64 protein-coding genes (1 of these 64 running past the window's edge) are annotated in these 57,671 nt (G+C 37.2%); 48 read left to right on the top strand and 16 right to left on the bottom strand.

The window, feature by feature from the left end; all coding sequences use genetic code 11:
* Positions 1 to 178: the beginning of a tyrosine-protein phosphatase gene (locus A9G45_RS08610; protein ID WP_065567173.1), read on the bottom strand. It extends 596 nt beyond the left edge of the window; the window shows 178 of its 774 coding nt (coding positions 1-178); the start codon lies at positions 176 to 178; its stop codon lies beyond the left edge, outside the window.
* A gap of 83 nt (positions 179 to 261) precedes the next feature.
* Between A9G45_RS08610 and pepB the strand changes: the two genes are divergently transcribed.
* Positions 262 to 1,560, top strand: coding sequence for an aminopeptidase PepB (gene pepB, locus A9G45_RS08605; protein ID WP_065567172.1), 1,299 nt, complete (start codon positions 262 to 264; stop codon positions 1,558 to 1,560).
* A 386-nt stretch (positions 1,561 to 1,946) separates the two neighbouring features.
* On the opposite strand, the gene A9G45_RS08600 is transcribed toward pepB, so the two are convergent.
* Both A9G45_RS08600 and A9G45_RS08595 read right to left on the bottom strand, forming a co-directional pair.
* Positions 1,947 to 2,570: a type VI secretion system-associated protein TagO gene (locus A9G45_RS08600; RefSeq protein ID WP_065567171.1), complete on the bottom strand. Its 624-nt coding sequence runs from the start codon at positions 2,568 to 2,570 to the stop codon at positions 1,947 to 1,949.
* A gap of 844 nt (positions 2,571 to 3,414) precedes the next feature.
* Complete coding sequence (locus tag A9G45_RS08595; protein ID WP_255307135.1) at positions 3,415 to 3,966, bottom strand: peptidylprolyl isomerase; 552 nt, start codon at positions 3,964 to 3,966, stop codon at positions 3,415 to 3,417.
* Between the two features lie 315 nt (positions 3,967 to 4,281).
* Here A9G45_RS08595 and A9G45_RS08590 point away from each other — a divergent pair, with 315 nt between their 5' ends.
* The 3 genes from A9G45_RS08590 (at position 4,282) to robA (ending at position 6,627) form a co-directional block, all read left to right on the top strand.
* The gene (locus A9G45_RS08590) at positions 4,282 to 4,932 is read left to right on the top strand and encodes a phosphoribosyltransferase family protein (RefSeq protein WP_176701814.1); all 651 of its coding nucleotides are present in this window, start codon (positions 4,282 to 4,284) and stop codon (positions 4,930 to 4,932) included.
* Positions 4,933 to 5,037: 105 nt separating this feature from the next.
* Positions 5,038 to 5,613, top strand: a complete 576-nt coding sequence (gene nfuA, locus A9G45_RS08585) for a Fe-S biogenesis protein NfuA (RefSeq protein WP_065567189.1) — start codon at positions 5,038 to 5,040, stop codon at positions 5,611 to 5,613.
* Between the two features lie 96 nt (positions 5,614 to 5,709).
* The gene (gene robA, locus A9G45_RS08580) at positions 5,710 to 6,627 is read left to right on the top strand and encodes an MDR efflux pump AcrAB transcriptional activator RobA (protein ID WP_065567168.1); all 918 of its coding nucleotides are present in this window, start codon (positions 5,710 to 5,712) and stop codon (positions 6,625 to 6,627) included.
* Positions 6,628 to 6,685: 58 nt separating this feature from the next.
* Here robA and trpR read toward each other — a convergent pair whose 3' ends face one another.
* Positions 6,686 to 6,976, bottom strand: coding sequence for a trp operon repressor (gene trpR, locus A9G45_RS08575; protein ID WP_218057077.1), 291 nt, complete (start codon positions 6,974 to 6,976; stop codon positions 6,686 to 6,688).
* Between the two features lie 11 nt (positions 6,977 to 6,987).
* Positions 6,988 to 8,943 (bottom strand): murein transglycosylase, encoded by a 1,956-nt coding sequence (sltY, locus tag A9G45_RS08570; protein ID WP_065567166.1) that lies wholly within the window; start codon positions 8,941 to 8,943, stop codon positions 6,988 to 6,990.
* Between the two features lie 162 nt (positions 8,944 to 9,105).
* Between sltY and iscR the strand changes: the two genes are divergently transcribed.
* The 35 genes from iscR to rplQ all read left to right on the top strand — a co-directional run bounded on the left by iscR (position 9,106) and on the right by rplQ (position 28,441).
* Entirely contained in the window at positions 9,106 to 9,561 is a 456-nt protein-coding gene (iscR, locus tag A9G45_RS08565; protein WP_065567165.1) for a Fe-S cluster assembly transcriptional regulator IscR, read from the top strand.
* A gap of 38 nt (positions 9,562 to 9,599) precedes the next feature.
* Positions 9,600 to 10,814, top strand: a complete 1,215-nt coding sequence (locus tag A9G45_RS08560; protein WP_065567164.1) for an IscS subfamily cysteine desulfurase — start codon at positions 9,600 to 9,602, stop codon at positions 10,812 to 10,814.
* 15 nt (positions 10,815 to 10,829) lie between these two features.
* Entirely contained in the window at positions 10,830 to 11,216 is a 387-nt protein-coding gene (gene iscU / locus A9G45_RS08555; protein ID WP_065567163.1) for a Fe-S cluster assembly scaffold IscU, read from the top strand.
* Positions 11,216 to 11,539, top strand: a complete 324-nt coding sequence (gene iscA, locus A9G45_RS08550) for an iron-sulfur cluster assembly protein IscA (protein WP_065561024.1) — start codon at positions 11,216 to 11,218, stop codon at positions 11,537 to 11,539. The genes iscU and iscA overlap by 1 nt, the downstream gene beginning before the upstream one ends.
* An 11-nt stretch (positions 11,540 to 11,550) precedes the next feature.
* Complete coding sequence (gene hscB, locus A9G45_RS08545) at positions 11,551 to 12,084, top strand: Fe-S protein assembly co-chaperone HscB (RefSeq protein WP_065567162.1); 534 nt, start codon at positions 11,551 to 11,553, stop codon at positions 12,082 to 12,084.
* A gap of 36 nt (positions 12,085 to 12,120) precedes the next feature.
* Complete coding sequence (gene hscA, locus A9G45_RS08540) at positions 12,121 to 13,980, top strand: Fe-S protein assembly chaperone HscA (RefSeq protein WP_065567161.1); 1,860 nt, start codon at positions 12,121 to 12,123, stop codon at positions 13,978 to 13,980.
* A gap of 14 nt (positions 13,981 to 13,994) precedes the next feature.
* The gene (fdx, locus tag A9G45_RS08535; protein ID WP_065567160.1) at positions 13,995 to 14,333 is read left to right on the top strand and encodes an ISC system 2Fe-2S type ferredoxin; all 339 of its coding nucleotides are present in this window, start codon (positions 13,995 to 13,997) and stop codon (positions 14,331 to 14,333) included.
* Positions 14,334 to 14,704: 371 nt separating this feature from the next.
* Entirely contained in the window at positions 14,705 to 15,016 is a 312-nt protein-coding gene (rpsJ, locus tag A9G45_RS08530) for a 30S ribosomal protein S10 (protein WP_006120582.1), read from the top strand.
* Between the two features lie 31 nt (positions 15,017 to 15,047).
* Entirely contained in the window at positions 15,048 to 15,674 is a 627-nt protein-coding gene (gene rplC / locus A9G45_RS08525; protein ID WP_065567159.1) for a 50S ribosomal protein L3, read from the top strand.
* 16 nt (positions 15,675 to 15,690) lie between these two features.
* Positions 15,691 to 16,293, top strand: a complete 603-nt coding sequence (gene rplD, locus A9G45_RS08520; RefSeq protein ID WP_065567158.1) for a 50S ribosomal protein L4 — start codon at positions 15,691 to 15,693, stop codon at positions 16,291 to 16,293.
* Positions 16,290 to 16,592 (top strand): 50S ribosomal protein L23, encoded by a 303-nt coding sequence (gene rplW / locus A9G45_RS08515; protein WP_034885052.1) that lies wholly within the window; start codon positions 16,290 to 16,292, stop codon positions 16,590 to 16,592. The genes rplD and rplW overlap by 4 nt, the downstream gene beginning before the upstream one ends.
* Before the next feature lie 18 nt (positions 16,593 to 16,610).
* Positions 16,611 to 17,435: a 50S ribosomal protein L2 gene (gene rplB, locus A9G45_RS08510; protein ID WP_065558580.1), complete on the top strand. Its 825-nt coding sequence runs from the start codon at positions 16,611 to 16,613 to the stop codon at positions 17,433 to 17,435.
* A 19-nt stretch (positions 17,436 to 17,454) separates the two neighbouring features.
* Positions 17,455 to 17,733, top strand: a complete 279-nt coding sequence (gene rpsS, locus A9G45_RS08505) for a 30S ribosomal protein S19 (RefSeq protein ID WP_024496505.1) — start codon at positions 17,455 to 17,457, stop codon at positions 17,731 to 17,733.
* A 13-nt stretch (positions 17,734 to 17,746) separates the two neighbouring features.
* A complete protein-coding gene (gene rplV / locus A9G45_RS08500; RefSeq protein ID WP_034884235.1) occupies positions 17,747 to 18,079 on the top strand; it encodes a 50S ribosomal protein L22 in 333 nt (110 codons plus the stop codon).
* A gap of 14 nt (positions 18,080 to 18,093) precedes the next feature.
* Positions 18,094 to 18,831, top strand: coding sequence for a 30S ribosomal protein S3 (rpsC, locus tag A9G45_RS08495; protein ID WP_034884234.1), 738 nt, complete (start codon positions 18,094 to 18,096; stop codon positions 18,829 to 18,831).
* A gap of 12 nt (positions 18,832 to 18,843) precedes the next feature.
* The gene (gene rplP / locus A9G45_RS08490; RefSeq protein WP_034911153.1) at positions 18,844 to 19,254 is read left to right on the top strand and encodes a 50S ribosomal protein L16; all 411 of its coding nucleotides are present in this window, start codon (positions 18,844 to 18,846) and stop codon (positions 19,252 to 19,254) included.
* Entirely contained in the window at positions 19,255 to 19,446 is a 192-nt protein-coding gene (rpmC, locus tag A9G45_RS08485) for a 50S ribosomal protein L29 (protein WP_065567157.1), read from the top strand. It abuts the gene before it with no gap.
* Between the two features lies 1 nt (position 19,447).
* Complete coding sequence (rpsQ, locus tag A9G45_RS08480) at positions 19,448 to 19,708, top strand: 30S ribosomal protein S17 (protein WP_034911151.1); 261 nt, start codon at positions 19,448 to 19,450, stop codon at positions 19,706 to 19,708.
* A 194-nt stretch (positions 19,709 to 19,902) separates the two neighbouring features.
* Complete coding sequence (gene rplN / locus A9G45_RS08475; RefSeq protein ID WP_025314392.1) at positions 19,903 to 20,274, top strand: 50S ribosomal protein L14; 372 nt, start codon at positions 19,903 to 19,905, stop codon at positions 20,272 to 20,274.
* A gap of 10 nt (positions 20,275 to 20,284) precedes the next feature.
* On the top strand, positions 20,285 to 20,599 hold the full coding sequence (gene rplX, locus A9G45_RS08470; protein ID WP_065567156.1) for a 50S ribosomal protein L24: 315 nt from the start codon (positions 20,285 to 20,287) through the stop codon (positions 20,597 to 20,599).
* Positions 20,600 to 20,616: 17 nt separating this feature from the next.
* Positions 20,617 to 21,156, top strand: coding sequence for a 50S ribosomal protein L5 (gene rplE, locus A9G45_RS08465; protein ID WP_065558584.1), 540 nt, complete (start codon positions 20,617 to 20,619; stop codon positions 21,154 to 21,156).
* A gap of 11 nt (positions 21,157 to 21,167) precedes the next feature.
* Entirely contained in the window at positions 21,168 to 21,473 is a 306-nt protein-coding gene (gene rpsN / locus A9G45_RS08460; RefSeq protein ID WP_025314395.1) for a 30S ribosomal protein S14, read from the top strand.
* 17 nt (positions 21,474 to 21,490) lie between these two features.
* A complete protein-coding gene (rpsH, locus tag A9G45_RS08455; RefSeq protein ID WP_065567155.1) occupies positions 21,491 to 21,883 on the top strand; it encodes a 30S ribosomal protein S8 in 393 nt (130 codons plus the stop codon).
* Between the two features lie 11 nt (positions 21,884 to 21,894).
* A complete protein-coding gene (rplF, locus tag A9G45_RS08450) occupies positions 21,895 to 22,428 on the top strand; it encodes a 50S ribosomal protein L6 (RefSeq protein ID WP_065572389.1) in 534 nt (177 codons plus the stop codon).
* A 9-nt stretch (positions 22,429 to 22,437) separates the two neighbouring features.
* On the top strand, positions 22,438 to 22,791 hold the full coding sequence (gene rplR / locus A9G45_RS08445) for a 50S ribosomal protein L18 (RefSeq protein WP_025314398.1): 354 nt from the start codon (positions 22,438 to 22,440) through the stop codon (positions 22,789 to 22,791).
* 14 nt (positions 22,792 to 22,805) lie between these two features.
* Positions 22,806 to 23,306 (top strand): 30S ribosomal protein S5, encoded by a 501-nt coding sequence (gene rpsE / locus A9G45_RS08440; RefSeq protein WP_025314399.1) that lies wholly within the window; start codon positions 22,806 to 22,808, stop codon positions 23,304 to 23,306.
* 6 nt (positions 23,307 to 23,312) lie between these two features.
* Positions 23,313 to 23,492 carry a 50S ribosomal protein L30 gene (gene rpmD / locus A9G45_RS08435; RefSeq protein ID WP_025314400.1) on the top strand — a complete coding sequence of 60 codons (180 nt, stop codon included), beginning with the start codon at positions 23,313 to 23,315 and terminating at the stop codon, positions 23,490 to 23,492.
* A gap of 5 nt (positions 23,493 to 23,497) precedes the next feature.
* Positions 23,498 to 23,932, top strand: a complete 435-nt coding sequence (rplO, locus tag A9G45_RS08430) for a 50S ribosomal protein L15 (protein ID WP_065567153.1) — start codon at positions 23,498 to 23,500, stop codon at positions 23,930 to 23,932.
* An 8-nt stretch (positions 23,933 to 23,940) separates the two neighbouring features.
* A complete protein-coding gene (secY, locus tag A9G45_RS08425) occupies positions 23,941 to 25,281 on the top strand; it encodes a preprotein translocase subunit SecY (RefSeq protein ID WP_065567152.1) in 1,341 nt (446 codons plus the stop codon).
* 26 nt (positions 25,282 to 25,307) lie between these two features.
* Positions 25,308 to 25,421 (top strand): 50S ribosomal protein L36, encoded by a 114-nt coding sequence (rpmJ, locus tag A9G45_RS08420; RefSeq protein ID WP_025314403.1) that lies wholly within the window; start codon positions 25,308 to 25,310, stop codon positions 25,419 to 25,421.
* A 165-nt stretch (positions 25,422 to 25,586) separates the two neighbouring features.
* The gene (rpsM, locus tag A9G45_RS08415; RefSeq protein WP_065567151.1) at positions 25,587 to 25,943 is read left to right on the top strand and encodes a 30S ribosomal protein S13; all 357 of its coding nucleotides are present in this window, start codon (positions 25,587 to 25,589) and stop codon (positions 25,941 to 25,943) included.
* 15 nt (positions 25,944 to 25,958) lie between these two features.
* Positions 25,959 to 26,348, top strand: coding sequence for a 30S ribosomal protein S11 (rpsK, locus tag A9G45_RS08410; RefSeq protein WP_025314405.1), 390 nt, complete (start codon positions 25,959 to 25,961; stop codon positions 26,346 to 26,348).
* A gap of 41 nt (positions 26,349 to 26,389) precedes the next feature.
* Complete coding sequence (gene rpsD, locus A9G45_RS08405) at positions 26,390 to 27,010, top strand: 30S ribosomal protein S4 (RefSeq protein ID WP_065567150.1); 621 nt, start codon at positions 26,390 to 26,392, stop codon at positions 27,008 to 27,010.
* Positions 27,011 to 27,035: 25 nt separating this feature from the next.
* Positions 27,036 to 28,025 carry a DNA-directed RNA polymerase subunit alpha gene (locus tag A9G45_RS08400; RefSeq protein ID WP_065567149.1) on the top strand — a complete coding sequence of 330 codons (990 nt, stop codon included), beginning with the start codon at positions 27,036 to 27,038 and terminating at the stop codon, positions 28,023 to 28,025.
* A gap of 29 nt (positions 28,026 to 28,054) precedes the next feature.
* The gene (gene rplQ, locus A9G45_RS08395) at positions 28,055 to 28,441 is read left to right on the top strand and encodes a 50S ribosomal protein L17 (protein WP_065558593.1); all 387 of its coding nucleotides are present in this window, start codon (positions 28,055 to 28,057) and stop codon (positions 28,439 to 28,441) included.
* A gap of 190 nt (positions 28,442 to 28,631) precedes the next feature.
* On the opposite strand, the gene A9G45_RS08390 is transcribed toward rplQ, so the two are convergent.
* From A9G45_RS08390 to slyD, 3 genes are all read right to left on the bottom strand, one after another.
* Positions 28,632 to 28,835, bottom strand: a complete 204-nt coding sequence (locus A9G45_RS08390) for a SlyX family protein (RefSeq protein ID WP_065567148.1) — start codon at positions 28,833 to 28,835, stop codon at positions 28,632 to 28,634.
* Between the two features lie 58 nt (positions 28,836 to 28,893).
* Positions 28,894 to 29,562, bottom strand: coding sequence for a RadC family protein (gene radC, locus A9G45_RS08385; protein WP_065567147.1), 669 nt, complete (start codon positions 29,560 to 29,562; stop codon positions 28,894 to 28,896).
* Positions 29,563 to 29,738: 176 nt separating this feature from the next.
* Complete coding sequence (gene slyD / locus A9G45_RS08380; protein ID WP_065567146.1) at positions 29,739 to 30,299, bottom strand: peptidylprolyl isomerase; 561 nt, start codon at positions 30,297 to 30,299, stop codon at positions 29,739 to 29,741.
* A 411-nt stretch (positions 30,300 to 30,710) separates the two neighbouring features.
* Between slyD and A9G45_RS08375 the strand changes: the two genes are divergently transcribed.
* A complete protein-coding gene (locus A9G45_RS08375) occupies positions 30,711 to 32,231 on the top strand; it encodes a hypothetical protein (RefSeq protein WP_065567145.1) in 1,521 nt (506 codons plus the stop codon).
* 959 nt (positions 32,232 to 33,190) lie between these two features.
* On the opposite strand, the gene fabI is transcribed toward A9G45_RS08375, so the two are convergent.
* Positions 33,191 to 33,979 carry an enoyl-ACP reductase FabI gene (gene fabI / locus A9G45_RS08370; RefSeq protein WP_065567144.1) on the bottom strand — a complete coding sequence of 263 codons (789 nt, stop codon included), beginning with the start codon at positions 33,977 to 33,979 and terminating at the stop codon, positions 33,191 to 33,193.
* A gap of 194 nt (positions 33,980 to 34,173) precedes the next feature.
* On the opposite strand from fabI, the gene tehB reads away from it, so the two are divergent.
* Positions 34,174 to 35,034, top strand: coding sequence for an SAM-dependent methyltransferase TehB (gene tehB / locus A9G45_RS08365; protein WP_065567143.1), 861 nt, complete (start codon positions 34,174 to 34,176; stop codon positions 35,032 to 35,034).
* A gap of 56 nt (positions 35,035 to 35,090) precedes the next feature.
* Here tehB and fmt read toward each other — a convergent pair whose 3' ends face one another.
* Both fmt and A9G45_RS08355 read right to left on the bottom strand, forming a co-directional pair.
* Entirely contained in the window at positions 35,091 to 36,044 is a 954-nt protein-coding gene (fmt, locus tag A9G45_RS08360) for a methionyl-tRNA formyltransferase (RefSeq protein WP_065567188.1), read from the bottom strand.
* Between the two features lie 427 nt (positions 36,045 to 36,471).
* Positions 36,472 to 38,349 (bottom strand): SLC13 family permease, encoded by a 1,878-nt coding sequence (locus A9G45_RS08355; RefSeq protein ID WP_081297871.1) that lies wholly within the window; start codon positions 38,347 to 38,349, stop codon positions 36,472 to 36,474.
* 261 nt (positions 38,350 to 38,610) lie between these two features.
* On the opposite strand from A9G45_RS08355, the gene A9G45_RS08350 reads away from it, so the two are divergent.
* Positions 38,611 to 40,332, top strand: coding sequence for a thiamine pyrophosphate-dependent enzyme (locus A9G45_RS08350; protein ID WP_065567142.1), 1,722 nt, complete (start codon positions 38,611 to 38,613; stop codon positions 40,330 to 40,332).
* Between the two features lie 105 nt (positions 40,333 to 40,437).
* On the opposite strand, the gene edd is transcribed toward A9G45_RS08350, so the two are convergent.
* Together edd and A9G45_RS08340 are read right to left on the bottom strand one after the other, a co-directional pair.
* Positions 40,438 to 42,243 (bottom strand): phosphogluconate dehydratase, encoded by a 1,806-nt coding sequence (gene edd / locus A9G45_RS08345; RefSeq protein ID WP_065567141.1) that lies wholly within the window; start codon positions 42,241 to 42,243, stop codon positions 40,438 to 40,440.
* A 46-nt stretch (positions 42,244 to 42,289) separates the two neighbouring features.
* The gene (locus tag A9G45_RS08340; RefSeq protein WP_065567140.1) at positions 42,290 to 42,820 is read right to left on the bottom strand and encodes a gluconokinase, GntK/IdnK-type; all 531 of its coding nucleotides are present in this window, start codon (positions 42,818 to 42,820) and stop codon (positions 42,290 to 42,292) included.
* A gap of 601 nt (positions 42,821 to 43,421) precedes the next feature.
* Here A9G45_RS08340 and purL point away from each other — a divergent pair.
* Complete coding sequence (gene purL, locus A9G45_RS08335) at positions 43,422 to 47,324, top strand: phosphoribosylformylglycinamidine synthase (RefSeq protein ID WP_065567139.1); 3,903 nt, start codon at positions 43,422 to 43,424, stop codon at positions 47,322 to 47,324.
* 73 nt (positions 47,325 to 47,397) lie between these two features.
* Here purL and A9G45_RS08330 read toward each other — a convergent pair whose 3' ends face one another.
* On the bottom strand, positions 47,398 to 48,483 hold the full coding sequence (locus A9G45_RS08330; RefSeq protein ID WP_065567138.1) for a 3-deoxy-7-phosphoheptulonate synthase: 1,086 nt from the start codon (positions 48,481 to 48,483) through the stop codon (positions 47,398 to 47,400).
* A gap of 460 nt (positions 48,484 to 48,943) precedes the next feature.
* Complete coding sequence (aroB, locus tag A9G45_RS08325; protein ID WP_065567137.1) at positions 48,944 to 50,023, bottom strand: 3-dehydroquinate synthase; 1,080 nt, start codon at positions 50,021 to 50,023, stop codon at positions 48,944 to 48,946.
* A 120-nt stretch (positions 50,024 to 50,143) separates the two neighbouring features.
* On the opposite strand from aroB, the gene A9G45_RS08320 reads away from it, so the two are divergent.
* Complete coding sequence (locus A9G45_RS08320) at positions 50,144 to 51,748, top strand: NAD+ synthase (RefSeq protein WP_065567136.1); 1,605 nt, start codon at positions 50,144 to 50,146, stop codon at positions 51,746 to 51,748.
* A 22-nt stretch (positions 51,749 to 51,770) separates the two neighbouring features.
* Positions 51,771 to 52,109: a nitrogen regulatory protein P-II gene (gene glnB / locus A9G45_RS08315; protein WP_065567135.1), complete on the top strand. Its 339-nt coding sequence runs from the start codon at positions 51,771 to 51,773 to the stop codon at positions 52,107 to 52,109.
* Between the two features lie 6 nt (positions 52,110 to 52,115).
* On the opposite strand, the gene A9G45_RS08310 is transcribed toward glnB, so the two are convergent.
* Positions 52,116 to 52,757, bottom strand: a complete 642-nt coding sequence (locus A9G45_RS08310; protein WP_176701813.1) for a hypothetical protein — start codon at positions 52,755 to 52,757, stop codon at positions 52,116 to 52,118.
* 300 nt (positions 52,758 to 53,057) lie between these two features.
* Here A9G45_RS08310 and A9G45_RS08305 point away from each other — a divergent pair, with 300 nt between their 5' ends.
* From A9G45_RS08305 to A9G45_RS08290, 3 genes are all read left to right on the top strand, one after another.
* On the top strand, positions 53,058 to 53,684 hold the full coding sequence (locus A9G45_RS08305) for a TfoX/Sxy family DNA transformation protein (RefSeq protein ID WP_065567133.1): 627 nt from the start codon (positions 53,058 to 53,060) through the stop codon (positions 53,682 to 53,684).
* Positions 53,685 to 54,344: 660 nt separating this feature from the next.
* Positions 54,345 to 56,903, top strand: a complete 2,559-nt coding sequence (vgrG, locus tag A9G45_RS08295; protein WP_065567132.1) for a type VI secretion system Vgr family protein — start codon at positions 54,345 to 54,347, stop codon at positions 56,901 to 56,903.
* 30 nt (positions 56,904 to 56,933) lie between these two features.
* Positions 56,934 to 57,671, top strand: a 738-nt coding sequence (locus A9G45_RS08290; RefSeq protein ID WP_141673645.1) for a hypothetical protein, incomplete at its 3' end; no start/stop codon positions are given.

Raw genomic sequence — 57,671 nt, 5'->3', positions numbered from 1 at the left:
CCAAAATATAATGCAGATTTAATTCATCACATAAAAAATTTTGCTCTTCTGGTGTAATAAGTGAGAAGGCACCTGAACGGTATAACATGCCAGAGCGAATTTGGCGACCGTCGATTGTTTTAATACCGCCTAAATCGCGAAAATTAATTCCATTTTTTATTGGTACAATACAATTCATGACTAATCCTTATTTATGCTTAACTTTACTTGCTATATTAACATGTTTCTGATTAGAATTAATCCATTGTTTCCGCTTCATAAATGATTAAGGTACTTACTATGTCAATGTTATCAATTTTGCTTTCTAATCAACAGGCTCCAACCCAGTGGGGAAAAGACGCACTGCTGAGCTTCTCAGATAATACTATTACTATTCACTATAAAGCTGAACGTCGTTTGGATATGATTCAACGTGCAGGGCGAAAGCTAGATAGCCAAGAAATCAATTCAGTTAAGTTAGTTGGCGAAGATTGGGATCTTGAAGCTTGTTGGCATTTTTGGTTAGGTTATCGTAATGCTAAAAAAAGCGCTGAAGTAATTGGGCCAAAACTTGATACTAAAGACGAACAAGAATTGGAACATCGCTTAGAGATTATTGATTGGTGTCGGGATATTGTTAATGAGCAAGCCGAGACATTAAGCCCTGTTGAGTTAGCGGTAAGAGCAGCTAAGTTAATTAGTACTTACTCGTCTGATGTTGATCATAGAATTATTTCAGGCGAAGCTTTAAAAGAACACAATTATATGGGGATCTATACGGTAGGTAAGGGATCGGATAGGCCTGCCGCTTTTCTTGAACTTGATTATAATCCGACTAAAAACCCTAAAGCGCCAATTGTTGCTTGTTTAGTGGGTAAAGGTATTACCTTTGATTCTGGTGGTTATAGCTTAAAACCAAGTAGCTTTATGGAATCAATGCGTGCTGATATGGGAGGCGCAGCGCTAGTAACGGGTGCTTTAGCCTTGGCGATTGCAAGAGGGTTAAATCAGCGTATCAAGCTTTATTTGTGTTGTGCCGATAATTTAGTGAGCGGTAATGCATTTAAATTAGGCGATATTATTCATTACCGTAACGGTAAAACAGTAGAAGTTAATAACACCGATGCTGAAGGACGACTTGTGTTAGCTGATGGTTTAATTTGTGCCGATAATGACAAACCACATTATATTATTGACTGCGCAACCCTTACAGGTGCGGCAAAAATTGCGGTGGGTAATGATTATCAATCATTACTTACATTTGATGATAACTTTGCTAACCAATTGTTAGCTAGTAGCCATATTGAAAATGAAGCATTTTGGCGATTACCATTAGCAGAATTTCACCGTTCTCAATTCCCATCATCGTTTGCCGATATGGCAAACTCAGGATTGCCTAATACCGCAGGAGCCAGTACCGCTGCGGCCTTTTTATCACATTTCATTGAAAATTATCAGAAAAATTGGCTACATATCGATTGTTCAGCAACATTCCGTAAAAGCGCCACCGCCTTATGGGCTGCAGGGGCAACAGGAGTTGGGATTAGGACGGTTGCTAATTTGCTTAGTCACCTTAAATAATCTCTAAATTTATCAGAAAGCTAAAAAAGCCACTGTGAAAGTAACACCATTCAGTTAAGCTTTTTTAATCGGATAGAGTAACGGATTTTAGAACAACGAAAGCCCCTTTTTGGGGCGTTATATTTTGTCAGGCCAAAATATAACGTTTAACATTTTCTTGTATGCGCAGGAGTTTTTTAACTGATCAGTGTTAAGTTTTTAAAGGTGCTTTTTAATCAAGATATTATAACTATATGTTAAATTAAGATAAAAAAGTCATAGAATGCGAAATCTTGCACATAACTAAAAGTATAACGAGATAAATCAAATCAGATTTTAAGTATCGTTAAACATAATTACAAAACTCTAATTGCTCAGCGTTAATATTAGAAGCCCTTTCAGAGCTTCTACCAACCGCAAGCGGCTCTTAAAGGTTTTATAGCTTCATCAAGCCCAGTTATAGTAAATGTGGTATTGACAGGATTTTCGCTGTACGGTGTTACTTGCACAAAATATTTGTTTTTTGTTTGTAGATTTTTCAGAAAATCAGTGATTTTTACAGATGTTTTATTATTAGAACCATGATAAAACATAGAGCTATGGTTGGTTGCAATTGACCATTTCATATTTGAAACGGCTTTCTCTGAATCAATTCTTGTCGTTGGATAAATTGTGTTAGAACCCAAGAAAGTATCAAACCCAATATACATTTCAGTTATCTTCTCTTTGCAGCGTATAACTAGGTAAGGAGTTTTTTCACCGTATCTCACTTGTATTGGCGTATCTGCATCAAGAGTTAGCATTACAGTCTTGCTATCGTCTATTGGTGATACATCTTCTGTAACAACCCATTTACCCATATTGTTTTCATCAGATTTTACCTCAACTTTTCTTTCAAAAAGAGAATCATAACAAGAGAGTCTTTGCTTGCTATCAGTCATAGATTTGCATGTGTCAATTTTTTTATCAAGCGAATCATTAGCTAATGCTAAAAAAGGGAATATAGATAAAATAAATAAAGTTTTTTTCATAATAAAATCCGATAACTTAAATGAAGTAAATATTAGTGCATATTTCTCACTAAATCAACGATAATGTATAGCTTTATAAAATTATATAAATCCAATATATCTATATTGTATGTTTTTAGCATTGAAATTAAGCCGACTAAATATAGTTGGATTTTTTTATTCATGCGTGAGTAATTTTATTTTGGTAATTCTAAACAGTCGCTATCAGGATATATGGATACAACTATTGCCACTCATAAAATTCATTGACCAACATTTACTTTATTTATTAGTAGCCGGTAGCTTTTCAAAGCTTCATGGTGGTATACGTTTTTTACGCTTAGCCTTAAAATGAAGTTTTAACTCACAATATCCCCGATACACGGTTATAATTCCACAGTGATTATAGAATAAAAATGGACAAATACCGCATCTATGATATAGCTAACAATCATAGGAGAACACAGTATGGCACAAAAAATTTAGTACAGGATTAAAACAGCATGGGGTGAGTTATGCTTTATCTAATGTGCTTCTTTCATTAGCTGAAATCGCTAACCATTTAGGAATAGGTAAATCAACACGGGATAAATGAGGAGGATAACTTAATCCTAACAAAACCAGTAAACGTGAGCTAACCTTCTATTTCATATCGCCATAATCTGGTCATAGAATGGTTTTCTTTGTCATATTGAATGATTCTGCTGTATGCAAGAAAACGTTATATTTTCCTGATAAAAGAAAGCGCCCAAAAAGGCGCAGCATTCGTTGTTCTAAAAAACGTTACCAGATTCTATTAAAAAAGCTTAACTGAATGGTATTAAGTGTAAAAGTGGCTTTTTACTTCTTGAACAAGTATTAATGTTTAATTGCTTTCAATCACCACAGCTTTTTTAATATAAATAGGTTCAACAGGTACGTTTTGATGGGGTCCCATACGTTTAGTTGGAACAGCGACGATTTTATCGGCAACGTCCATCCCTTTAATTACTTTACCGAATACGGCATAGCCATATTGTTCTGGTGATTGGTAATTAAGAAAATCATTATTGACAACATTGATAAAAAATTGGCTAGTTGCACTGTTTATATCACTGGTTCTTGCCATTGCAATTGTGCCGCGCTCATTTTTTAAGCCATTATTCGCTTCATTTTTAATCGGTGGGTTATTGTCTTTGAATTTTAGTTGATCATCAGCACCACCACCTTGAATCATAAAACCAGGAATGACTCGGTGAAAAGTTAGATTTTCATAAAAACCACTATTAACATAATCAAGAAAGTTTTTCGTAGTGATCGGTGCGTGTTCGCTGTCTAATTCAAGTTCAATATCCCCCATGCTGGTTTGTAATAATACTTTGGTATCAGCTAAAGCAACGGTAGAAAATAAAGCGAGTAATGCTGTAATAAATAGCATTTTGATTTTTTCCATATATTAATTCCTTTATCCTGTGGAAGTTGGCTGATTATACTGGATATTTGATTATTATAAATAACTATTATGAAAAATTAGGTAATTTTTTGTGTTGTAACTCGCAGAAGTATTTTCTTGTATACAACGAAAGTAATATTCCTATTGTATTAATGTGCCTTGATAATTTCGAGTAGGCAAAGTGGCACTCTTATAGCCAATTGTTGTTTGGGGTTGCTACCGTTTTATATTAACACGTTATATTATCTGAAATTTTTTACAAACAGTTTATTAAATCTTATGCGATGTGTTTTGTGTGATATGCCTTTATTTTTGCTCCATCATGGCATTTGTTGTCAGTGTGTTAAAAATCTACCTAAATTTTATAAGGTTTGTCATCGATGCTGTTTACCGCATTCTTTATCGACTGATATCTGTTATCGATGTCGGGCAAAGCAACCGCACTGGGATGAGTTGATAGCTGTGTCTGATTATATTAATCCATTAAAAAAATTGGTTCATCATTTTAAGTTCTACAGTAAAATTGAATTAAATATTGCATTGGCAAGATTAATGTTTTTGGCATGGTATCAACGACGAGAAGCAGGTGCTTTAATTAAACCTGATTTGGTGACTTGTGTGCCGTTACATCACATTCGCTACTGGTCTAGAGGTTTTAATCAAGCCGAGTTATTGGCAAAACCGATTGCTAGATGGCTAAATTGTGATTTTTACCCTCATTTGCTATCTCGTAAGCAAAATTTACGTGATCAAAAAAATCTATCTCTTACCGAAAGAATTACGAATGTCGAAACACTTTTTATGTGTCGCCAAGATCTCTCGCACAAATCGGTAATGCTTATTGATGATATTGTCACAACTGGTAATACAATTAATGCCATTAGCCAACAATTAAAAAAATGTGGTGCAACAAGCGTTCATGTTGTTTGTTTGTGCCGTACAGTATTGTAAAATCCTAAACAATCCCTATAATAACCAAGAAAGTTAGTCAACTATTATAATAAATGATGTTAGGTCTATTTGTACCTAATTACATTACTGTGAGGGGTTATGTCTATTATCACTATTTCTGAATCAGCTCAACAGCACTTTAAAAAATTGCTTGCTAATCAACCTGATGGAACACAAATTCGAGTATTTGTTATTAACCCAGGTACACCAAGCGCAGAATGTGGGGTTTCATATTGTCCAGCTGATACAGTAGAAGATAGCGATATAGAAGAGAAATTTAATGATTTTTCAGTTTTTATCGATGATATTAGTGCACCATTTTTAGAAGAAACTGTCATTGATTATGTGACTGATGAGTTAGGGTCACAATTGACATTAAAAGCGCCAAACTCGAAAATGAAAAAGGTGGCTGATGATGCCCCATTAATTGAACGCGTTAATTATGTGATTCAAGCTCAAGTTAACCCACAATTGGCAAACCATGGTGGGCATGTGAGCTTAGTTGAATTGACAGAAGATAACTATGCTATATTGCAATTTGGTGGTGGTTGTAATGGTTGCTCAATGGTTGATTACACTTTAAAAGAAGGCATTGAGAAACAATTAATGGCAGAGTTTCCTGAACTGGCAGGTGTTAGAGATATTACAGAACACCAAGCTGGCGCCCATTCTTTTTGCTAAATTTGAAAGAAAATAATTTTTACTTAGACCTTGCTTATTGCTAGGATTAAGTCATAATCGGTTGATGTTTGCCATTTGACATTATGATGGGGTTTTATGAATCAAGTTAGTATTATTTCAGATCTTATCGTTTGGATTGAAAGGAATTTGGAACAACCATTATCTATTGATCATGTTGCACGAAAATCAGGTTATTCAAAATGGCACTTACAACGCATGTTTAAAGAAGTTACTGGTCAGGTTCTTGGTACTTATATTCGTCATCGCCGTTTAACTTATGCAGCGCTTGCTTTACGTATGACAAGTAAGCCTATTTTAGATATTGCAATGCAATATCGTTTTGATTCTCAGCAAACATTTACCCGATCTTTTAAAAAACAATTTAATGAAACGCCAGCAAGTTATCGTCGAGGAGAATATTGGGATCCTACAGGGTTAACACCAGCTATTGAGCTAAATAAAAATCAGCTTTTATTGCCTGAGCCAAAATTTGTTAATATGCCAAAACAAACTTTTTGGGGAATTACCTATAAAAATAATTGTACATTAAGTCGATTGCTAGATGAAGAAATTAAACTCCGAGAGCAGTTTTTTAATAATTATTTATCTCGCTGTACACACAAAAATCAGAATCTACCCGATAAAATTTATGCATTTAATCAGATCTTAAAAAGTAAAGATAATGACAATGAGCGAGATCTTTTTTATACCATTGCCTTAGATCAGAATAATAATCTTGAGTACATAGAACAATTTGTAAGTGAGGGTGGTTTATATCTTTGTTTTAAATATATTGGCGCTCCTGATGAGTTTAGAGATTTTATTTCGCAAGTGCATTTAGCCGCGATGCCAGCGTTAAAGGTACGTTTGCGCAGTTCCAGTTGTGTAATTGAAATTCATCATAATCATCATAATGACATTACTGAATCGATTAAGAATATTACACATATGGAGTGTGATTATTGTGTGCCGGTTGTCACAGAAAGTGAAGTCAATATCCAACCAAATTTATAGCGACTAAATGTGTTATAACCAGATCTAAAAAGCAGTAGATAGATATTGACCGATGTATTTAGTTATCTGAGTTTAGTAAAATATTTTCTAACCATTTTTTGAATTCTGGAGTTGCCTCTTTAAGGCTATTTGATCCCCTAGTTACTGTTGCAATCCCAATTTTAAGTTGCTCTTTGAGCTGGCGCTGATTGGTTGAACCATCAAGTAATGAATGTATAATTTTAACGCGAGTAATTAAAGCGTCGCGTTCATCAGCAGTCATTAATAACTTTAATATATCAAGTGAATAACCATCGTTAAATGCTTGGTGTAATAGTTCAACGGTTTGTTTCCATTCTTTAGTTTTCATTGTAATCACCATTAATATTGTTGATTAAATTCATTGGGATTAAGAATATTGACATCTTTCTTTCCTAAGATTGTTTGATAAATATAATCATATACCAATACGTTTTTTACGTAATTACGTGTCTCTGTAAACGGTATGCTTTCAATAAATGCGACTGCGTCAAGTTTACCATTACTGTTATTAAGCCATTTTTTTACACGATTAGGGCCAGCATTATAAGCTGCTGAAGATAATATACGATTATTACTATTTTGTAGGTAAACGGTATTTAGGTAAGAAGTGCCTAATTCTATATTGGTTTTAGGATCAAACAATTGTGCCGATGAGACATAAGTCACTGTATCTACTTTTTTAGCTGTTTCTTTTGCTGTCGCTGGCATTAATTGCATTAACCCGCGAGCACCAGCTGGCGATTTGGCGGTGCTATTAAGAGCACTTTCTTGACGAGATATCGCTAAAGCATAAGAAAGCGGAATACTTTTATTTTTTAATGCATTGTTATATAAGTCTTTATACATAACGGGTAAACGTTCCGTCCAGTTATTCCAAAGCTTGCCAACAATGGTTGCTTGAATGCTAAGATCTCCCCATCCTTTTTGTAAGGCATATTGAGATAATGCTAAGTATTCACTTTTATTTGTTTGGTGATTCAACATATAACGCCATTCGTTACTTAATTCTGATACCATACCAAAATAACGTAATTCGTTAATTCTTTTTACATAAGGTTGATTGTCATATTTGGCTTTTAATGTTGATATTTCTGCTTGTGTAATTTTTGGCGACTGGTTTTTAAGTAAATAAGGTTGGTTAAGTGTTTGTGCACTTATCATGCCATAAAATCCACGTTTGTTTGTGAGCGCTTGTAAAATTTTATTAGCTTCATTTTTTTGTTTATTATTGAGTAATACTCGAGCTTGCCAGTATTGCCATTCTTCTTTTAATTGATCTTCTGGTGATAATTGCGCTAGCCAATAGGCAATATCAGAAAAGTTATAGGCATCTATGGCAAGGCGGATACGCTTTTCGACCAATGCCGTATCATGATACTTAGTAATATAGCTATCACGCCATTTTATTTGTTCATTAGTAGCGGAATCTTTAAAGTAGCTGTTGGCTAAACTCTTTTGTAATTCAGCTTGCTCTACTTCAGTTAACGCCTGCTGTTTAACTAATTTTGGCAATAACAATGCAGCTAAATTCATATCAGTTTTTACTAAGCGAGGGAATGATGCTAAGACTACTTTTTTAGTGAAGGTGCTAGCTTTAATATTTTTTGAAAAATCCTCTAACTTTTTTGGATTATCAAGTACAGCGAGCAAATTAATTTTAGTTGTTTTGTTGTTGTCATCAAGTAGGTTAGTTAGATGTTTGGCCAATTTTAAATTATTTGCTTCAATAGCAAGTTCAATGCGTAATAGTATTAAATTAGCTGTTCGTTTACCTGCTTGAGTCCAAGCGTTGATTAATGGATCACATGCAGAAGGGAGCTCTTTGCCAGTCTTCCAAAGTGATTCGATAGTACTGAAGGTAGCTTGGTTATTTCCTTGTTGTAGTAATGCATACTGATAGCGACAATTAGAGAGAATAGAATTATCTTTTGGGAAAGAAACGATTGAATTCCAGTCTTGACGAGAACTTAGTTCTGTTAGATAAGATTGTATTAGTGAGTCTGTTAATGGAAAGTCCTTATATTGGCTAACAAAGTCACTTACCATTTCAGGTGAAACCAATTTGATATTTTTTTGAAAAAACTGTACAGCAGCATAAGGATATAATGGATAATTTTTTATGCTAGAAAGCAATATTTGTTGGTCTTCAAAATTAAGCGATTGATAGGAATTAAGCCATTTTTGATAATGTTCTCGTTGCTCCTTTTGCGACCTGTCTGCGTAAACACTACCTGTGTAAATACTACATGCACAAAGTAGACATATTATTAAAAAATAACGTAATACTAATTTCATCCCTTAACTCCTATATTAATTTAGTTCGTTAGATTAGCATATTCTGTTACGATTCGTCGATAATCAACTAACGGCTTAATTCCTACTAAAATACTCAACTAAATACTTGACTAAATTAAACGGATATATACAATAAAGCGATAACGCATAGGGGAATGATTAATGAAATTGACATCAAAAGGACGATATGCGGTGACAGCAATGCTTGATGTTGCATTACATGCTGATTCAGGGCCTGTATCACTTGCAGAGATTTCAGAACGTCAAGAAATTTCACTTTCTTATCTTGAACAATTGTTTGCTCGTTTACGTAAAAATGGCTTAGTACAGAGTGTTAGAGGTCCTGGTGGCGGTTATATATTGAGTCGCTCTATGGATCAAATTGCGATTAGCTCAATTGTTAAAGCTGTTGATGAGACAGTGCATGCAACAAAATGCCATGGGCAAGATGGATGCCAAGGTGGTGTGAGATGTTTAACTCACACATTGTGGAATGAACTAAGTGAGCGGATTGAGGACTTTTTAACTAGCATTACGTTAAGTGAATTGGTTAATGATAAAGAAGTTAAAGCCGTTGCTAGCCGACAAAGTAATATACAACACGTTCAGATCAATTAATAAAAATAGAATATAGAATTTGTCATTGGGAGTGATTAATGAAACTACCTATTTATATGGATTATGCAGCGACAACCCCTGTTGATCCTCGAGTTGCTGAAAAAATGATGCAGTATTTAACCCTTGATGGGGTTTTTGGTAACCCAGCATCTCGTTCTCATAAATTTGGTTGGCAAGCGGAAGAAGCAGTTGATATTGCCCGCAATCAAATTGCTGATCTTATTGGTGCTGATTCACGAGAAATTGTTTTTACATCTGGTGCAACCGAGGCGGATAATTTAGCGATCAAAGGCGCTGCTCATTTTAATCAAGCAAAAGGTAAGCACATTATTACTTGTAAAACTGAGCACAAAGCTGTGCTTGATACTTGTCGCCAGCTTGAGCGAGAAGGTTATGAAGTAACTTATTTAGCTCCGGAATCTAATGGTATTCTTGATCTAGATAAGCTTGCTGCTGCAATGCGTAGTGATACAACTGTTGTATCTATTATGCATGTTAATAATGAAACTGGTGTTATTCAAGACATCGAGAAAATTGGTGAAATGTGCCGTGAACGGGGCATTGTCTTTCATGTTGATGCAACACAATCTGTAGGTAAATTACCCATTGATGTGGCCAAGTTAAAAGTTGATTTAATGTCATTTTCTGGTCATAAGATTTATGGCCCAAAAGGAATTGGTGGACTTTATGTAAGACGTAAACCTCGTGTGCGAATTGAAGCGCAAATGCATGGCGGTGGTCATGAGCGGGGTATGCGCTCAGGCACGTTACCTGTGCACCAAATTGTCGGCATGGGTGAAGCGTACCATATAGCCAAAGAAGAAATGGCAGCTGAAATGCCTCGCCTTTTAGCGCTAAAAAATCGTTTATGGAATGGGTTAAAAGATATCGAAGAAGTTTACCTTAATGGTTCTTTGGAACACAGTGTACCAAATATTTTAAATGTGAGTTTCGCGTATGTTGAAGGTGAATCGCTTATGATGGCTTTAAAGGATTTAGCGGTTTCATCTGGTTCGGCGTGTACATCAGCGAGCTTAGAGCCTTCTTATGTGCTACGTGCATTAGGGCTTAATGATGAGCTTGCACATAGCTCAATTCGTTTTTCATTGGGTCGATTTAGTACTGAAGAAGAAGTGGACTATGTGATTAAATTAATTAAAAATTCTATTGATAAATTAAGAGATTTATCGCCACTTTGGGAAATGTTTAAAGATGGTGTTGATTTAACAAAAATTAAATGGTCAGCCCATTAATATTAGGAGCAAATTATGGCATACAGTGAAAAAGTTGTTGATCATTATGAAAACCCTCGTAATGTAGGTTCTTTTGATCAAAATGATCCTAATGTCGGTAGTGGCATGGTTGGGGCGCCTGCGTGTGGCGATGTAATGCGTTTACAAATCAAAGTGAATGATAATGGCATTATTGAGGACGCTAAGTTTAAAACCTATGGTTGTGGTAGCGCAATTGCATCAAGCTCTTTAGTAACCGAATGGATTAAAGGTAAATCATTAGATGAGGCCGAAGCGATTAAAAATACGGATATTGCTGAAGAGTTGGCTTTACCGCCTGTTAAAATTCACTGCTCGATCTTAGCCGAAGATGCGATTAAAGCAGCAATTGATGACTATAAAACGAAAAAAGGACAACGTTAATGGCAATCACATTGACTAATAGCGCTGCTGATCGTGTTCAAGCTTTTCTGGCTAATCGTGGAAAAGGTGTTGGATTACGATTAGGTGTTAAAACATCCGGTTGCTCAGGTATGGCCTATGTTTTAGAGTTTGCCGATGTGATTAATGATGATGATAGTGTTTTTGAAGATAAACATGTCAAAGTTATCGTGGATAAAAAGAGCTTAGTTTATATTGATGGTACTGAACTTGATTTTGTTAAAGAAGGATTAAATGAAGGTTTCAAGTTTAATAATCCTAATACAAAGCACGAATGCGGTTGTGGCGAAAGCTTTAATGTGTAGTTGGACTAGTTATGGTTAATTACTTCGAGCTATTCAATTTACCACCTCAATTACCGGTGGATGTAGCGCTGTTAACAACTCATTATCAGCAGTTACAACGGCAATACCATCCAGACAATTTTGCTGTTGCAACCGATAGTGATAAAGTGGCAATTGTGCAAAAATCAGCAGCGATTAATGATGGTTATCAAATCTTAAAAAATCCAATTAAAGCTGCGGAATATTATCTATCTTTGCAAGGTTTTGATGTTGCCACAGAAAAAAATATCATTCATGATGCCGATTTTTTAATGGAGCAATTTGCTTTACGTGAGAAGCTTGATAGTATTGAAAACCAAGCTAATTTTCAAGCATTAGATGACTTTCATAAAGAAATTATCGAACGTGAAAAAATGGTATATAACCAACTATTACAACTCATAGTAAAACAAGACATAGTAAAACAAGATTGGCAAAGTGCGCTTAATCAAATCTATAAGCTTCGTTATCTAGCTCGATTGATTGAACAAATCGAAAAGTTACAAGACAAACAATTTGATTTATAATTTACGATAAGTGATGAATCAATAGAGATAGATTAAATGATATTATTACAAATTAGTGAACCAGGACAAACACCAATGCCACATCAGCGTCGCATTGCAGTGGGTATCGATCTTGGTACAACTAATTCACTCGTAGCAACGGTTCGTAGTGGGCAAGCCGAGGTTTTACCCGATTTGCAAGGTGATTCATTGTTGCCATCGGTTGTACATTACGGCGTTGATCATGATGATAACCCTGTTATTACCATTGGTAAATATGCCAAATCCAATGCTATAAATGATCCTCAAAATACGGTTAGTTCTGTTAAACGATTAATGGGCAGAAGTTTAGCAGATATAGAACAATCCCATTTTCCTTATACCTTTTCGCAAACAGAAAGTGGTGTCCCGTTATTAAATCTGCCTAATGGTCAGGTCAATCCAGTACAAGTCTCTGCTGATATCTTGATTGCACTCGCCGAACGAGCAAGAGAAAGTTTAAACGGTGAAATTGACGGTGCTGTGATAACTGTGCCAGCTTACTTTGATGATGCCCAAAGACAAGCAACTAAAGATGCAGCAAAATTAGCTGGTTTACATGTGCTTCGCTTATTAAATGAACCAACTGCCGCCGCCATTGCTTATGGCTTAGATTCTAAAAAAGAAGGGGTCATTGCTGTTTATGATTTAGGTGGCGGAACTTTTGATATTTCGATTCTTCGCCTAAATAAAGGCGTTTTTGAAGTGCTAGCAACCAGCGGTGATTCTGCTCTTGGTGGCGATGATTTTGATAGGTTGCTTGCTGATTATATAAAAAAGGAATTTGGATTAACCGATAATATAGATCCTATTATTAATCAAAATATTAGTAATCAAGCGACGGATATAAAAATATTATTGAGCAATGAAGATGTTGCTATATTTACACTTAATAATCAATCATTAACTATTACTCGTCAGCATTTTCAACAATTAATAGAGCCATTAGTTAAACGCACTTTGGCTGTTTGCCGTCGGGCGTTAAAAGATGCGCAAATAGGCGTGGATGAAGTGCTTGAAGTCGTTATGGTTGGTGGTTCTACTCGCGTACCGTTAGTAAGAGAATTAGTTGGTGATTATTTTAAAACCCAGCCGTTAACGTCTATTGATCCAGATAAAGTTGTTGCTGTTGGAGCTGCCATTCAAGCGGATATATTAGTAGGGAATAAATCTGATTCTGATATGTTGCTACTTGACGTTATTCCATTGTCTTTAGGGATTGAAACTATGGGGGAATTGGTCGAAAAGATTATTCCTCGTAATAGCACTATTCCATGTGCAAGAGCGCAAGAATTTACCACTTTTAAAGATGGTCAAACAGCCATGATGATTCATGTTTTGCAAGGTGAGCGTGAAAGTGTTGCCGACTGTCGCTCCTTAGCTCGGTTTACGTTAAGGGGAATTCCTGCTATGCCTGCTGGTGGTGCACATATACGGGTGACATTTCAAGTTGATGCCGATGGTTTATTAAGTGTTACAGCGATGGAAAAATCAACTGGTGTAGAAGCTGCAATTCAGGTTAAGCCTTCTTACGGTCTGACCGATAAAGAGATTGCGACCATGATTCAAGATTCAATTAGTCATGCACAGCAAGATAAACAAGCCAGAATGCTTGCTGAAAAAAGAGTTGAAGCGGCACGCGTGCTAGAGAGTTTACAAGGCGCTTTAGACAAAGATGCTGATTTATTAAACGATAGCGAACTTAGCCAAATTTTAATCGCTCAGCGCCAATTGCAAATAGCACGTGAGTCAGATAATAGTGATGCAATTGAAAAGCACATTAAAATTGTTGATAGTGTGACACAAGATTTTGCCGCTAGACGAATGGATAGGTCAATCCATCGTGCCTTAGCAGGCCATAAAGTTGATGATATTTAACTAACGAGATTATTATGCCAAAAATTACTTTTTTACCCAATGCCGATCTTTGCCCTGAAGGAAAAACTGTTGAAGCGCAGGAAGGTGAATCTATTTTAGACGTGGCATTGCGCAATGATATTGAAATCGAGCATGCTTGTGAGATGTCCTGTGCTTGTTCTACATGTCACTGTATTGTTCGTAAAGGGTTCGAGTCACTTGAGGAAAGTGATGAGCAAGAAGATGATATGTTAGATAAAGCCTGGGGAGTTGAGCCTCATAGCCGTTTAAGTTGTCAAGCTCGTGTAGCGAATGAAGATCTAGAAGTCGAAATTCCAAGATATAGCCTTAATCACGCCAAAGAAGATCATTAATTAATAGTCAGAATGATTACCTATCTATAATTTGATGTAAAGAATAATATTAAGCTTGGTGATTCGTTTTAAATTTCATAATTTTGAACCGATAATCAAGCGAACAGCCATATCTTTCGATTCTAAATATCTGTATTTATTTCTTGCCGTTAGTTAATTAACAGAGTATAATCAGCCCACTTTGTTTATTGCCTTTATATAAACAAATGATGAAAAGATATAATTTCTACAACAGAAAATAGCTAATTATATCGACAATACTCCCGATTTGGGGGTTACGAAAAAGAACGGATTACACTCTCCTGTCAATCGAAACAGGGAAAGAGGAGTAGTCTTTTGTTATAACTTTTAAATAATGGAGCTCTGGTCTCATGTCGAACCAAAGAATCCGTATCCGGTTAAAAGCGTTTGATCATCGTTTGATTGATCAATCAACTGCTGAAATTGTAGAAACTGCGAAGCGCACAGGTGCGCAGGTTCGTGGTCCTATTCCATTACCGACACGCAAAGAGCGTTTTACTGTATTGATCTCTCCGCACGTTAACAAAGATGCGCGTGATCAGTATGAGATTCGCACTCATAAGCGTCTAGTTGATATTGTTGAGCCAACTGAAAAAACAGTTGATGCTTTAATGCGTCTAGATCTTGCTGCCGGTGTTGATGTGCAGATCAGTTTAGGTTAATCCTAGGCTGAATGATTGAGAGGTCGAAACAATGATTGGTTTAATCGGTCGTAAAGTAGGAATGACACGAATCTTCACTGAAGAGGGTGTTTCTATTCCTGTCACCGTAGTAGAAGTTCAAAGTAATCGTATTACTCAAGTTAAAACCCTTGAGAATGATGGTTATCAAGCTATTCAGGTTACTACTGGCAGTAAAAAAGCAAGCCGCGTAAATAAACCTGAAGCAGGTCATTTCGCTAAGGCTGGCGTTGAAGCTGGTCGTGGTCTATGGGAATTCCGTTTTGAAGAAGGTGAATTTACTGTAGGTCAAAGTATTAACGTTGATATTTTTACTGACGTTAAAAAAGTTGATGTTACTGGAACATCTAAAGGTAAAGGTTTTGCTGGCGTGACTAAACGTTGGAATTTCCGTACTCAAGATGCGACTCATGGTAACTCTTTGGCACACCGTGGTCATGGCTCTATTGGTCAAAACCAAACTCCGGGTAAAGTGTTTAAAGGTCGTAAAATGGCAGGTCACTTAGGTAATGAACGTGTAACAGTTCAAAACTTAGATATTGTGCGTGTTGATGCAGAACGTAACCTTTTATTAATTAAAGGTGCAGTTCCTGGTGCAATCAATAGTGACGTAATTGTTAAACCGGCAATCAAGGCTTAACGTCGAGGAGATAGAGATGGAATTAGTAGTAAGAGACGCGCAAGCGCTTTCTGTTTCCGAAACTACCTTCGGACGTGAGTTTAATGAAGCGTTAGTTCACCAAGTAGTTGTTGCTTATGCATCTGCTGCTCGTCAAGGCTCACGCGCACAAAAAACTCGTGCAGAAATCGCTGGTTCAGGTAAAAAACCATGGCGTCAAAAAGGCACTGGTCGTGCTCGTTCAGGTTCTATTAAGAGCCCAATTTGGCGTAGTGGTGGTGTAACATTTGCAGCAAAACCACAAGATCATAGCCAAAAAGTTAACCGTAAAATGTATCGTGGTGCATTAAAGAGTATTTTCTCTGAATTAGTGCGTCAAGAACGTTTAGTTGTGGTTGAAACATTTACTGTTGAAGCACCTAAGACTAAATTATTAACTCAGAAATTGAATGATATGAATCTTAATGATGTTCTTATTATCGCTTCTGAAGTTGATGAAAATCTTTTCTTAGCAGCACGTAACTTGCATAAAGTTGATGTGCGTGATGTAGCAGGTATTGATCCAGTTAGTTTGATTGCATTTGACAAAGTGGTTATCACTGTTGATGCCGTTAAACAAGTAGAGGAGATGTTAGCATGATTCGTGAAGAGCGTCTGCTTAAAGTCCTGCGAGCACCACATGTTTCTGAAAAAGCATCTATTTCAATGGAAAAAACAAATACATTAGTATTGAAAGTTGCTAAAGATGCTACTAAGAGAGAGATTAAAGCCGCAGTTGAACAACTATTTGAAGTTAAAGTAGATGACGTTAATACACTTGTTGTTAAAGGCAAAGTTAAACGTCGTGGTCAACAAATCGGTCGCCGTAGCGACTGGAAAAAAGCTTACGTTACTTTAGCAGAAGGTCAAAATTTAGACCTTGCTGGCGTCGCTGAGTAATTCGGAGGAGTAAGAACAATGGCAGTTGTTAAGTGTAAACCTACATCTCCGGGTCGTCGCCACGTTGTTAAAGTGGTTAACCCAGAGTTGCATAAAGGTAAGCCTTATGCACCGTTGCTTGATTCAAAAAGCAAAACTGGTGGTCGCAATAATAATGGTCGAATCACTACCCGTCATATCGGTGGTGGTCATAAGCAACATTATCGTATTGTCGACTTTAAGCGTAATAAAGATGGTATTCCAGCAGTTGTTGAACGTTTGGAATATGATCCAAACCGTAGTGCAAATATTGCATTGGTTTTATATAAAGACGGTGAACGTCGTTATATTTTAGCGCCTAAAGGCTTAAAAGCAGGTGATCAGATCCAATCTGGTGTTGATGCATCAATTAAAACAGGTAACTGTTTACCAATGCGCAATATTCCAGTCGGTTCTACCGTGCATAACATTGAAATGAAACCAGGTAAAGGCGGACAACTTGCTCGCTCGGCTGGTAGCTATGTGCAAATCGTTGCACGTGATGGTGCTTATGTAACATTACGTCTACGTTCAGGTGAAATGCGTAAAGTATTATCTGATTGCCGCGCCACTATTGGTGAAGTGGGTAACTCAGAACATATGCTTCGCGTACTAGGTAAAGCGGGTGCAACGCGTTGGCGTGGTGTTCGTCCTACTGTTCGTGGTACAGCAATGAACCCGGTAGACCATCCACATGGTGGTGGTGAAGGTCGTAACTTTGGTAAACATCCTGTGTCTCCATGGGGTCAAAAAGCCAAAGGATTGAAAACGCGTAGCAACAAACGTACTGATAAGTATATTGTTCGCCGTCGCAATAAGAAATAATTAATATAGAGGATTAGCTATGCCACGTTCTCTCAAGAAGGGTCCTTTTATTGACCTACACTTGCTGAAGAAGGTAGAGAAAGCGGTGGAAAGCGGGGACAAGAAACCAATTCGTACTTGGTCCCGTCGTTCAACGATCTTTCCTAACATGATCGGTTTGACCATCGCTGTCCATAATGGTCGTCAGCACGTTCCAGTTTATGTTTCCGATGAAATGGTTGGTCATAAATTGGGTGAATTCGCGCCGACTCGTACTTATCGCGGTCACGCAGCTGATAAGAAAGCTAAGAAGAAATAAGTAGGAGAAAGAGATGGAAACAATTGCAAAGTACCGCCACGCTCGTTCTTCTGCACAAAAAGTTCGCTTAGTTGCAGATCTTGTTCGCGGTAAGAAAGTGTCTCAGGCACTAGATATTTTAACGTACACCAATAAAAAAGCGGCTGTACTTGTTAAAAAAGTATTAGAGTCTGCTATTGCTAATGCAGAGCATAACGATGGTGCTGATATTGATGATCTAAAAGTTGCGAAAATTTTCGTAGACGAAGGTCCAACCATGAAGCGCATTATGCCTCGTGCGAAAGGTCGTGCAGATCGAATTTTGAAGCGTACGAGTCACATCACCGTGATCGTCTCAGATCGCTAGGCTGGAGAATAGCAATGGGTCAAAAAGTAAATCCAAATGGTATCCGATTAGGCATTGTCAAGCCTTGGACATCTACATGGTATTCGGGTACAAAGACATTCGCTGATAATTTAGAAAGTGATTTTAGAGTGCGTGAATTCTTAAATAAAGAATTAGCTCAAGCGTCAATCTCTAAAATTGTGATCGACCGTTCAGCAGAAACTAACGTTCGAATTACTATTCACACCGCTCGTCCAGGGATTGTGATTGGTAAAAAAGGTGAGGACGTTGAAAAATTACGTAATGCCGTAGCTTCTATTGTCAATAAATATAAAGACAAAAAAGAGAAGCGTGATGTTGCGGTACAAATTAATATTGCAGAAGTTCGCAAACCAGAACTTGATGCAAAATTAGTTGCTGACAGCATTACTTCTCAGTTAGAACGCCGTGTTATGTTCCGTCGTGCTATGAAACGTGCGGTACAAAACGCAATGAAAGCGGGTGCTAAAGGTATCAAAGTTGAAGTAAGTGGTCGTTTAGGCGGCGCTGAAATTGCTCGCAGTGAGTGGTACCGTGAAGGTCGTGTGCCTTTACATACCTTACGAGCTGATATCGACTATGGATTGTCTGAAGCATTAACTACCTATGGTATTATTGGTGTTAAAGTGTGGATCTTCAAAGGTGAGATCCTTGGTGGTATGGCTGCCGTTGAACAAGCAGAAAAACAACCTGCTGCTCAACCGAAAAAGCAGCGCAAAGGCCGAAAACAATAAGGAGCGTCGCTGATGTTACAACCAAAGCGTACAAAATTCCGTAAAGTGCACAAGGGCCGCAATCGTGGTCTTGCTGTAAGTACTGATGTTAGTTTCGGTACATTCGGTCTTAAGGCTGTAGGTCGTGGTCGTTTGACTGCGCGCCAGATCGAAGCGGCACGTCGTGCAATGACTCGTGCAGTTAAGCGTCAAGGTAAAATCTGGATTCGAGTTTTCCCTGATAAACCAATTACTGAAAAACCACTTGCAGTGCGTATGGGTAAAGGTAAGGGTAACGTTGAATACTGGGTTGCTCAGATTCAACCAGGTAAAGTCCTTTATGAAATGGACGGTGTACCGGAAGAAGTTGCTCGTGAAGCATTTGCGTTGGCAGCTGCAAAACTGCCAATTAAAACCACCTTTGTGATTAAGACGGTGATGTAAATGAAAGCAAAAGAGCTACGCGAAAAAAGCGTTGAAGAGTTAAATACTGAACTTCTTAATTTATTACGTGAGCAATTTAACTTACGTATGCAATTAACTGGAGGTCAGTTAACACAGACTCATATGTTAAAACAAGTGCGTCGTAATATTGCACGTGTTAAAACGTTATTAACTGAGAAGGCGGGTGCGTAATATGACTACTGAAGTAAAAATTCGTACTCAGCAAGGTCGTGTTATTAGCGACAAAATGGATAAATCTATAACTGTAGCTATTGAACGTAAAGTGAAGCATCCGTTATATGGTAAGTTCATTAAACGTACGACTAAATTGCATGTACATGATGAAAACAACGAGTGTGGTATTGGTGATACTGTAGAAATTAAAGAGTGTCGTCCATTATCAAAAACCAAATCTTGGACTCTTGTTCGAATCGTTGAAAAAGCAGTTATTTAATCTTTTTGATTGAAAACTGTACATAATATAATAAACGGCTTAGTAGCCGTTTATTTTATGCTATCCATTTTATGTGAGTGGTGTTATACTATACGCCCTCACATAAGTGGGTTTTTGGTTGTCTATTCTTATCCATGGTAGTTGAGGTGGATGAAGGTAGATTAGACAATAATTTATTTATACGGAGCATTAAAATGATCCAAGAACAGACTAGGCTAGATGTTGCCGATAACTCTGGCGCACGTAGTGTAATGTGTATCAAGGTTCTCGGTGGCTCGCACCGTCGTTATGCAGCGGTAGGTGATATCATCAAAGTTACCATTAAAGAAGCAATTCCTCGTGGTAAAGTTAAGAAAGGTGATGTGCTTAAAGCTGTTGTAGTGCGCACTAGAAAAGGTGTTCGTCGTCCTGATGGATCTGTCATTCGTTTCGATCGTAATGCTTGTGTTATTTTAAACAATAACAGTGAGCAACCGATTGGTACGCGTATTTTTGGACCGGTCACTCGTGAACTTCGCTCTGAGAAGTTTATGAAGATCATTTCATTAGCACCAGAAGTACTGTAAGGAGCGGGTAATGGCAGCGAAAATCCGTCGAGAAGATGAAGTTATCGTGTTAACCGGTAAAGATAAAGGTAAACGCGGTAAAGTAAAAAGCGTTTTGTCTACAGGTAAAGTGATTGTTGAAGGTATTAATTTGGTGAAAAAACACCAAAAACCAGTACCTGCATTAAATCAAGAAGGTGGAATTGTTGAAAAAGAAGCAGCAATTAATGTTTCTAACGTGGCAATTTTCAACCCAGCTACAGGCAAAGCAGATCGCGTAGGCTTTCGTTTTGAAGACGGTAAAAAAGTCCGTTTTTATAAGTCTACTAATGAATTAATCAATTAAGTAATTTGGAGTGTACGATGGCGAAACTGCATGATTACTACAAAGCACAGGTAGTAAATAAACTGCAAGAACAGTTTGGCTACAAATCTGTCATGCAAGTCCCTCGGATCGAAAAGATCACCTTGAATATGGGTGTGGGTGAAGCAATTACTGATAAGAAATTATTAGATAATGCTGTTGCAGATTTAGCAGCAATCAGTGGTCAAAAACCACTTGTCACTAAAGCACGCAAATCAGTTGCTGGTTTTAAAATCCGTCAAGGGTATCCTATTGGTTGTAAAGTCACTTTACGTGGCGAACGTATGTGGGAATTTTTTGAACGTCTAGTTTATATTGCTCTTCCTCGTACTCGAGATTTCCGCGGTTTAAGCGCAAAATCTTTTGATGGTCGTGGTAACTATAGCATGGGTGTTCGTGAACAAATCGTTTTCCCTGAAATCGATTATGATAAAGTTGATCGTGTTCGTGGTTTAGATATTACTATCACAACGAGTGCACAATCAGATGAAGAAGGCCGAGCTTTATTATCTGCCTTTAACTTCCCATTTCGTAAGTAAGGTAGGGCATAATGGCTAAACAATCAATGATTGAACGCGATAAGAAACGCGTAAAGCTAGCAGAAAAATATTTTGCAAAGCGTCAAGAATTAAAAGCGATTATCTCTGATCTTAATGCATCAGATGAAGATCGTTGGAATGCAGTGCTTAAATTGCAAACGCTTCCTCGTGATTCTAGTCCATCACGTCAACGTCGTCGTTGTCGTCAAACTGGTCGTCCTCATGGCGTCCTTCGTAAGTTTGGTTTAAGCCGTATTAAGGTTCGCGAGTCAGCCATGCGTGGTGAGATTCCTGGTCTTAAAAAGGCAAGTTGGTAATCAGGGGAGTGTTATAGATGAGCATGCAAGATCCTATAGCAGATATGTTGACCCGTATTCGTAATGGTCAATCTGCGAATAAAGTTGCAGTCACCATGCCTTCCTCTAAGCTAAAAGTGGCAATTGCCAATGTGCTAAAAGAAGAAGGTTATATCGGGGACTATAAAGTTGTTGGTGACACTAAGCCAGAATTGGAAATTACTTTGAAATATTTCCAAGGCAAAGCTGTTGTAGAAAGTATTAAACGTGTTAGCCGTCCAGGGTTACGTATTTATAAGCGTAAAGATGAATTGCCAAAAGTTATGGCTGGATTAGGTATCGCAGTTGTTTCTACTTCTAAAGGTGTTATGACTGATCGTGCAGCACGCCAAGCGGGTCTTGGTGGTGAAATTATCTGCTACGTAGCGTAAGGGAGAAAAAAATGTCTCGTGTTGCAAAAGCACCTGTCGTTGTTCCTGCTGGCGTAGAGGTAAAACTCGATGGTCAGGTAATTACGATTAAAGGTAAAAATGGCGAATTATCTCGCACAATAAATAATGCTGTTGTGATTAATCAAGAAGAGGGTCAAATTAAATTTGCTCCTCGCGATGGCTTTGCTGATGCTTGGGCTCAAGCTGGTACGGCTCGTGCATTGATTAATGCGATGGGTATTGGTGTTACTGAAGGTTTTACTAAAAAACTTCAGCTAGTTGGTGTCGGTTATCGTGCACAAGTTAAAGGTAATGCAATTGGTTTATCTCTTGGATATTCACATCCAATTGAACATCAATTACCTGCAGGTGTGTCAGCTGAATGTCCTTCTCAAACTGAAATTGTACTGAAAAGTGCTGATAAACAGTTAATTGGACAAGTGGCTGCAGATATCCGTGCTTATCGTCGTCCTGAACCTTATAAAGGTAAAGGTGTTCGTTACGCAGATGAAGTTGTGCGTACTAAAGAAGCTAAGAAAAAGTAAGGTAACACTATGGATAAGAAATCAGCTCGTATCCGTCGTGCAACTAAAGCGCGTCGCAAGATGCATGAACTACTTGCAACTCGCTTGGTAGTTCACCGCACTCCGCGTCATATTTATGCGCAAATTATCGCACCAAACGGATCAGAAGTACTGGCAGCCGCTTCTACATTAGAAAAAGCTATCAGTGAAAGTTTAAAATACACCGGAAACAAAGATGCAGCAGCGGCGGTTGGTAAAGCAATTGCAGAGCGTGCATTAGCGAAAGATATCAAAGAAGTTTCATTTGATCGTTCAGGTTTCCAATATCATGGTCGAGTTCAGGCGCTAGCAGATGCTGCTCGCGAAGCTGGCCTACAGTTCTAAGGTAGGAGTTAAAGATGTCAAACATCGAAAAACAAGCTGGTGAACTGCAGGAAAAACTAATCGCAGTTAACCGAGTTTCTAAAACCGTAAAAGGTGGTCGTATTTTTAGTTTTTCTGCACTAACAGTTGTTGGTGACGGTAATGGCCGCGTAGGTTTTGGATATGGTAAAGCACGTGAAGTGCCAGCAGCAATTCAAAAAGCAATGGAAAAAGCACGTCGTAATATGATTAATGTTGCTTTAAACAACGATACTTTACAGCATCCAGTTAAAGGTGCTCACACAGGTTCTCGTGTTTATATGCAACCAGCATCAGAAGGTACCGGTATTATCGCTGGTGGTGCGATGCGTGCCGTTTTAGAAGTTGCTGGTGTTCGTAACGTTCTAGCTAAAGCATATGGTTCTACTAACCCAATTAATGTGGTTCGTGCAACTATTGATGGCTTAGAAAATATGAAATCACCAGAAATGGTTGCTGCTAAGCGTGGTAAAACCGTCGAAGAAATTTTGGGGTAATTAACCATGGCAAAAACAATTAAAATTACACAAACCCGTAGTTCTATTGGTCGTCTACCGAAGCATAAAGCAACGTTAGTTGGATTAGGATTACGTCGTATTGGTCATACTGTTGAGCGTGAGGATACTCCTGCAATTCGCGGTATGGTAAACCAAGTTTATTACATGGTTAAAGTTGAGGAGTAATAGTAATGCGTTTAAATACTTTATCTCCTGCTGAAGGTTCAAAGCATGCACCGAAACGCCTAGGCCGAGGAATTGGTTCTGGGTTAGGTAAAACAGGTACTCGTGGTGTTAAAGGTCAAAAATCTCGTTCAGGTGGCGGCGTTCGCCGTGGCTTTGAAGGTGGTCAAATGCCTTTATATCGTCGTTTACCAAAATTTGGTTTTACCTCACGTAAAGCTTTAGTTACAGCTCAAGTTCGTCTTTCTGATTTGATGAAGGTTGAAGGCGATATTGTTGACTTAAATAGCTTAAAAGTTGCAAATGTGATTAATTCACATATCGAATATGCAAAAATCATGTTATCTGGCGAAGTAACTAAACCAGTAACTGTTCGTGGTATTCGAGTAACTAAAGGTGCTAAAGCTGCAATTGAAGCTGCTGGCGGAAAAATTGAGGAATAATTAGAAAGATGGCAAAGCAACCAGGATTAGATTTTCAAAGAGCACGAAGTGGTAGCGGTGAGCTTACAAGACGCTTAATGTTTGTGCTTTTAGCGCTTATTGTTTTTCGTCTAGGTTCTTATGTTCCAGTTCCTGGTATTGATACTAAAGCGTTATCGGACTTACTAGCAAAAGCATCTTCAAATGGTATTGTTGGTATGTTCAATATGTTCTCTGGTGGTGCTTTAAGCCGTGCTTCAATTTTTGCTTTAGGGATAATGCCTTATATTTCTGCATCGATTATAGTGCAGCTATTAACTACAATTAGTCCTAAATTGGCAGAATTGAAGAAAGAAGGTGAATCAGGTCGTAAGAAAATTAGTCAGTATACGCGTTATGGCACATTAGGGTTAGCGATAGTGCAGGCTGTTGGTATTGCGACTGGTTTACCTAATCATCCAGAGTATGGTCATGTAGTGATTAATCCTGGATTTTCTTTCTATTTTATTGCATCGGTTAGCTTAGTTACTGGCACTATGTTTCTTATGTGGCTAGGTGAGCAGATCACAGAGCGAGGCGTAGGCAATGGTATTTCGATCATTATCTTTGCTGGTATTGTGGCTGGTCTTCCTCATGCAATTTATGAAACTATTGAACAAGCTCGTTCTGGTTCACTGCATCCGATTTTACTATTAGTGGTCGCTGCCTTAGTGGTTGGTGTGACTTATTTTGTTGTTTTTGTTGAGCGTGGTCAACGTCGTATTGTTGTTAACTATGCACAGCGACAACAAGGTCGTCGTATTTATGCGGCGCAAAGCACGCATTTACCATTAAAGATTAATATGGCAGGTGTCATTCCTGCAATATTTGCTTCAACAATTGTTATGTTACCATCTATGATGGCTTCTTGGTTCCAAGGAGATGGTGAAGGCTGGAGATATATTATGGTACTTATCTATCAATATTTCTCTCATGATGAACCGTTATATATAATCTTTTTTGTGGCGGCAATTATCTTCTTTTGTTTCTTTTATACAGCATTGGTTTTCAATCCGAGGGAAACAGCAGATCAGCTTAAAAAATCTGGTGCATTTATTCCAGGTATCCGCCCAGGCGAACAAACATCTAAGTATATTGACAAAGTGATGACTCGTTTAACACTAATTGGTGCGATATATATTACTGTTGTTTGTTTGATTCCGATGTTTATGACAAGTGCAATGAAAGTTCCGGTTCAATTTGGTGGAACATCGTTATTAATTGTTGTTGTTGTAATCATGGATTTTATGGCACAAGTACAGACTTTAATGATGCCAAATCGTTATGAGTCAATGTTAAAGAAAGCGAATCTTAAAGGCTACGGTCGATAAGTTAGCCAGAAGTTACGGAGAAAAATATGAAAGTTCGTGCTTCAGTCAAGAAATTATGCAGAAATTGTAAAATCATTAAACGTAATGGCATTGTTCGTGTTATTTGCGTTGAAGGTAAACATAAACAACGTCAAGGTTAATTTATTTAACTAGAAGTTGATTTGCATATTTTACTTGCCAAAGTATAGTAAAGCTGGCTAGAATAGCCAGCTTAGATTTAGTTGTGAATTCACCGTTTGAGTATCCTGAAAACGGGCTTTTCAGTATGGTGAATTTGCTAAACATTAACAATAAAGGAGTGCATAGTGGCCCGTATAGCAGGCATTAACATTCCTGATCAACAACATGCTGTGATTGCTTTACAAGCGATTTATGGTATTGGAGCTACCCGTGCTAAGACAATTTGTTCTGAAGCCGGTATTCCTGAAAATGTTAAGATCAGAGAACTATCTGAAGATCAGATTGAAAAGTTACGTGAACAAGTCGCTAAATTTACCGTTGAAGGTGATTTACGTCGAGAAGTAACTATGAGTATCAAGCGTTTATTAGACCTTGGTTGTTATCGTGGCATGCGTCACCGTCGTGGGCTTCCTGTTCGCGGTCAACGCACAAAGACTAACGCTCGTACCCGTAAGGGACCGCGTAAGCCAATCAAGAAATAATTGAGGTATAATTAAATGGCAAAGACACCTGTTCGTACACGTAAACGTGTAAAAAAGCAAGTTTCTGATGGTATAGCTCATATTCATGCATCATTCAACAATACAATCGTAACTATTACCGATCGTCAAGGTAATGCGTTAGGTTGGGCAACCGCTGGTGGTTCTGGTTTCCGTGGCTCTCGTAAGTCAACACCTTTTGCAGCTCAAGTAGCAGCGGAACGTTGTGCTGAAGCTGTCAAAGATTACGGAATTAAGAATCTGGAAGTTATGGTAAAAGGACCTGGTCCTGGTCGTGAGTCAACAATTCGTGCATTAAATGCTGCGGGCTATCGCATCACTAACATTACTGATGTTACTCCGATTCCTCATAACGGTTGTCGTCCACCAAAGAAACGTCGTGTTTAATTTATTAAACATTGAATGTTTAGGATTATTGGAGAAATAAAATGGCAAGATATTTGGGACCAAAACTCAAATTAAGTCGTCGTGAAGGTACAGATTTATTCCTTAAATCTGGTGTCCGAGCGGTTGACAGTAAATGTAAATTAGAACAAGCTCCTGGGCAACATGGTGCGCGTAAACCGCGTTTATCAGATTATGGTGTTCAGTTACGTGAAAAACAAAAAGTTAGACGTATTTATGGAATTTTAGAACGTCAATTCCGTAATTACTACAAAAGCGCAGCGCGTATTAAAGGCAATACAGGTGAAAACCTACTTGGTCTTTTAGAACGTCGCTTAGATAACGTTGTTTATCGCATGGGATTTGGTGCTACTCGCGCTGAAGCTCGTCAATTAGTTAGTCATAAAGCTGTTCTTGTTAATGGTCGCGTTGTAAATATTGCATCTTACCAAGTTTCACCTGAAGATGTGATTAGTGTTCGCGAAAAGTCAAAAAAACAAGCACGTATTAAAGCCGCTTTAGAGTTAGCTGAACAACGTGAAAAACCAACATGGTTAGAAGTTGATGCTAGCAAAATGGAAGGCGTATTTAAACGCTTACCAGAACGTTCAGATTTATCTGCTGACATCAACGAACATTTGATCGTCGAACTTTACTCTAAGTAAAGTTTAGCACTTAAGAGAGGACATAATGCAGGGTTCTGTAACAGAGTTTTTAAAACCTCACCTAGTTGATGTTGTTCAATACAGCCAAACACACGCCAAAGTGACTTTAGAGCCACTTGAACGTGGTTTTGGTCATACTTTAGGTAATGCACTACGCCGCATTTTATTATCATCTATGCCGGGATATGCAGTAACCGAAGTTGAAATTGACGGTGTTCTGCATGAGTACAGTACTAAAGAAGGCGTTCAAGAAGATGTACTTGATATTTTGCTTAATTTAAAAAAATTAGCAGTGCGTGTACATACTAAAGATGATGTTATGCTGACGTTAAATAAATCAGGTATTGGTGCAGTAACCGCATCTGATATCACTCACGATGGTGATGTTGAAATTGTTAATCCTGATTTAGTAATTTGTCATCTTACTGATGCCAATGCTTCAATTAGTATGCGTATTCGTGTACAACGAGGACGTGGTTATGTCCCTGCTTCTGCTCGCGTTAAGTCAGAAGATGAAGAACGACCAATAGGTCGTTTGTTAGTTGATGCATGTTATAGCCCTGTAGAGCGTATCGCATATTCTGTTGATGCTGCTCGTGTGGAACAACGTACGGATTTAGATAAGCTTGTTATCGATATGGAAACAAATGGGACTATCGATCCTGAGGAATCTATTCGTCGTGCATCAACTATTTTGGCTGAACAACTTGAAGCTTTCGTTGATTTACGTGATGTGCGTCAACCAGAAGTGAAAGAAGATAAACCGGAATTTGATCCAGTTCTCTTACGTCCAGTAGATGATTTGGAATTAACTGTTCGGTCTGCTAATTGCTTAAAAGCAGAAGCAGTTCATTATATTGGTGATTTAGTGCAACGTACTGAAGTTGAGTTACTTAAAACTCCTAATCTTGGTAAGAAATCGCTTACTGAAATTAAGGATGTGCTCGCCTCTCGTGGTTTATCTTTAGGCATGCGTCTTGAGAATTGGCCACCAGCAAGTATTGTTGAAGACTAAGATAAAATTTATATAAGAAGGATAAAGTTATGCGCCATCGTAAAAGTGGTCGTCAACTGAACCGAAATAGCAGCCATCGTCAAGCAATGTTTCGTAACATGACAAGTTCACTTGTTGAACATGAAATCATCAAAACTACATTGCCTAAAGCAAAAGAGTTGCGTCGTGTTGTTGAACCGTTAATTACGCTAGCCAAAAGCGATAGCGTAGCTAATCGCCGTCTGGCTTTTGCTCGTATCCGTGATAAAGATACAGTGAAGAAATTATTTTCAGATTTAGGCCCACGTTTTGCTACCCGTCCTGGTGGTTATGTACGTATTTTAAAATGTGGTTTCCGTGATGGAGATAATGCTCCAATGGCTTATATCGAATTAGTTGATCGCCCTGCAGTAGAAGCAGAAGCAACAGCTGAATAATTATTAAATCATTGCGTATTAAAACCGGCTATATGCCGGTTTTTTATTTTCTCATTTACACTTATTGTAATTATATTTTAAATTATAAAGTGCCAACCTTATTTAAAGTTAGTTGTCAGTTAAATGATGCTAAAGAATTATCAACTAACTAAGGCAGGTGAATAACAATTATCGATGTAAGTGTAGTTAGCTAATAATGAGGTGGTGGTGTTTCTTCCGATAAGTTGGCAATATTCGATGATTGTGTTGCTTGTAGCTTTTGGGATAATAAAGTCAATTGCTCTTTTAATTTGCTGATATCTGCTTGAAGGGTTGTTACCATACGGTTTAATTCCTCAATGGTAACTTCTTGAAAAGCAACTTTAGTTTCAAGTAATTCTAGTTGTTGATTCATAAAAACAGGCTTATGTATGCATATAATATATATGCTATATTGTAAGTAAAAATGGCTATCAAATCCATCCCCGTTCGGCAAAAGAGACATATTCGCCTTTACCAATTACAAGGTGATCAATAATACGAATATCAATCAAGTTACAAACTTGATCTATTTTTACTGTTAGCGCACGGTCAGCTTGGCTTGGTTCAGCTATGCCTGAAGGGTGATTGTGTGCCAAAATTAATGCAGCGGCATTATATTGTAATGCTCGTTTAGCGATTTCTCGTGGGTGAACTTCTACACAATTATAGGTACCGATAAACATTTCTTCTGATGAAATAACATGATTTTGGTTATCTAGAAAAATCACCATAAAAACCTCACGTTCTTTATCTGCCAAGCGGCTAGCTAAATAATGGTGGGTTAGTGCTGGTGAAGTCAGTGAGTTTTCATTGGATATTTTAACTTTTAGATATCGATGTGACAACTCGACAACAGCTTTTAGTTGGGTGTATTTCGCTGTGCCTAACCCCTGCTTTTTGCAAAAATCACTATGGCTTGCATTAATTAAATTATAAAAAGAACCAAACTCATTTAACAATTTTTGTGATAGTTCTAAAACAGGTAAGCCTTTGGTGCCTGTTCGTAAAAAAAGTGCAAGTAATTCTGCATCACTGAGAGTTTCAACGCCAAATTTTAACAGCTTTTCCCGTGGCATCAACGAAGCTGGTTGTGAAGACATAATGCTAAATTCCAATAATAGCAAAATCTAGATTATTAACGGAGAAATTAACAGTACAAAACAGTGTTATAAAATATTGGGATTTATTTCACAAATTATTAAGTAATATTTTGGCTATCTGGCAAATAAAAAGCGCTATATAGCGCTTTTATCATTACATCCTAAACGACGACAACTTAGTGGCAACCGCAACCGCCATGGCCTCCGCCACAACAACCACTATCATCATCTTCATGGTCATGGCCACCACAACCGCAACCACCATGATCATGCCCATGCTCACCATGAATATGACCGTGGGCTATTTCTTCTTCTGTGGCTTCACGAATAGCTAATACTTCAACGTTAAATTTTAGATCTTGTCCCGCTAGCATATGATTACCATCAATCGTGATATTATCACCATCGATAGCGGTAATTTCAACTGGTAAAGAACCATGCTCAGTATCAGCAAAAAAGCGCATACCAACTTCTAATTCATCAACACCGACAAACACATCACGAGGAACATTTTGCACAAGTGCATCATTAAAATCACCATATGCATTAATTATCTCAACTTCAAATTTATCACCAACTTGATGACTTTCTAGGGCTTTTTCAAGATCTTGTAATAAGTTTCCTGCGCCATGCAAATACTCAAGCGGAGCAGTTGCTGTTGCTTCATCAACAAGAACGCCATCTTTCGTTCTAACTTGGTATGCTATACTTACTACTGTGTTTTTTGCTATTTTCATTTTATCTCCAACGGGCTATAACGAGCAAATAAGCTATAGATTTTAGCTGAAAAAAGATTATCTGTATGCTATTTTCTTATTTTTATAAAAAGTTTTTAGTTAAGAAAGATATGAAGAGGGATTAGGAAATAAGTTAATGCCAGTTTGCGAACGAAGTAGAAGACTTTTTTGTTGTAAACAAGTTGTAGAAAAATTTCGTATTTTAGTATAAAAAGCCACTGCTTTGGAATGTTTACAATTCTTTGCAAAAAATCTCATTACAAAAGAATTAATTTATTTTATTATGCATTATCGCTAATATAATAGCATCTTTTTTATTTCTAGGCTTCAATTTAATTACTCGTATTGTATAAGATATTCTATTGAATAATTATTAAAAATAAGAAAATAACTATAAGGAGTTGTAGATATATGATAAAACGTGGTTCTAAGTCGGGCATCGGCCTAACTATTGATAATCAGCACTCTGTACTTGATGCAAGCTTCTCGTATCTAGTTTTTTTTCCTTTCAGTTTTGGCTTCTTCTCATTTAAACCTGATTTTATAACCAAAATAACGTTACTTAAAGCTCGCTTAAAGCCCAAACTAATTAAAATAAGTTTGGTTTTATTATCTCAATTTGCAATAGTAAGTTCATCTCATGCTATATTAACCGCTACCACAATTAGCGTTATTACAGGTAATGCGCCAGAGGTCATAGCGTTATCTAGTGCAGATAAGCAAGGTTTTACGGTTAACGGCATTTTTTATAGTGAAGCAAATGGTAATATAAAAACGGATGAAATTAAGGAATTTGACGGCAATTTAACGTTTAATGACTTTATGATTTCAAAATATGATTCCGAGAATTTGGATAAAGTGAATAATTATCGTGATATTGATGGCGATAATGCCGACCAAAGCGCTCCGTTTAAATTAGAAACGACCCATTATTGGTGGTACGACAATACAGGAAAACGGATAGAGGGCGATGATAGGACAAAAATCATAGGCTGTGGTAGTGGTTATGCAATGCCATTAAAACTAATAATTAAAACCAATGTTAAAGCATATTCGGCGTATGGGATACCAAAAGAAAGTAAATCTATTACATTAGCCAAAACCTACCAAATAGCGGCTAGAACACAGATTTGCTATGCAAAACCGAATGACATTATAGCTCATCCTAAAGAGCAATGGATTAGTTATAATAGCGATGGTAGTTCAGAAGTTTGGCATGATAAGAATCGTATAAAGCGCCATTCTATTCATGGTGGTGGTTTTACCAATGATTATGTACCAGATTATGGTTTTAAAGCTAAACCTACAATTTCGTCAAAAACATTCCCTACTACAGGCTTTCCTGGAGCTAAATTCCAATTAGTGATGACGGGTTCACAGAGCGATTATCGCTATAAAATACTTAATAATTCTGGCGAAAGAGTTTTGATTGATGATAATGGAATGGTTTTATTAAAAAATAAACCAACAGGAAATATTACTATACGAGTAACCTTGAAAAGAGATTCAACTGTTTATCATGATTATACGTTTAACCCAACATCTGTTTGGTTGGTTCCTCAAGCGGATGATTATATGAATTGGGAAGTAGCAAAGCAACGGTGTGGTGGAGTACAAAATATTCCCTCTTTGTCAATGTTTACTAATTCACCACAAAATAATATTGTTTTAAATACTGATTGGCGGTTCATCGCAAATACATTTACTAGAGCTATTGGAGGGGGTGTGTTTGCAGAATGGGGGTATTCTGATATAGCTAGTTATCCTGATTCTCAATGGGGTAGCTTTCAGCCGGCTAAAGATGGTAAAGCATATTATTGGTCATCAAATATTCATACCTCTAACGCTAATATGTTTGTTGGTGATGCTCGAGCAGGAAATGTAAATGCTTACGATATGAAACATAATCACCTGGTTGCGTGTAGAGGATAAATGATCAATGAATCAATAGATGATTTAGGATCGTAATGGTATTTTATTTAGTGAATGAGAATATATACTTCACTAAGCTTATATTGATCCTAATTGGGTCAATAGGGATAATGATAGATATTGGACTCAGTTAAACCATTTTGGAAAAAAACAACCTTTCATCATATTGATGCAGGTACTAGTTTAATTGGTCCTGATTGTGAGGATGATTATGGATGCCCAAATTTTTTATTTCGTCTGTAATTTCAAGGTATTATTGGTTAAACTTATTGATTAAAACTATTATTGAGTAATGGTTAATACCTATAATAAATTGAATTTACTCAATAGAATATCAAGGTGAGTTGTTATTTTGTAAAAGTGTACTTTTATGCATTTATCGCAAATCAACCTATATTTTGACACTAGTTCGTGTTGGAGCGCTAATTAAAATTAGCGCTTCATTTTAAAAGTTAATATAAATTAATGTGTTGTCATATGTGTCTTTGACACTTAATTTGCTAAGTGAGCGCCAGTAAAAATTGGTGTGGTCATTTAGATCTATCAGTTTGTTAGCGGTTTTCGTCTGTTGGGTTATGATAAGTTTTTTCACGATGCAATGGTGTAAAGAGCATCACGAACAAGGCTACCTAATTCTCAGCTAACACTCAGTACATAATAACTAATTAACAACGTGGTAATTATTCAGTAGCAGAAGATCTTGCTTTTTATGGAGGGTTGAAAACAAAGCTTAACAGAGAGAATTGTATAATTACTTATTTTATCTTTTAGCACATAAATAAAAAATCCATTTCTATTGTAAATTAAAATAACCGAATAAAACAGCATTAAAGAAAAATGATTATTGATATAGGGAGCAATATTTTGGTTGATAATCTATTTTTTATACTGGTAGCCCAGTTGTTTTTTCATGATTAATAATATTCTCCCACAATTGTGGGAGAATATTTTATGTTAAATTATTTAAGCTCTAACTCATTCATTGCAGCAATACTAAACCCACCATCAACATGGATGACTTCGCCAGTAATGCCAGATGCTAGATTTGAGCATAAAAACGCAGCCGAATTGCCCACATCTTCGGTAGTAACTGTGCGACGAATTGGCGTGACTGATTCACAATGAGATAACATTTTCTTGAAGTCTTTAATGCCAGATGCTGCAAGCGTACGAATTGGTCCTGCTGAAATGGCATTAACGCGCACACCTTCTGGTCCCATGGCATTTGCCATATAACGAACATTGGCTTCTAATGATGCCTTAGCTAGGCCCATTACGTTATAGTTAGGAATCGCACGTTCAGCACCTAGATAAGAAAGAGTGACTAAAGCTGAATTTGGATTTAACATCGATCGGCATGCTTTTGCCATCGCAACAAAACTATAAGAGCTGATGTCATGTGCAATAGCAAACCCTTCACGAGTTACTGCGTTAACATAATCGCCATCTAATTGATCGCCAGGTGCAAAAGCAATAGCATGGACAAATCCGTCAAATTTATCCCAAGTTTTTGCAAGTTCTGCAAATAGTTCAGTGATGCTATCATCGTGAGCGACATCGCAAGGTAAAACGATTTTAGAACCAAAATCAGCAGCGAATTCTTCAACACGTGTTTTTAATTTATCATTTTGATAAGTAAAAGCTAATTCAGCTCCTTCACGATGCATCGCTTGTGCAATACCATAAGCAATAGAACGATTACTTGCAACACCAGTAACCAGTATGCGCTTACCTGCTAAAAATCCCATAAATTATTCCTCTAATGTTTCTACTTTAATAGATTAGGATAGTGACGATTATATGTTGATAACGGCAATTGCGCCACAATAAATTTATGTTTCGCAACTTGTTGTTATTTTATCTTGTGTTACTGTGAGTTGTTTATGTGCTTAGCCATTGACTATAATAGCTAACTATTAATTTGTTTTAAGGATGATGCAATTTGAAAAACTTAGTTAATTATAAAATGTTGCCAATTTGGGATGCGCAAAACTTACCGCCATCATTTAGCGAAAAGCACAATACCCAAGCGGGCACTTGGGCAAAATTACATATTATTGCTGGTAGTTTGGATTTTGAAATGCTAACTGAGCAAGGCGAGGTCATAAGTCGACATCACTATGATATTGAGCATCAACCACCATTTGTATTGCCTCAGCAGTGGCACCGTATTGCCAAGGTGTCAAATGACCTACAATGCCAACTCGCTTTTTATTGTCAACCCGAGGATTACACGCATAAAAAGTACCAAATGACTAAGACGCATTCTGAAGTCGTGTCAGCGTGCCAATTTATTCCTAGGGGGCGGGTGTTAGATCTTGGCTGTGGATCTGGTCGTAATTCGCTTTATCTTCAGCGGTTAGGCTTTGATGTAGAGGCGGTAGATAAATCTCAATCAAGTATTGAGAATCTACAACAAATTATTACAAACGAAAATTTGCCACGTATAAATGCTACGATTTATGATATTAACCAAGCAAATTTAAAAGGTGAATATGATCTAATTATCTCAACTGTTGTGATGATGTTTTTACAACCCGATAAAATCCCAGATATTATTCATAATATGCAACAAGTTACCCAATATGGCGGTTATAATTTAATTGTTTGCGCAATGTCAACGGATGATTACCCATGTTCTATCGGATTTTCATTCACATTTAAAAAACAAGAATTATTAAATTATTATCAAGATTGGGAGATCATAAAATATAATGAAGATATTGGTCAATTGCATAAAACAGATATTCATGGTAACCGAATAAAATTAAGGTTTGCTACACTTTTGGCGAGAAAACGATAAATATTACAGGATGAAATCCTGTAATATTAGCGCTTAGATTGTGAGTCTATGCATTGTTAATCCATGCTTAGTTGTTCACCAACAACAAACCATGTTTTACGAGAATTTAATAAATCTTGTGCTGACATCGGCTTTTTACCCGCAGGTTGTAGAAGTGTTATATTCAATGCATTTTGGCTAGTTGCAATACAAATACCATTTTTATCTGCTTTTAAAATAGTGCCTGCGGGTTGTTCTGTGTCAATTTCAACAACAGCGGCTTGCCATACCTTAATCGGCTCACCATTAATGTCAAAATAGCTAACTGGCCATGGGTTAAAAGCGCGAATACAACGTTCAAGTTGCTTAGCAGGTAAACTCCAATCAAGTTTTGCCTCCTGTTTTGAAAGTTTTTCGGCATAGGTTGCTTGTGATGAATCTTGCCTTTCTGGTTGGATTCTTCCTTCGCCGATTAAGGCTAATGTATCAAGTAGCGCTTGTGGTCCTAATTGGGCTAGTTTTTCATACAGTGATGCGCTGGTGTCGGTATGCTCAATTGGGCAAGAAAGTTTATATAACATATCACCCGTATCAAGCCCTGCGTCCATCTGCATGATAGTAACACCTGTAACTTGATCGCCAGCCCAGCAAGCACGTTGAATAGGTGCTGCACCACGCCAACGTGGTAGTAATGAACCATGCACATTCAAACAGCCTAATTTAGGCATATCAAGTACAGATTGTGGTAAAATCAGCCCGTAAGCAACAACAATCATAATATCAGCATTTAATTTTTCAATAATTTTTTGATTTTCTTCATTTTTAAGCGTTACTGGTTGATAAACAGTAATATCATGCTCAACAGCCAATTGCTTAACAGGGCTTGCTGTTAACTTATTACCACGACCAGCTGGTCGGTCGGGTTGAGTAAAAACAGCAATCACATTATGATGAGACTCAATTAGCGCCTTTAGATGAGTCGCGGCAAAATCAGGTGTGCCAGCAAAAATAATATTTAATGGTTTAGTTATATGTGGCATTAGCGTTATATCCATAATTAAAAGATAATAGAAATTATACCCCAAATTTTAGCAAGAATCTTTAATCAGCAAGGAGTGATATTTATTTGTATGCTTTCGGGTGTGCTAGGCTTGCTCCGTTGGTGGTTTATTCTGATGCCAAATAACAACTGTCCACAGCCGATTGGGGGGGTTAAAAATGGGGATATTTGGCGCTTAAAAATCATTCAGAAAACCCATTGATTTTATTGAAGTTTTTATTTTGATTTTTTTATGAAAAAATAACCGTTTTTTCCCCCTAAAGGCTAATACCGTGCTTATACGTGTCAGAATGTGCTACCGACGGTATGAGGTTAGCACGCCAAACAAGGATGTTTAGCGATGCTATTTTATTGGGAATAATTTTGTTATAAACAAATTAATAAACAATTATTTATTTTTAAAATGGCAAGAATATTGGCACTAGTGCAATATCAACTGCCATCACCAAAAACGTTAATGGCACGCCAATTTTGACAAAATCTCCAAAGCTATAGCCACCAGGTGCTACTACCATGGTTTTAATTGGTGAAGACACTGGCGTAATAAATGACGCTGATGTGGCAATGGCTACCGTCATAGCAAATGGGTACGGCGAATAGCCAAATTTTAATGCTAAATCAATAGCAATTGGTGCAATTAAAATGGCTGTTGCGGTATTGGATATAAATAAGCCAATTGTTGAGCATAATAAAAAAATAAATGTTAGTACCATATAGGGACCAAAATGGCGCAGGTGGATTTCGAGCCATGCGGATATAAGTGATATCCCTCCTGTTTTATTGAGAGCTAGTGCAAAGGGCATCATACCAATGATTAAAATTAATGTTGGCCAGTGGATTGATCGGTAAGCGCTGGCCATGTCAATGCACCGTGTTGCACCCATTAATAAGCAGGCAATGAGTGCAGCTACGACATTTGGTACAATACCTGTAACCATGAATAGAATCATTATGGCTAAATTAATTAATGCTGCATATGCCTGTGAACTTGCTGGTGCGACATCATCAATATCTGATGGGTAATCTAATACAACAAAATCGCTTGTTCGTGTTTGTAGTTTTTGGATCGATCCCCAGTCACCACACACTAATAATGTATCGCTCATTTCTAGGCGCTCTTGGAATAAGTTGTTGGTTTCAACAGGGGCATGATTGCGCCAGATGCCAATGACAGTTAGGAAATATTTTCCCCTAAAATTAATTTCATTGAGTGTTTTACCACATAATGTTGATTCTGGTAAGAGTGCAACTTCAGCCATGCCGACTTCTTTAACTTGTTCTGAAAAATATTCGCCACGTAATACTTTCGGTTCAAGGTGATTGGTGGTTAAAAAAGTGCGGTAGTCGGCTTCAGAATGCGACATGTCAAGTAATAGAATGTCATTTTCACGAAATTCAGTTGATCCATTAACGGGGATTAGTACTTTTTGAAATTTTCGCCAGCGCTCAATACCAATCACATTTACGCCGTGTTCACTACGTAGATGTAAACCATCGATAGTGCGCCCCACAAAAGGTGAGCCAGCAAGTATCTGTGCTCGGTGTGCACGACCAATTAATTTATAGTCTCGAATTAAATCGGTTATTTTTCGCCTTTGTGGCTGGGTATTGGTGGGGGAGGCTTGTTCCGCTGAGAGTAACCAATTTCGAGTTAATACACAGTAAATGATCCCAACTGCTAAAACACCTAAACCAATTGGTGTAATTGAAAAAAAACCAAATTCAGTTAGTTTAAAGTGGCTCAGTTCACTGTTGACAACTAGGTTGGGGGCTGTGGCCACTAAAGTCATCATGCCACTAATTAAAGCAGCAATACAAAGTGGCATCATTAATTTTTTTACATGAATGCCAGTGTGATTAGCAATGCTGATAGCAACAGGGATGAAAATAGCAACAACGCCTGTTGAGCTCATTACTGAGCCGAGCAAGGCAACGCCTAACATGATATAGATAATAATACGGATATCGTTTTTGCCTGCTATTTTAAGAATATACTCGCTCATTTTGTATGAGATACCTGTTCTTACAAGGCTTTCTCCAATTATAAATAATAATGCAATTAGGATTATGTTGGGATCACTAAAGCCTGCTAATGCTTCTGATGGCGTGAGTACGCCAGTGATGGTAATGGCTGTAATTGTCAGTAATGCAATAATGTCCATTCTTAATTTGCTCAATGAGAATAGCATAATTGCAATAAACAATAATAAGCAGACAGTAATCAGTGGCGAATATTGGGAAAAAGAGCTCGGTAAAAAGGCTGTAATCGATGACATTAAATTATGTCCAGATGGCGATTGTTCCACGGAATATCACTCTATTGTTTCGAGAAGATTTTCGACATAATACCTTGGTTTATTGCAATAGGGAATATCTTCACACAAAGTTTGTTATGCAATAAGCAGATAAGCGTTCTGTTCATTGCTTGTTTTTTAGCATTTCTTGCTGTTTATTTTAAAGGCTATTCGCGTTATTTCAAAGTGGGTGTAATTTATACGGATGAGGTAAGTCATTGAGCGAACTTTTGAGGAGAGAGTATGTCATCAAAAAAAACAGTAGCACAAATTATAGTTGATATTTTAGCTGAGGCGGGTGTTAAACATTGCTATGGTATTGTGGGTGATACGTTAAATCACATCACCTCAGCCATTAAAAGAAGTGATATTCAGTGGGTGCATGTTCGTCATGAAGAAGTTGGTGCTTTTGCTGCAGGAGCTGAAGCTTATTTGACCGATCAAATCACTGCTTGTGCTGGCTCTTGTGGGCCAGGCAGTTTGCATTTTATTAATGGTATTTATGAAGCACAACGCAATCGAGTTCCTGTTATTTTGTTAGCAAGCCAGCTTGTTACTTCACAGCAAGGAACAGATTTCCCACAAGAAGTTGATTTTGAAACGTTATATAAAAATTGTTCTGTATTTTGCCGGCAAATCAATGATCCTACTCAAGTAAGAGAAATCACTACAGCAGCCATTCAAACAGCAATTAACCAACGAGGCGTAGCCGTTTTAGTTATTCCGTATAATGTGAGTTTAGAGAAAGTGGAGGATAATAGCCACCGTAAAATTTATCATCCTCACCCTATTATTCGTCCATCAGATCAAGAACTTAGCAAAATTGCCAGTATGCTAAATAAAAATAATAAAGTGACTATTTTTGCAGGTCAAGGTGTCTATGAAGCTCATGATGAGCTCATTGCTTTAGCTCATAAATTAAAATCGCCTATTGTACATACTTCGAGAGCTAAAGATTTTGTTGAATATGATAACCCTTACAATGTTGGCATGACAGGAATGTTTGGCGTTGAGTCAGGAACCACCGCAATAAAAGAGTGTGATGTACTTTTAATGTTAGGTGCTGATTTTGCATGGTCACAATTCTACCCAGATAAGGCTGCTATTATTCAAGTTGATATTGATGCAACTCACCTTGGACGGCGGCATCCTGTTGATATCGGTGTAGTTGGGAGTTGTAAACCGACTTTGGCAACACTGCTACCTTTAGTTGATGAGAAACAAGATGATGAGTTTTTAGGGTTATGCCAAAAATTGTACACCAAATCAATGAAAAAATTGAATAAAAAAACGATTCCTTCTCGCTCAACCATTCATCCTCAATATTTAACTGAACTTATTGATAAATATGCAACTGATGATGCTGTACTTTGCGCTGATGTCGGTTCGGCAATGGTTTGGGCTTGTCGCCATTTTAATACCAATGGCAAAAGACGCACCGTAATCAGTTTAAAACATGGCACAATGGCTAATGCGATGCCACAAGCTTTAGGGGTACAAAAAGCATTTCCAAATCGGCAAGTGATCTCCTTGTCAGGCGATGGCGGTATAAGTATGTTGCTGGGCGATTTATTAACCACAATTCAAGAACAGTTACCTATAAAAATTATTGTACTAAATAATAGCTCGCTTAACTTTGTTGAATTAGAGCAAAAATCGGAAGGGTTAGTTGATCACTATACTGACTTACAAAATCCTGATTTTGCAAAACTTGCTGATTCAATTGGCCTTTTTTCTATCAGGGTGGATGATTCTGATTTACTTGAGTCTGCTGTGCAATCATTTTTAGCTCACTCTGGTCCAGCGTTATTAGATGTTAAAACCAGTGCTAATGAACTTGTTATGCCCCCTGAAATCCACGCATCGCAAGTAATGGGAATGGCACTTTATGGTGTCAAAGCCTCATTACATGGAAAAATGGGGGACGTGGTAAATTTATTGGTAGATAATTTTATTAAGAAATAATTTATTTATACCGATAAATTTATTTATAAAGAAGTTTCAGCTAATACCTAATTTTTAGTCTATTTTCTTAAGATTTCTGCCACTGTATGTGGCAGATTAAGCATATTAAAAGCTAACCGCACCTTCTTCTGCGGTAGTTAAATTTTCTCTGATAATGGTAAATAGTTCTCTTCCATAACCAAGATGCGAATCGGTTAATTCGAAAGGATAAGGTGTACGTTTAGCTAATTCAGCTTCGTCAACTAATAGAGTTATTTCACCTGTTTGCCCATTTACACGGATCATGTCGCCATTTTGTACTTTACTAAGTAAACCGCCATCATAAGCTTCAGGGGTAACATGGATCGCTGCTAGAACTTTTCCTGATGCGCCCGATAATCGACCGTCAGTTAATAATGCAACTTTGTAACCTTTATCTTGTAGCACACCTAGCGGTGTTATCAATTTGTGCAATTCTGGCATACCAATAGCTTTGGGTCCTTGATAACGTACAACAACCACACAGTCTTTATCTAACTTACCGGCCTTATATTCAGCATCTAAATCATATTGGCTATTAAAAATGGCCGCAGGTGCTTCAATAATTTGATGTTCAGGCGCAACTGCTGATGTTTTCATTATTGCACGGCCAAGATTGCCAGACATCACTTTTAATCCGCCATGTGAATTAAACGGTTTTTGGATTGAGGCAATCACGCTATCATCTAATGATTTTGTTGGGCCGTTGCGAAAAATGAGTTGACCATTTTCTAAAATCGGCTCTTGGGTATAACGGCTAAGTCCATGTCCTACCACGGTTTGTACATCTTCGTGTAATAAACCTCCTGCCAATAATTCGCGAACCAATAAAGATGTGCCTCCAGCAGCTTGAAAATAGTTGATATCAGCAGGTCCATTTGGGTAAATTCGACAAATTAAGGGGACTACGGTGGATAGATCTGAAATATCATCCCAGTTAATGATAATTCCCGCAGCTTTAGCCATGGCTACAATATGCATAGTTAAATTGGTTGATCCCCCAGTGGCAAGTAATGCCACTAAGCCATTAATAATGACTTTTTCGTCAACCATTTTACCAACGGGCATATAATTACCCGATTGGTTCGTTAAGCGAGTGATCTGTTTAGCCGCAGCATTGGTTAACTCAAAACGCAATGCTGTTTCAGGATGAACAAATGCCGCGCCAGGTAAATGTAACCCCATTAATTCCATTACCATTTGGTTGCTATTGGCTGTACCATAAAAGGTGCAAGTGCCACTAGTATGGTAAGAGGCTGATTCGGACTCAAGCAAATCTTCACTCGAAGCTTTGCCTTCCGAATAAAGTTGGCGGATACGCACTTTTTCTTTATTTGATAGCCCTGATGGCATTGGCCCTGCAGGAACAAAAATGGCAGGTAAATGCCCAAAAGTTAATGCACCAATTAATAAGCCAGGCACGATTTTATCGCAAACACCAAGGTATAGTGCGCCATCAAACATATTATGTGAAAGCCCAATTGCTACCGACATGGCTATGATATCACGACTCATTAATGATAATTCCATTCCAGGTTCACCTTGAGTTACCCCGTCGCACATGGCCGGCACACCGCCAGCCATTTGACCAACAGCGCCAACTTCGTGAAGTACTTTGCGGATTTGCTCAGGATAATCTTCGTAAGGCTTGTGCGCTGAAAGCATATCATTGTAGGAATTAATAATGCCAATATTACTTTTTAAGATGTTTTTTAGATCGTTTTTATCATCAATACAACAAGCCGCAAAACCATGGGCTAAATTGCTGCATGGTAAACTAGAACGGGTGACTTTTTTGCTCATCGCGTGTTCTATTTTTTGTAAATAAGCTTGGCGAGTCGCTTTAGAACGCTCAATAATACGTTGAGTTACAGCTTGAATGATGCGATTCACATTAACCTCTTAAATTATCATTGTTATCTTTCTAATTTTATTTATATTATTCATAATTACATATTGAACGTATGACTTGCTCTGTATCATTGACAACATCAGTTAATGGTTGCTCAATGTTAACCGTATAGACATCTTTTTCATGAATCGTTGGCTCTTCTAGCGTGTCAAATTGTGATTGTAGCATTTCGCTTTTTTGGTAATGGCCTTTACGTTTAGCTAATCGCTTAGCAATGACGTCATAGCTTCCTTTTAGATAAATAAAGTGAATGTTTTTATTTTCACCACGAATAATATCTCGGTATTTTCGTTTTAACGCTGAGCAGATAATAATTGAAACATCATTAACATTGCGCATTGCAAATGCGGCATTGCTAATTAGGTTAAGCCAAGGCATTCGATCTTCATCGTTTAATGGTGTGCCATTTTGCATTTTTAAAATATTGGCTTTAGGGTGCAAAAAATCGCCATCTAAAAAAGACGCATCAAGGTTATAAGCTACTTGCTTGGCAACCGCTGATTTACCACAACCTGACACACCCATTAATACAAAAATTGGTTTATCTTGTGTTGTCATAGTAAACTCTTCCACCTATTTTGTTACTGGTAACATGTTACAAATTAAGATTTTTTTTGCAATTTAAAAAAGTTTATTTTGTGATCTGGATCGATTTTTTCTTTTTATTTTTAAATAGATAGATCTTTTGCTGTTTCAGAGGCTATCAAATAATATGTATGACAATCTAGGATTGATTGTTTAGTCAAAATTAAAAGAAACTTAATTAAAAGAAACTAAGATAAATATCTCTGTTAAATCGCCTTGCCGTTAATCGAGCTGCAAAATTCAAAACAATGGGGGGTTTTACTTATTTTTTGTAAAAAATATTCAGGATACTATACCATTTTACCGGTGGAGATAATGTATTACATCAACTTCAAATTAACAACTTATAGCGAGCAAGGAAAGTAATTGCACAATGGCTAACCATTTATTACATCCTAAAGTGGTTGTGCTTATTTAGACTTGAGATACACCAGTAACTCCTCTTTTTATACTTAACCATCTATTTGTCTGAATCTTTTTGGTAAAATCAATGTTTTAAATAGCCACGCCGTTCACTTTCTTTTATAATGTTGTTCTATTTTTACCTATGTTTAGCTTAAAAAGAGTAATTAGCATGAAAATTTTAGCTGGTTCTTCTGCTTTATCTGCATTTCGTATAAGTAAAATCCTATCTGTTTGCCGTGAAAAATCCATCCCCGTTATTAATATTGACGCGCAATATATTCATTTTATTGATCTGTTTAAAGATTTAACGAGTGATGACCAGTTGACGCTTGATAAGTTATTGCAATATGGTCCTAAATCAACGCAAGTAAATGGTGAGCATAAAACCCAAAGACAACTCTTTTTAGTGACGCCTCGTGCCGGAACGATTTCGCCTTGGTCATCAAAAGCAACCGATATCGCGCATAATTGTGGGTTAACGCAGGTTCATCGAATTGAGCGGGGTATTGCGTATTATGTTGAAATGAGTAGCCCTTTTACTCAAGTACAGCAAGTCGCTTTTGAAAGCTTAATTCATGATCGCATGATGGAAACGGTATTTACGGATTTTGCTCAAGCAGAAAAATTATTTAAAGCCGATAAACCAGCACCAGTAACCGTAATTGACTTATTAGGACAGGGTCACCAAGCATTAGAGGAAGCTAATTTAAAATTAGGACTGGCTTTAGCGCCAGATGAAATTGATTATTTGGTTGAGAATTTCCAAAAATTAAACCGTAATCCAACGGATATTGAACTTTATATGTTTGCTCAAGCAAACTCTGAACATTGTCGTCATAAGATTTTTAATGCTGACTGGATTATTGATGGTGTGAAGCAACCCAAATCATTGTTTAAGATGATAAAGAATACTTTTGAACATACGCCAGATTATGTGTCATCCGCTTATAAAGATAATGCCGCGGTTATGGACGGATCTAAAGTCGGGCGTTTTTTTGCTGATAATGACAATCAAACTTATCGATATCATCAAGAATTTGCTGATATTTTAATGAAAGTTGAAACGCATAATCACCCAACAGCCATATCTCCTTGGCCAGGAGCTGCAACGGGAAGTGGTGGCGAAATTCGTGATGAAGGGGCAACGGGAAGAGGTGCTAAGCCCAAAGCAGGATTAGTCGGATTTTCCGTTTCTAACTTACGCATTCCTCATTTTGAACAGCCTTGGGAACAAGATTTTGGTAAGCCTGATCGTATTGTTAGCGCGTTTGATATTATGATGGAAGGTCCGCTTGGTGGCGCTGCTTTCAATAATGAATTTGGGCGACCAGCTCTATTAGGGTATTTTCGTACCTATGAAGAAAAGGTTAATAGCCATAATGGTGAAGAGCTTCGCGGTTATCATAAGCCTATTATGCTAGCAGGCGGTATTGGTAATATTCGCCATGAACATATTCAAAAAGGTGAGTTTCCAGCAGGCTCTAAATTGATTGTTTTAGGTGGCCCAGCTATGAATATTGGGCTTGGTGGTGGCGCAGCTTCATCAATGACATCTGGTCAGTCGGATGCGGATCTTGATTTTGCTTCTGTTCAGCGAGATAACCCAGAAATGGAACGTCGTTGTCAGGAAGTTATCGATCGTTGTTGGCAACTTGGTGAAGATAACCCTATCTTATTTATTCATGATGTGGGCGCAGGTGGTTTATCTAATGCGATGCCCGAACTGGTTAGTGATGGTGGCTGTGGGGGGCAATTTGAACTCCGCAAAATACTTAGCGATGAACCCAGCATGTCACCGCTAGAAATTTGGTGTAATGAATCACAAGAACGTTATGTTCTTGCTATTCATCCCGATAAATTAGCGCTGTTTGATGAACTCTGTCAGCGTGAACGAGCACCTTATGCCGTTATTGGTGAGGCAACCGTCAATAAAGCTGTGATTTTACATGACGAACATTTTAATAATAACCCGATAGCTTTGCCGTTAGATGTTTTATTGGGAAAAACACCAAAAATGTTACGAGAGGTGAAATCTAGTCAAGCCGAAGGCGATCGTTTTTCCACATCGGATATTAATTTATATGATGCCGTAAAGCGTGTGCTACATTTGCCCGTTGTAGCGGAAAAAACATTTTTAATTACGATTGGTGACCGTTCTGTAAGCGGTATGGTTGCTCGAGATCAAATGGTTGGACCTTGGCAAGTACCCGTGGCCGATTGTGCTGTTACAACAGCAAGCTTTGATAGCTATTATGGTGAAGCCATGTCAATGGGTGAGCGAGCGCCAGTAGCCTTACTTAATTATGCCGCATCAGCACGTTTAGCTGTTGGTGAGGCAATTACCAATATTGCGGCGACCAACATTGGTGATATTAAGCGTATTAAGCTTTCGGCTAACTGGATGGCAGCAGCTGGGCACCCAGGCGAAGATGCTGGTCTTTACCAAGCAGTTAAAGCTATTGGTGAAGAGTTATGCCCTGCATTAGGCTTAGCCATTCCAGTTGGTAAAGATTCCATGTCAATGAAAACCACATGGCAACAAGATGGTGAGCAAAAAACGGTAACTTCACCGTTGTCGTTAGTGATTTCTGCATTTGCTCGCGTGGAAGATGTGCGCAAAACCGTCACACCACAACTTGATACAGATGAAGATAATTTATTATTATTTGTTGATTTATCAAAAGGTCATCAAGCATTAGGTGCAACCGCATTAGCACAAGTTTATCGTCACCTAGGGCAAAGAACGGCTGATGTTCACGATGCCAAAGAATTAGCTTCTTTTTATCAAGCTATCCAAACGTTAATAGCTCAAAAATCTTTACTTGCTTACCATGATCGTTCCGATGGTGGTCTATTGGTTACTTTGGCAGAAATGGCATTTGCTGGGCATTGTGGTATTGATGTTGATATTCATTCCCTTGGTCGTGATGTGATTGCTTCTTTATTTAATGAGGAGCTAGGTGCAGTTATTCAAATTCGTGGTAGTGATTTAGATGAAGTCATGAATTGCTTTAAGCAGTTTGGGCTTTCTCATGCTATTCATCAGTTAGGATCGGCTAAAGCTGGTCAGCAATTCATTGTGCGTAATAATACCTCGATGGTATACAGCGAATCACGTTCAACTTTAAGAACATGGTGGGCAGAAACGACATGGCAGATGCAACGCTTACGAGATAATCCTGAATGTGCAGATCAAGAACATCAAGCTAAACAGAATGAAGACGATCCGGGCTTGAATGTGAAGCTTACCTTTGATCCAATGCAAGATATTGCCGCGCCTTATATAGCCAAAGGGAGCAAACCGAAAGTGGCAATTTTACGTGAGCAAGGTGTTAATTCTCATGTTGAAATGGCTGCTGCATTTGATAGGGCTGGCTTTGAAGCAGTCGATGTGCATATGACAGATTTACTTTCAGGTCGCATTACGCTTAGCCAATTTAATACACTGGTGGCTTGTGGCGGTTTTTCTTATGGTGATGTTTTAGGGGCTGGTGAAGGCTGGGCTAAATCAATTTTATTTAACGAAAAAGTACGTGATGAATTTGAGCAATTCTTCCATCGTCAAGATACCCTATCACTAGGGGTTTGTAACGGTTGTCAGATGATGTCGAATTTAAAGGATTTAATTCCGGGCGCTGATTTGTGGCCTCGTTTTGTACGCAATTTATCCGAGCGTTTTGAAGCGCGCTTTAGTTTAGTGCAAATTCAACCTAGTCCTTCATTATTCTTTACTGATATGAATGGCTCACATATGCCAATTGCGGTTTCACACGGGGAAGGGTGTGTTGAAGTCTGCGATGATAGTCATCTTCACAAATTAGAAACCTCTGGATTAATTGCAGTACGCTATATTGACCACTTTGGCAAAGTAACTCAACAATACCCTGCCAATCCAAATGGCTCGCCAAATGGTATTACTGCCGTAACATCCAAAGATGGACGTGTAACCATTATGATGCCACATCCCGAGCGAGTATTTAGGACTGTGACCAATTCATGGCATCCTGATAACTGGGGCGAAGATAGTCCTTGGATGCGAATGTTCCGTAATGTGCGTAAGCAACTTGGGTAAGTTCAGTTCACACTAAAAACAATATCGCCGATGATAACATCGGCGATTTTTTTATGATTGTTGTTTACAAAGATTAAGCTTGCGCTGATTGTTTTTGTCTTTGAGTTAATGACTTAGCTAACTGGTTATTCATTTTTTGTAATAATTGTTCAGTTGTTTCCCAACTAATACAAGCATCAGTAACAGACACACCATATTTCAAGTTTTCTTGAGGTTGTTCTGACGGTTGATTCCCTTCAAATAAATTACTTTCAATCATCACACCAATAATGGAATTATTACCTTTTTCGATTTGATCAATAATAGTATCAGCAACAATCGGTTGGTTACGATAATCTTTATTAGAATTGGCATGGCTACAGTCAATCATTAAATTAGGTAATAAACCTGCCTTTTTCATTTGTGTTTCACACACTGCCACATTTTCAGCATCAAAATTAGGTGTTTTACCGCCACGTAAAATAACATGGCCATGCGGATTACCCATAGTTTGTAATATTGTAACCTGCCCTTGTTGATTAATACCAACAAAGCGGTGCGCCATAGATGCAGATTTCATTGCATTAATTGCCACATCTAAGCTACCATCGGTTCCATTTTTAAAACCAACCGGCATGGATAGCCCTGAAGCCATTTCTCGATGCGTTTGGGATTCAGTTGTTCTTGCGCCGATTGCTGACCAACTAATTAAATCACCAATATATTGCGGAGTATTAGGATCTAACGCTTCGGTTGCAATTGGTAAACCAATTTTAGTGATATCCAGTAGTAATTTACGTGCTTTTTTTAATCCATGTTCAATATCAAATGAACTATCCATATGAGGATCGTTAATCATACCTTTCCAACCCACGGTTGTTCTAGGTTTTTCAAAATAGACACGCATGACGATAAATAAATTATCTTTCACTTCGTCCGATAGCTTTTTTAATTTATGTGCATATTCAAGTGCTGCCTCAGTATCATGAATAGAGCAAGGACCACATACGATAAGCAATCGATGATCTCGACGCTCTAAAATATCAACGATAGTTTGTCTTGATAAGGCAATTTGGTTTTCTAGATCGTGGGATAACGGGTAAAGCTGTTTTATTTCTTCAGGTGTGATTAACATGTGTTCATCTTTAATTCGGACATTATTTAGCGTATCTTTTAACATTTTGCTTTCCTTGTTAAAACCATTCAAATATTTTATATGTAAAATATTAATTACATAGACGACTAGTATGTAAACACAAAATTACATAATAGTAAATAAAATTCTTATTGTTTGCTTAGAATAAAGGAAATTTATTGTGGTTATATTATGTAAAGTAAAATAAAAAATAGTTTATATGAAATCAATCAAATAAAAGTAAGTGTAATTGTAAACTTATTTTTACATCTGATGGGGTTGTTCATTTTTGTTTATCTAATTTTTTCAAGGAATAGTTTATTATCGCTATTTAGCATTACATAGGGTAGTGATAATCATGTATTGAATGTAACACCTGTTAGTAATATTAAAGTCTGTTCATCAACACAACTAAATAATTGCTTATTTAGTTGTGTAAAGCAATTTCAGGTAATGACTATGTTTCAGTAAAAAATTAATACGTATTCAATTAATCAGTATAAGGCTAGCTGCTCGAAATAGAATCTAAAACTAGGTTTTTATCAATTCCATCGATTACTTCAGCATGGCCAATCTTAGTTGGTATAACTAGCCTTAACTGTCCCGATATCACTTTTTTATCGCGCATCATATGTGGAAGGTAGGATTCAATAGACATTTGTGATGGTCTTACGACAGGAAGTTTTGCTCTTATTAACAGGTTTTTAATGCGATCTATTTCAGCATCTGTTAATTTACCTAATCTTTTGGCTGTTTGCGCTGCCATTAACATGCCAACACTGACTGCTTCACCATGTAGCCAGTTTCCATACCCTAGTTCTGCTTCAATAGCGTGACCATATGTGTGACCAAGGTTTAACAGTGCGCGCATACCTTGTTCTGTCTCGTCGGCAGCGACCACTTGCGCTTTAAGTTCGCAACAACGATAAATACAGTAACTTGTAGCATCAACATCTAAGTTTAGCACATCGTTGATATGGGTTTCTAACCAAGAAAAAAATTGAGCATCTAAAATAATACCGTATTTAATCACCTCAGCCAGCCCTGCGGAAAGCTCTCGTTGAGGCAATGTTTTTAAACAATTAATATCAATGACAACCGATTGTGGTTGATAAAATGCGCCTATCATATTTTTACCCAGTGGGTGGTTAATGGCTGTTTTGCCCCCAACCGATGAATCAACCTGTGATAGCAAGGTGGTTGGTACTTGGATAAACTTAATGCCTCGTTGGTAAGCAGAGGCTGCAAAGCCAGTAACATCACCAATGACACCTCCGCCTAGTGCAATAACAATACTGCTGCGAGTGTGATTATTGGCTAGCAACGCTGTTAAAATGGTATTCCAAGTTTCCATGGTTTTATATTTTTCACCATCAGGCACAATCACTGAACTGGTCTTTACACCATGCTTTTCAAGCATGTTAATTAATGTTTGTAAATAAAGTGGGGCGATTGTTTCGTTGGTCGCAATAAGTACGCGTTGACCAGTCTGAAGTTTAAAATGCTCAAATTCATTAAGTAGATTTTCACCAATAGTAATAGGGTAGCTGCGTTTAGTTAATGCTACATTTAGAATTTTTTGCATAATAATATCCAGAAAAATGAAAGCCAATTTATTGTTGCATGTTAGCGATAAAAATGTGGCAGCGCAACTTAGAATCATTTAAACTTATCAACAATTTTGATTTGTGGTATTTAATTTTGTATGTCTTTATCTATTGTTTTAGCGCAAAAAAATTGGCGTGTGGGTGATATAGAGGGAAACACCCAACAGATTATTGAATTAATAAATAGCCATTCATCTGATGATTTGATCATCTTTTCAGAACTTGCTCTCTGTGGCTATCCACCCGAAGATTTAATGTTTCGTTCTGATTTTAAAGATCGCTGCCGAAAAGCATTATCACTAATTCAACAAGCGAGCACACAGTGTGCGGTTGTTGTTGGCCATCCTCATTGGCAAGATCAACATGTTTATAACGCCCTTTCGTTTTTTTACGAAGGAAAATTGTTAGTCCGTTATCACAAACAACGACTACCTAATTATGATGTGTTTGATGAAAAGCGTTACTTTACCGCTGATAATAAAACGTGTGTCGTTGATTTTAAAGGACAAAAAATAGGGTTATTAATCTGTGAAGATCTTTGGCAAAATGAGCCTGTTGATTACATTCAACAGGCTCAAGCTGACTTTGTGGTTGCAATTAATGCTTCTCCTTATGATTTTGAAAAACAAAAACACCGACATGATTTAGTTAAAACGCATGCAAAACGAACAAGATTGCCAATTATTTATGTCAACCAAGTAGGAGGGCAAGATGAGTTGGTGTTTGACGGCGGATCTTTTGTTTGTAATGAACTTGGTCAAATTGTTTGTCAACTCAAATCGTTTGAAGAACAAGTTGTTCCTTTTACATTTGGTGTCAGTGCTGAAACTCTAATTTATGAAAATCAAAATAATCAATTAGCATCAGTTTATGATGCATTGGTACTTGCCACTCGTGATTATATTACCAAAAATGGCTTTCAAGGCGCCGTATTAGGGCTGTCAGGCGGTATCGATTCTGCTTTAACGCTTGCTATTGCGGTTGACGCTTTAGGTAAAGATAAGGTTCAAGCTGTGATGATGCCATTTCGTTATACTGCCGATATAAGTATTGCCGATGCCAAAGAAGAAGCTGAAATATTAGGCGTTGAGTTTGATATTGTTTCAATTGAACCGATGTTTGATGCATTTATGTCATCGTTAAGCCCAATGTTTTTAGGCTCACCAAAAGATACCACGGAAGAAAACCTGCAAGCACGCTGTCGCGGGGTTATCTTAATGGCGCTATCCAATAAACGGCGCAGGTTAGTGCTTACAACCGGCAATAAAAGCGAAATGTCGGTTGGTTATGCCACACTTTATGGCGATATGGCTGGCGGTTTTGATGTGCTTAAAGATGTGCCGAAAACGATGGTGTTTGCATTATCAAAATATCGAAATACCCGTTCTTATGTTATTCCTGAAAGAGTAATCACTCGTCCGCCATCAGCCGAATTGGCACCAGATCAGAAAGACGAAGATAGTTTGCCTCCTTATGATATTTTAGATGGTATTTTGAAAGGGTATGTTGAGCACGATCTTTCCATTGAACAATTAGTTGCGCAAGGTTATGATGAAGCAACTGTAAGACGGGTGATTAAATTAGTTGATATTAACGAATATAAAAGACGTCAGTCAGCAGTAGGTCCTAAAATCACTGCTCGTAACTTTGGTAAAGGCAGACGCTATCCAATTACTTCTGCTTTTGGATTTAAGAATTGGTAATCTCGAATTAAGGGCAAGAGACATGAAGAAAATTGAAGCAATTATTAAACCTTTTAAACTGGATGATATTCGAGAAGCACTTGCTGATCAAGGCATTACCGGTATGACAGTGACTGAGGTGAAAGGTTTTGGTCGTCAAAAAGGGCATACTGAACTTTATCGTGGTGCGGAATATATGGTTGATTTTTTACCAAAAGTAAAAATAGAACTTGTTGTGCCAGATGATATTTTAGAGATGTGCATTGAAACTATTATGAAAACAGCGCAAACAGGCAAAATTGGAGATGGCAAAATTTTTATTTATAATGTTGAGCAAGTCATTCGGATTCGAACAGGTGAAATGGATGAATCAGCCATTTAGTTTTAATTATTGAATATCAGGTCGTTCTTGTTTAAGTAATTCGGATGTTACAACACCTTGAATAGAACAAATAAGAAGCGTCATATTCGGCGCTTTTTCAAGCAATAATAGCTTTTCGGTTGTATCTGGTGCAGGAATAGTTTTTACACCAACGACGGTGCCAGTGTTTTTATGCCAGAGTTGGATATCATCATTAATACTACGAATCATTGGGTTTCCAATATAGAGCACATCTTCTTCCATCTTTTTCCAATCTATGAAATTTAATGTCTCTTTGATTTGGCTAATCTCATTATCGATAATAAATCCCCAGAAATAATATTTTCCTATTTTTCCAAGATCCATAGCACTATCGTAATAGCCTGTGATTGTTAAATTTTTATAAGTCATGGGTGTTTTGAAATAAACAAAGTTTTTAGCTATATCAGAGCGATTTTCGACGGGAATATAAGCTTGATTTTGCTTAAAAAGTGTAATGTTTGTATATTTTTCTAATTCATCTTTGCTAGCATAAATCTGTTGAAAAAAATTAGGAGTGCAGGGGGTGAATGAATCAATTAATGGTAATTTATCGGCAAAGGCGACAAAAGAGTGAAACATAAAAAATAAAGCAATGATGTTTTTTATCATGTTGATTCGATTTGACAAAAATTGAATACCATTCAGTTAACTGGCTTTGATTGTATAATTATTACAACAGAATAACAATGTTAAAGCGATTTTTCTTTTTTTAAGAATTATTATTTCTTAATTACTTTTAACAAAAATTAACTTAATTTTATAAAAATATAATTTATCAAGTAATAAAGCATTTAATATTTATATATGGAATACAGATCGCATAATTATGAATTTATTTAGAAATCATATTGAATATAAAGTAGCTATAAATTAGATTAATTAGTAAGTCATTTCAGTTACTTGATAAAGTTTGGATGGGAATTAATTATGTGCTCAACATTTGCTAATCGAATTTTAACAGAGCTTTCTGACGTTGAAGATATTTCACTCAAAACATTTTTTGGTGGATTTAGTGTTAATAGTAAAAATATCATGTTTGGTTGGATTACTCGAAAAGAATTTTATTTAAGGGGGCATTCCAATTACCGCTCATTTTTTATCGATTTAGGTATGCAACCGTTGAGTATAACAACAGGGATGTCAATAAAATTACTTGATTATTATAAAGTTAGTGATGAGTTATTTAAAGATCAAGATAAATTGTTAGCAATGGTAAAAATGGTGATCACCTATACTAAAAAAGAACAATATGAAAAAAATGAAATTAAGGCAAAAAGAATAAAAGAGTTACCAAACATGACTTTGTCATTGGAAAGATTATTGTGTAGTGTAGGAATTACAGATGTTGAGACACTGAAAAAAGTAGGGTATTTAGATGCTTATTTTAAGATAAAACAAAAAAAAGCCTCCATCTCAATTAATATATTATTTGCCTTATATAGTTCATTACATCGATTTCATGTGGCTACTTTATCTCAAGAAGCCAAAAAAGAAATTGAGCTTGAATATCAATGTTTTTTAAAGCAGATAAATGAAAACCTATGTAAAGAATGATTTTGAGTTTCTATGTTAATCAAAGTTTATAGAATGGTAGTACCACTATATATAACTATATATAACTACCTCCTAAAATAGGGTAACCATCGCTTATTTTAGTACAGCCACAAAAATAGAAAATTCTCTATGATAAAAATAAAAGAGGATTTAACCATAAAAAAATGGCTGAACAATCAAATCGTATCCATTTTGAAATAAGCAGAAGTCAGCGTTTCTGTTAAAGAATTTTGCTATAAATCAGGCATAGGCCATTCAACTTTTTATCAATTGCGGAAAAAATACAGGGAATGGAAACTTCAGACATCAAACGTTTAAAGGAGCTTGAGGCTGAAAACCGTAAGCTTAAACAAATTGTTGCTGAGCTGATATTAAAATCTCCGCTTTAGGAGGAAACCATAAAAAAGCGCTATATCTTGCTCAAACATGTAAAACTTGGGCATAGCAACTATAAAAAAATCATTTTGTTACTATCACAATTTCCTATGTGAGTTGTGTACTAACTTTGGGCTATTTACAGAGTAATTTAACCAAAAGATGAATAAAAAAGCATTGACTGATTAAAAAAAACACGTATTTTATTTATATTAATTAGCTTATCTTTATCATGTTTTAAGATGATAAACATCAGACATATCGATATAAAATAAGGGTTAAAGTATGAGTTTAATAGATCCGTTTGCCGATAGCCTTTCACTACTAACGGGAAAAAAAACATTTAATAATTATTCGCTTTCATTTGATAAACTGGATGTTTCAACCGAGATTAGTGTATTGTCTTTGCAAGGAAAAGAAACATTAAATCAACCATGGCAGTACCTAATTGAGTTTACCAGTCCGGATACATCAATTGCCATCAATTCAGTATTAAGCCAACCTGCATCATTGACCTTTCACCCACAGAACTTACCTTTATCACTTAATCGAATTAGCTCACTTGATGTTTTAGATAAACCTAAAACTCGTTATGGCGTCATTACTGAATTTAGTTTGGTTTCAATGAACAAAGAGCAAGCACATTATCGAGTGTTATTAGCTCCTCGCATGGCATTGCTGGGGAATCATTACCAAAGTGCAATTTTTCAGAATAAAAGTGTCATTGACGTGGTAGAAGAGGTATTACGCAACCATGGCTTTACAGGGATTGATTTTCGCATGGAATTAAAAGAATCTTACCCTGCGCGTGAGTTCATAAGCCAATGGCAAGAAAGCGATTTAACTTTTATTCAACGATTACTGGCTGATGTGGGAATCTGGTTTTATTTTCAAACGCACCCAAAACATCACTGTGATGTGATAGTGATGAGTGATTATGAACAAGGGCTTGACAATGCAGGCAGTATGATAATTAAGCCGCCCAGTGGCTTAAATGATAGCCAGCGGCATAGTATGTGGGATTTGCAATTTAGCAGTAAAACCAAACCCAATCAAGTTACTGTCAATGATTATAATTACCGTATGGCAGAAAGCCGCCTACATGATAGTGTTAACAGCCAAATAAAAGATTCAACTACACACGGCAATGATTACCGTTATGAAGAGAACTACAAAACACTGGGTGATGTGCGTAGCGTCGAAAGTGGTAAATGGTATGCGCAAATTAGACATCAACACTATATTAGTGACCAGATTATTATTTCTGGTGAATGTAATGATTACCAGCTTGCGCCAGGACAACATATTACCCTTGAAAACTGCCCGATAAAGGATATCAAAGACGGCATTATTATTCTGTCGACCGATAGTTGTGGTAACCGAACTGATGCATACCAAACTCATTTTACCGCCATCCCTTTTGATGTATTAAAACCGTATCGCCCAGCACCATTACCATGGCCACAAGTAAGCGGAACATTACCTGCTAGAGTGACCAGCCCAGATAACGACACTTACGGCTATATTGATACTCAAGGTCGCTATCGCGTTAAATTTGACTTTGATTTAAAGGAGTGGAAAAAAGGTGAAGAAAGTTTATGGATAAGGCTAGCAAAACCTTACTCAGGGGATACTTATGGCTTTCATTTTCCACTGATTGATGGTACCGAGGTTGCTGTTGCTTTTTCTAATGGTAACCCCGATAGGCCCTATATTGCCCATGCAATGCACGATAGTGCTCATCCAGACCTTGTATCGACCATCAACAAACACCGCAATGTGATTCGCACTCCCGCTAATAACAAACTGCGTATGGATGATAAACGAGGGAAAGAGCATATTAAACTAGCAACAGAATATGGTAAAACCCAGCTTAATATGGGACACCTCGTTAATAGTGAGAAAACCCAGCGCGGTGCAGGATTTGAACTGCGCACTGATGAATGGGGAGCAATACGAGCAGGCAAAGGTGTATATGTTACATCATATAAACGTGAAGGTAACCAAGGTGTCAAAAAAGCTAGTTTGGATGGTGATGAAACAGTAATGTTATTAAAGACAGGCTTAAGTGTTTCAGAAAGATTATCTAAGCGTTCAGATAGTCACCGAGCAGGTAAATTGGACGGCGTAAATAGCCTTAATTTATTCGTCAACTATACGGTAACACAAACCGATGACAACTTATCATTTACACAACCAAGTATGGTGTTATCCAGTCCAAAAGGCATCGCGATGGTGACACCAGATAGTATTTATCAATTTGCTGAGCAAAATATTTTATTGACTAGCAAACATGATACGAATATTGCCGCCAATAATTCAGTGCATGTTAGCGCAACGAAAGATTACTCCGTTTTTGCCAAAGAAAATATTCAATTATTTAGTGGTGAAGCTAAAGTCCAACTGCAAGCCCATAATGGCGATATAGAGGTAATAGCCGACAAATCGCTCCAAATAGTCAGCAATGACGATAAAATTAATATTAATGCTAAAAAAGAGATAACCATTGCATGTGGTGGTGCTTATATTCGTATTGCTGATGGCAATATTGAATTATATGCACCAGGAACTATTAAGCATGGTGCGCAAGCTTTTCCTTATTCTGGTCCACAAAAAATGTTACCAACACTTTATTCATTTCCAAAACAGCAACCTCTCTCCCCTTATGTTAGACAATTTATATTGGTTGAAGAGGGAACCGGTAAACCAATCATCAACAGAGAATATCAAATTGTAAATAAAGATAATCAAGTTATTGCTGAAGGTAGAACCGATGCTCAAGGTAAAGCGCAAATTGTGACATCAGGGTATGAAGAAGATAACGTAACATTTCGGTATAAATAGGCCTAAAAAATTAGATTCTAGGAGTATTTTATGTATTGTACTGGAGCAACAGCAATAACATACGAATCTTCAAGCAACGATAAAACGATAGAAACTACGGTAAAAGCAGGAACACGAAAATTAGAAAATATTTTAATACGAAGAATTTTCATGAAAATAGGTGGCATTCAGTCTCCTGGGCATTATTGGATTGAAATCATTCATGATGATGAGGATGAGACTGATGATTTTATAAAAGAGGCAAGGGAACAAAAATTAACTGAAAAACAATTTATTTCAATGAATAAAGAATGCACTAAAGCCAATGGTTTTCGTGAAAGTTATGGATGGTATCCTGATGACGGTCGTTGGGATGGATGGGCAAATTTTAAAGGCAATGGTTTTTTAAATGGTGATTGCAATTACAGGATAAAAAAAGATAAAGAACATAATTTATTTCATACAGAAGAACGAGAAGCAGGTAGACGAAATCATCAAAAAAAAGATGATAAACATCAAGAAAAGAATCATCTTTCAATTAGACCTTTTGATCCACATCAACATGGTCGATTTCATGAAGATGAAATAGATTTTACAACTCATCCTTATTTATTGCCCGATGATTCGCGCACGGAAGAGCAAGTGATAGAAGAAATTAGAGATTTTGCTGCTAAATTTGAAGATGAATGGAGTTATAAGGGGCATGGTTATAACGAAACCTGTTGTCACACATTTGTATTTTTATTACTTGCCAGTTGTAATTTAGCCGATCCAGACTGCATTGGAGCC

Source organism: Gilliamella sp. HK2 (assembly GCF_001690265.1).
Classification (GTDB): Bacteria; Pseudomonadota; Gammaproteobacteria; order Enterobacterales; family Orbaceae; genus Gilliamella; species Gilliamella apicola_C.
Note: the sequence above shows the minus strand (reverse complement) of the source record. Positions and strands in the feature narration are given on the sequence as shown.

Bases quoted from the DNA above. Each gene is read 5' to 3' on its own strand.
- A9G45_RS08560 (WP_065567164.1), top strand. From the start codon at position 9,600: ATGAAACTACCTATTTATATGGATTATGCAGCGACAACCCCTGTTGAT.
- secY (WP_065567152.1), top strand. From the start codon at position 23,941: ATGGCAAAGCAACCAGGATTAGATTTTCAAAGAGCACGAAGTGGTAGC.
- radC (WP_065567147.1), bottom strand. From the start codon at position 29,562: ATGTCTTCACAACCAGCTTCGTTGATGCCACGGGAAAAGCTGTTAAAA.
- rplF (WP_065572389.1), top strand. From the start codon at position 21,895: ATGTCTCGTGTTGCAAAAGCACCTGTCGTTGTTCCTGCTGGCGTAGAG.
- trpR (WP_218057077.1), bottom strand. From the start codon at position 6,976: ATGAAAACTAAAGAATGGAAACAAACCGTTGAACTATTACACCAAGCA.
- A9G45_RS08595 (WP_255307135.1), bottom strand. From the start codon at position 3,966: ATGCTATTTATTACAGCATTACTCGCTTTATTTTCTACCGTTGCTTTA.
- slyD (WP_065567146.1), bottom strand. From the start codon at position 30,299: ATGAAAATAGCAAAAAACACAGTAGTAAGTATAGCATACCAAGTTAGA.
- rpsC (WP_034884234.1), top strand. From the start codon at position 18,094: ATGGGTCAAAAAGTAAATCCAAATGGTATCCGATTAGGCATTGTCAAG.
- rplD (WP_065567158.1), top strand. From the start codon at position 15,691: ATGGAATTAGTAGTAAGAGACGCGCAAGCGCTTTCTGTTTCCGAAACT.
- rpmC (WP_065567157.1), top strand. From the start codon at position 19,255: ATGAAAGCAAAAGAGCTACGCGAAAAAAGCGTTGAAGAGTTAAATACT.
- aroB (WP_065567137.1), bottom strand. From the start codon at position 50,023: ATGCAAAAAATTCTAAATGTAGCATTAACTAAACGCAGCTACCCTATT.
- rpmJ (WP_025314403.1), top strand. From the start codon at position 25,308: ATGAAAGTTCGTGCTTCAGTCAAGAAATTATGCAGAAATTGTAAAATC.
- A9G45_RS08600 (WP_065567171.1), bottom strand. From the start codon at position 2,570: ATGAAAAAAACTTTATTTATTTTATCTATATTCCCTTTTTTAGCATTA.
- rplW (WP_034885052.1), top strand. From the start codon at position 16,290: ATGATTCGTGAAGAGCGTCTGCTTAAAGTCCTGCGAGCACCACATGTT.
- A9G45_RS08400 (WP_065567149.1), top strand. From the start codon at position 27,036: ATGCAGGGTTCTGTAACAGAGTTTTTAAAACCTCACCTAGTTGATGTT.
- robA (WP_065567168.1), top strand. From the start codon at position 5,710: ATGAATCAAGTTAGTATTATTTCAGATCTTATCGTTTGGATTGAAAGG.
- rpsE (WP_025314399.1), top strand. From the start codon at position 22,806: ATGTCAAACATCGAAAAACAAGCTGGTGAACTGCAGGAAAAACTAATC.
- fabI (WP_065567144.1), bottom strand. From the start codon at position 33,979: ATGGGATTTTTAGCAGGTAAGCGCATACTGGTTACTGGTGTTGCAAGT.
- rplX (WP_065567156.1), top strand. From the start codon at position 20,285: ATGGCAGCGAAAATCCGTCGAGAAGATGAAGTTATCGTGTTAACCGGT.
- rplP (WP_034911153.1), top strand. From the start codon at position 18,844: ATGTTACAACCAAAGCGTACAAAATTCCGTAAAGTGCACAAGGGCCGC.
- fdx (WP_065567160.1), top strand. From the start codon at position 13,995: ATGCCAAAAATTACTTTTTTACCCAATGCCGATCTTTGCCCTGAAGGA.
- A9G45_RS08590 (WP_176701814.1), top strand. From the start codon at position 4,282: ATGCCTTTATTTTTGCTCCATCATGGCATTTGTTGTCAGTGTGTTAAA.
- rplQ (WP_065558593.1), top strand. From the start codon at position 28,055: ATGCGCCATCGTAAAAGTGGTCGTCAACTGAACCGAAATAGCAGCCAT.
- A9G45_RS08305 (WP_065567133.1), top strand. From the start codon at position 53,058: ATGTGCTCAACATTTGCTAATCGAATTTTAACAGAGCTTTCTGACGTT.
- rplV (WP_034884235.1), top strand. From the start codon at position 17,747: ATGGAAACAATTGCAAAGTACCGCCACGCTCGTTCTTCTGCACAAAAA.
- glnB (WP_065567135.1), top strand. From the start codon at position 51,771: ATGAAGAAAATTGAAGCAATTATTAAACCTTTTAAACTGGATGATATT.
- rpsH (WP_065567155.1), top strand. From the start codon at position 21,491: ATGAGCATGCAAGATCCTATAGCAGATATGTTGACCCGTATTCGTAAT.
- sltY (WP_065567166.1), bottom strand. From the start codon at position 8,943: ATGAAATTAGTATTACGTTATTTTTTAATAATATGTCTACTTTGTGCA.
- rplN (WP_025314392.1), top strand. From the start codon at position 19,903: ATGATCCAAGAACAGACTAGGCTAGATGTTGCCGATAACTCTGGCGCA.
- hscA (WP_065567161.1), top strand. From the start codon at position 12,121: ATGATATTATTACAAATTAGTGAACCAGGACAAACACCAATGCCACAT.
- rplB (WP_065558580.1), top strand. From the start codon at position 16,611: ATGGCAGTTGTTAAGTGTAAACCTACATCTCCGGGTCGTCGCCACGTT.
- pepB (WP_065567172.1), top strand. From the start codon at position 262: ATGATTAAGGTACTTACTATGTCAATGTTATCAATTTTGCTTTCTAAT.
- iscA (WP_065561024.1), top strand. From the start codon at position 11,216: ATGGCAATCACATTGACTAATAGCGCTGCTGATCGTGTTCAAGCTTTT.
- rpsD (WP_065567150.1), top strand. From the start codon at position 26,390: ATGGCAAGATATTTGGGACCAAAACTCAAATTAAGTCGTCGTGAAGGT.
- rplO (WP_065567153.1), top strand. From the start codon at position 23,498: ATGCGTTTAAATACTTTATCTCCTGCTGAAGGTTCAAAGCATGCACCG.
- A9G45_RS08320 (WP_065567136.1), top strand. From the start codon at position 50,144: ATGTCTTTATCTATTGTTTTAGCGCAAAAAAATTGGCGTGTGGGTGAT.
- rpmD (WP_025314400.1), top strand. From the start codon at position 23,313: ATGGCAAAAACAATTAAAATTACACAAACCCGTAGTTCTATTGGTCGT.
- rplC (WP_065567159.1), top strand. From the start codon at position 15,048: ATGATTGGTTTAATCGGTCGTAAAGTAGGAATGACACGAATCTTCACT.
- rplE (WP_065558584.1), top strand. From the start codon at position 20,617: ATGGCGAAACTGCATGATTACTACAAAGCACAGGTAGTAAATAAACTG.
- A9G45_RS08355 (WP_081297871.1), bottom strand. From the start codon at position 38,349: ATGTCATCGATTACAGCCTTTTTACCGAGCTCTTTTTCCCAATATTCG.
- purL (WP_065567139.1), top strand. From the start codon at position 43,422: ATGAAAATTTTAGCTGGTTCTTCTGCTTTATCTGCATTTCGTATAAGT.
- rpsS (WP_024496505.1), top strand. From the start codon at position 17,455: ATGCCACGTTCTCTCAAGAAGGGTCCTTTTATTGACCTACACTTGCTG.
- A9G45_RS08375 (WP_065567145.1), top strand. From the start codon at position 30,711: ATGATAAAACGTGGTTCTAAGTCGGGCATCGGCCTAACTATTGATAAT.
- A9G45_RS08330 (WP_065567138.1), bottom strand. From the start codon at position 48,483: ATGTTAAAAGATACGCTAAATAATGTCCGAATTAAAGATGAACACATG.
- rpsQ (WP_034911151.1), top strand. From the start codon at position 19,448: ATGACTACTGAAGTAAAAATTCGTACTCAGCAAGGTCGTGTTATTAGC.
- A9G45_RS08340 (WP_065567140.1), bottom strand. From the start codon at position 42,820: ATGACAACACAAGATAAACCAATTTTTGTATTAATGGGTGTGTCAGGT.
- rpsN (WP_025314395.1), top strand. From the start codon at position 21,168: ATGGCTAAACAATCAATGATTGAACGCGATAAGAAACGCGTAAAGCTA.
- vgrG (WP_065567132.1), top strand. From the start codon at position 54,345: ATGAGTTTAATAGATCCGTTTGCCGATAGCCTTTCACTACTAACGGGA.
- hscB (WP_065567162.1), top strand. From the start codon at position 11,551: ATGGTTAATTACTTCGAGCTATTCAATTTACCACCTCAATTACCGGTG.
- A9G45_RS08350 (WP_065567142.1), top strand. From the start codon at position 38,611: ATGTCATCAAAAAAAACAGTAGCACAAATTATAGTTGATATTTTAGCT.
- rpsK (WP_025314405.1), top strand. From the start codon at position 25,959: ATGGCAAAGACACCTGTTCGTACACGTAAACGTGTAAAAAAGCAAGTT.
- A9G45_RS08390 (WP_065567148.1), bottom strand. From the start codon at position 28,835: ATGAATCAACAACTAGAATTACTTGAAACTAAAGTTGCTTTTCAAGAA.
- iscU (WP_065567163.1), top strand. From the start codon at position 10,830: ATGGCATACAGTGAAAAAGTTGTTGATCATTATGAAAACCCTCGTAAT.
- iscR (WP_065567165.1), top strand. From the start codon at position 9,106: ATGAAATTGACATCAAAAGGACGATATGCGGTGACAGCAATGCTTGAT.
- rplR (WP_025314398.1), top strand. From the start codon at position 22,438: ATGGATAAGAAATCAGCTCGTATCCGTCGTGCAACTAAAGCGCGTCGC.
- rpsJ (WP_006120582.1), top strand. From the start codon at position 14,705: ATGTCGAACCAAAGAATCCGTATCCGGTTAAAAGCGTTTGATCATCGT.